52 protein-coding genes (2 of these 52 running past the window's edge) are annotated in these 57,671 nt (G+C 30.0%); 27 read left to right on the forward strand and 25 right to left on the reverse strand.

Annotated features, from left to right (window positions below; all coding sequences use genetic code 11):
• Nucleotides 1-1,040 carry the 5' portion of a pyridoxal phosphate-dependent aminotransferase gene (locus tag MKD41_RS10310; protein ID WP_240242211.1) on the reverse strand. The gene continues 148 nt to the left of window position 1, outside the view, so 1,040 of the gene's 1,188 nt are visible here — the first part of the coding sequence; the start codon lies at nucleotides 1,038-1,040; its stop codon lies off the left edge, out of view.
• A 97-nt stretch (nucleotides 1,041-1,137) separates the two neighbouring features.
• Nucleotides 1,138-2,238, reverse strand: a complete 1,101-nt coding sequence (locus tag MKD41_RS10315) for a fatty acid desaturase family protein (protein WP_240242212.1) — start codon at nucleotides 2,236-2,238, stop codon at nucleotides 1,138-1,140.
• Nucleotides 2,239-2,391: 153 nt separating this feature from the next.
• Here MKD41_RS10315 and rsmG point away from each other — a divergent pair, with 153 nt between their 5' ends.
• Both rsmG and MKD41_RS10325 read left to right on the forward strand, forming a co-directional pair.
• A complete protein-coding gene (gene rsmG / locus MKD41_RS10320; protein WP_240242213.1) occupies nucleotides 2,392-3,018 on the forward strand; it encodes a 16S rRNA (guanine(527)-N(7))-methyltransferase RsmG in 627 nt (208 codons plus the stop codon).
• A gap of 70 nt (nucleotides 3,019-3,088) precedes the next feature.
• On the forward strand, nucleotides 3,089-3,268 hold the full coding sequence (locus MKD41_RS10325) for a hypothetical protein (RefSeq protein WP_240242214.1): 180 nt from the start codon (nucleotides 3,089-3,091) through the stop codon (nucleotides 3,266-3,268).
• Between the two features lie 118 nt (nucleotides 3,269-3,386).
• Here the strand turns inward: MKD41_RS10325 and pruA are convergent, their stop codons facing one another.
• The gene (gene pruA, locus MKD41_RS10330; RefSeq protein WP_240242215.1) at nucleotides 3,387-5,108 is read right to left on the reverse strand and encodes an L-glutamate gamma-semialdehyde dehydrogenase; all 1,722 of its coding nucleotides are present in this window, start codon (nucleotides 5,106-5,108) and stop codon (nucleotides 3,387-3,389) included.
• A gap of 107 nt (nucleotides 5,109-5,215) precedes the next feature.
• On the opposite strand from pruA, the gene MKD41_RS10335 reads away from it, so the two are divergent.
• A complete protein-coding gene (locus tag MKD41_RS10335) occupies nucleotides 5,216-5,917 on the forward strand; it encodes an NRDE family protein (RefSeq protein WP_240242216.1) in 702 nt (233 codons plus the stop codon).
• Here the strand turns inward: MKD41_RS10335 and apaG are convergent.
• The 3 genes from apaG to MKD41_RS10350 form a co-directional block, all read right to left on the reverse strand.
• Nucleotides 5,914-6,300 (reverse strand): Co2+/Mg2+ efflux protein ApaG, encoded by a 387-nt coding sequence (gene apaG, locus MKD41_RS10340; RefSeq protein WP_240242217.1) that lies wholly within the window; start codon nucleotides 6,298-6,300, stop codon nucleotides 5,914-5,916. The genes MKD41_RS10335 and apaG overlap by 4 nt on opposite strands.
• 125 nt (nucleotides 6,301-6,425) lie before the next feature.
• Nucleotides 6,426-7,112, reverse strand: coding sequence for a hypothetical protein (locus MKD41_RS10345; protein WP_240242218.1), 687 nt, complete (start codon nucleotides 7,110-7,112; stop codon nucleotides 6,426-6,428).
• Nucleotides 7,113-7,306: 194 nt separating this feature from the next.
• Nucleotides 7,307-8,551 (reverse strand): type IX secretion system plug protein domain-containing protein, encoded by a 1,245-nt coding sequence (locus MKD41_RS10350; RefSeq protein WP_240242219.1) that lies wholly within the window; start codon nucleotides 8,549-8,551, stop codon nucleotides 7,307-7,309.
• A gap of 189 nt (nucleotides 8,552-8,740) precedes the next feature.
• Between MKD41_RS10350 and MKD41_RS10355 the strand changes: the two genes are divergently transcribed.
• The 7 genes from MKD41_RS10355 to MKD41_RS10385 all read left to right on the forward strand — a co-directional run bounded on the left by MKD41_RS10355 (nucleotide 8,741) and on the right by MKD41_RS10385 (nucleotide 15,354).
• Nucleotides 8,741-10,090, forward strand: a complete 1,350-nt coding sequence (locus tag MKD41_RS10355; RefSeq protein WP_240242220.1) for a Na(+)-translocating NADH-quinone reductase subunit A — start codon at nucleotides 8,741-8,743, stop codon at nucleotides 10,088-10,090.
• Between the two features lie 4 nt (nucleotides 10,091-10,094).
• Entirely contained in the window at nucleotides 10,095-11,294 is a 1,200-nt protein-coding gene (locus MKD41_RS10360) for an NADH:ubiquinone reductase (Na(+)-transporting) subunit B (RefSeq protein ID WP_240242221.1), read from the forward strand.
• A 2-nt stretch (nucleotides 11,295-11,296) separates the two neighbouring features.
• Nucleotides 11,297-12,043 (forward strand): Na(+)-translocating NADH-quinone reductase subunit C, encoded by a 747-nt coding sequence (locus MKD41_RS10365; protein WP_240242222.1) that lies wholly within the window; start codon nucleotides 11,297-11,299, stop codon nucleotides 12,041-12,043.
• 3 nt (nucleotides 12,044-12,046) lie between these two features.
• Nucleotides 12,047-12,694: an NADH:ubiquinone reductase (Na(+)-transporting) subunit D gene (locus MKD41_RS10370; RefSeq protein ID WP_240242223.1), complete on the forward strand. Its 648-nt coding sequence runs from the start codon at nucleotides 12,047-12,049 to the stop codon at nucleotides 12,692-12,694.
• 79 nt (nucleotides 12,695-12,773) lie between these two features.
• Entirely contained in the window at nucleotides 12,774-13,511 is a 738-nt protein-coding gene (gene nqrE, locus MKD41_RS10375) for an NADH:ubiquinone reductase (Na(+)-transporting) subunit E (RefSeq protein ID WP_240242224.1), read from the forward strand.
• Between the two features lie 4 nt (nucleotides 13,512-13,515).
• Nucleotides 13,516-14,826, forward strand: coding sequence for an NADH:ubiquinone reductase (Na(+)-transporting) subunit F (gene nqrF, locus MKD41_RS10380; RefSeq protein ID WP_240242225.1), 1,311 nt, complete (start codon nucleotides 13,516-13,518; stop codon nucleotides 14,824-14,826).
• Nucleotides 14,827-14,976: 150 nt separating this feature from the next.
• On the forward strand, nucleotides 14,977-15,354 hold the full coding sequence (locus MKD41_RS10385; RefSeq protein ID WP_240242226.1) for a Na(+)-translocating NADH-quinone reductase subunit F: 378 nt from the start codon (nucleotides 14,977-14,979) through the stop codon (nucleotides 15,352-15,354).
• A 117-nt stretch (nucleotides 15,355-15,471) separates the two neighbouring features.
• Here MKD41_RS10385 and MKD41_RS10390 read toward each other — a convergent pair whose 3' ends face one another.
• Nucleotides 15,472-16,311 carry an OmpA/MotB family protein gene (locus MKD41_RS10390; RefSeq protein ID WP_240242227.1) on the reverse strand — a complete coding sequence of 280 codons (840 nt, stop codon included), beginning with the start codon at nucleotides 16,309-16,311 and terminating at the stop codon, nucleotides 15,472-15,474.
• A 143-nt stretch (nucleotides 16,312-16,454) separates the two neighbouring features.
• Between MKD41_RS10390 and MKD41_RS10395 the strand changes: the two genes are divergently transcribed.
• From MKD41_RS10395 to MKD41_RS10410, 4 genes are all read left to right on the forward strand, one after another.
• The gene (locus MKD41_RS10395) at nucleotides 16,455-17,429 is read left to right on the forward strand and encodes an FAD:protein FMN transferase (RefSeq protein ID WP_240242228.1); all 975 of its coding nucleotides are present in this window, start codon (nucleotides 16,455-16,457) and stop codon (nucleotides 17,427-17,429) included.
• Nucleotides 17,430-17,809: 380 nt separating this feature from the next.
• Nucleotides 17,810-20,962 carry a SusC/RagA family TonB-linked outer membrane protein gene (locus MKD41_RS10400; protein ID WP_240242229.1) on the forward strand — a complete coding sequence of 1,051 codons (3,153 nt, stop codon included), beginning with the start codon at nucleotides 17,810-17,812 and terminating at the stop codon, nucleotides 20,960-20,962.
• 13 nt (nucleotides 20,963-20,975) lie between these two features.
• Nucleotides 20,976-22,457 (forward strand): SusD/RagB family nutrient-binding outer membrane lipoprotein, encoded by a 1,482-nt coding sequence (locus MKD41_RS10405; RefSeq protein ID WP_240242230.1) that lies wholly within the window; start codon nucleotides 20,976-20,978, stop codon nucleotides 22,455-22,457.
• Between the two features lie 87 nt (nucleotides 22,458-22,544).
• On the forward strand, nucleotides 22,545-24,149 hold the full coding sequence (locus MKD41_RS10410) for a purple acid phosphatase family protein (protein WP_240242231.1): 1,605 nt from the start codon (nucleotides 22,545-22,547) through the stop codon (nucleotides 24,147-24,149).
• Between the two features lie 228 nt (nucleotides 24,150-24,377).
• Here MKD41_RS10410 and MKD41_RS10415 read toward each other — a convergent pair whose 3' ends face one another.
• Complete coding sequence (locus MKD41_RS10415; RefSeq protein WP_240242232.1) at nucleotides 24,378-25,145, reverse strand: class I SAM-dependent methyltransferase; 768 nt, start codon at nucleotides 25,143-25,145, stop codon at nucleotides 24,378-24,380.
• 33 nt (nucleotides 25,146-25,178) lie between these two features.
• Nucleotides 25,179-25,997, reverse strand: a complete 819-nt coding sequence (gene map / locus MKD41_RS10420) for a type I methionyl aminopeptidase (RefSeq protein ID WP_240242233.1) — start codon at nucleotides 25,995-25,997, stop codon at nucleotides 25,179-25,181.
• A 165-nt stretch (nucleotides 25,998-26,162) separates the two neighbouring features.
• Here map and MKD41_RS10425 point away from each other — a divergent pair, with 165 nt between their 5' ends.
• Entirely contained in the window at nucleotides 26,163-27,431 is a 1,269-nt protein-coding gene (locus MKD41_RS10425) for an acetyl-CoA hydrolase/transferase family protein (protein ID WP_240242234.1), read from the forward strand.
• Between the two features lie 90 nt (nucleotides 27,432-27,521).
• Here MKD41_RS10425 and MKD41_RS10430 read toward each other — a convergent pair whose 3' ends face one another.
• From MKD41_RS10430 to MKD41_RS10455, 6 genes are all read right to left on the reverse strand, one after another.
• Nucleotides 27,522-28,097 carry an acyltransferase gene (locus MKD41_RS10430; protein ID WP_240242235.1) on the reverse strand — a complete coding sequence of 192 codons (576 nt, stop codon included), beginning with the start codon at nucleotides 28,095-28,097 and terminating at the stop codon, nucleotides 27,522-27,524.
• Nucleotide 28,098: 1 nt separating this feature from the next.
• Nucleotides 28,099-28,842, reverse strand: a complete 744-nt coding sequence (deoC, locus tag MKD41_RS10435; protein WP_240242236.1) for a deoxyribose-phosphate aldolase — start codon at nucleotides 28,840-28,842, stop codon at nucleotides 28,099-28,101.
• 104 nt (nucleotides 28,843-28,946) lie between these two features.
• Entirely contained in the window at nucleotides 28,947-29,678 is a 732-nt protein-coding gene (locus MKD41_RS10440) for an energy transducer TonB (protein ID WP_240242237.1), read from the reverse strand.
• A gap of 376 nt (nucleotides 29,679-30,054) precedes the next feature.
• Complete coding sequence (locus MKD41_RS10445; RefSeq protein ID WP_240242238.1) at nucleotides 30,055-30,777, reverse strand: energy transducer TonB; 723 nt, start codon at nucleotides 30,775-30,777, stop codon at nucleotides 30,055-30,057.
• 212 nt (nucleotides 30,778-30,989) lie between these two features.
• Nucleotides 30,990-32,033, reverse strand: coding sequence for a hypothetical protein (locus MKD41_RS10450; RefSeq protein WP_240242239.1), 1,044 nt, complete (start codon nucleotides 32,031-32,033; stop codon nucleotides 30,990-30,992).
• Nucleotides 32,034-32,284: 251 nt separating this feature from the next.
• Nucleotides 32,285-33,340 (reverse strand): hypothetical protein, encoded by a 1,056-nt coding sequence (locus MKD41_RS10455; RefSeq protein ID WP_240242240.1) that lies wholly within the window; start codon nucleotides 33,338-33,340, stop codon nucleotides 32,285-32,287.
• 117 nt (nucleotides 33,341-33,457) lie between these two features.
• Here MKD41_RS10455 and MKD41_RS10460 point away from each other — a divergent pair, with 117 nt between their 5' ends.
• The 3 genes from MKD41_RS10460 to MKD41_RS10470 all read left to right on the forward strand — a co-directional run bounded on the left by MKD41_RS10460 (nucleotide 33,458) and on the right by MKD41_RS10470 (nucleotide 35,338).
• Complete coding sequence (locus MKD41_RS10460) at nucleotides 33,458-34,039, forward strand: RNA polymerase sigma factor (RefSeq protein WP_240242241.1); 582 nt, start codon at nucleotides 33,458-33,460, stop codon at nucleotides 34,037-34,039.
• Between the two features lies 1 nt (nucleotide 34,040).
• Nucleotides 34,041-34,781, forward strand: a complete 741-nt coding sequence (locus MKD41_RS10465) for a tetratricopeptide repeat protein (protein WP_240242242.1) — start codon at nucleotides 34,041-34,043, stop codon at nucleotides 34,779-34,781.
• Nucleotides 34,782-34,894: 113 nt separating this feature from the next.
• Nucleotides 34,895-35,338 carry a hypothetical protein gene (locus MKD41_RS10470; protein WP_240242243.1) on the forward strand — a complete coding sequence of 148 codons (444 nt, stop codon included), beginning with the start codon at nucleotides 34,895-34,897 and terminating at the stop codon, nucleotides 35,336-35,338.
• Between the two features lie 4 nt (nucleotides 35,339-35,342).
• Here the strand turns inward: MKD41_RS10470 and MKD41_RS10475 are convergent, their stop codons facing one another.
• The 4 genes from MKD41_RS10475 to MKD41_RS10490 form a co-directional block, all read right to left on the reverse strand.
• The gene (locus tag MKD41_RS10475) at nucleotides 35,343-36,053 is read right to left on the reverse strand and encodes a membrane or secreted protein (RefSeq protein ID WP_240242244.1); all 711 of its coding nucleotides are present in this window, start codon (nucleotides 36,051-36,053) and stop codon (nucleotides 35,343-35,345) included.
• A 189-nt stretch (nucleotides 36,054-36,242) separates the two neighbouring features.
• The gene (locus MKD41_RS10480; protein WP_240242245.1) at nucleotides 36,243-37,013 is read right to left on the reverse strand and encodes a peroxiredoxin-like family protein; all 771 of its coding nucleotides are present in this window, start codon (nucleotides 37,011-37,013) and stop codon (nucleotides 36,243-36,245) included.
• Complete coding sequence (locus tag MKD41_RS10485; RefSeq protein ID WP_240242246.1) at nucleotides 37,010-37,462, reverse strand: hypothetical protein; 453 nt, start codon at nucleotides 37,460-37,462, stop codon at nucleotides 37,010-37,012. Before MKD41_RS10485 ends, MKD41_RS10480 begins: the two co-directional genes overlap by 4 nt.
• Before the next feature lie 38 nt (nucleotides 37,463-37,500).
• Complete coding sequence (locus tag MKD41_RS10490; protein WP_240242247.1) at nucleotides 37,501-38,061, reverse strand: TetR/AcrR family transcriptional regulator; 561 nt, start codon at nucleotides 38,059-38,061, stop codon at nucleotides 37,501-37,503.
• A gap of 135 nt (nucleotides 38,062-38,196) precedes the next feature.
• Here MKD41_RS10490 and MKD41_RS10495 point away from each other — a divergent pair, with 135 nt between their 5' ends.
• Nucleotides 38,197-38,964, forward strand: a complete 768-nt coding sequence (locus MKD41_RS10495; protein ID WP_240242248.1) for a TatD family hydrolase — start codon at nucleotides 38,197-38,199, stop codon at nucleotides 38,962-38,964.
• Here the strand turns inward: MKD41_RS10495 and MKD41_RS10500 are convergent.
• A complete protein-coding gene (locus MKD41_RS10500) occupies nucleotides 38,961-39,329 on the reverse strand; it encodes a hypothetical protein (protein ID WP_240242249.1) in 369 nt (122 codons plus the stop codon). The genes MKD41_RS10495 and MKD41_RS10500 overlap by 4 nt on opposite strands.
• Before the next feature lie 128 nt (nucleotides 39,330-39,457).
• Here MKD41_RS10500 and MKD41_RS10505 point away from each other — a divergent pair, with 128 nt between their 5' ends.
• From MKD41_RS10505 to MKD41_RS10515, 3 genes are read left to right on the forward strand one after another with little or no spacing between them, the layout of a single operon-like run.
• A complete protein-coding gene (locus MKD41_RS10505; protein WP_240242250.1) occupies nucleotides 39,458-39,940 on the forward strand; it encodes a methylated-DNA--[protein]-cysteine S-methyltransferase in 483 nt (160 codons plus the stop codon).
• 32 nt (nucleotides 39,941-39,972) lie between these two features.
• Nucleotides 39,973-43,356 carry a hypothetical protein gene (locus MKD41_RS10510; protein ID WP_240242251.1) on the forward strand — a complete coding sequence of 1,128 codons (3,384 nt, stop codon included), beginning with the start codon at nucleotides 39,973-39,975 and terminating at the stop codon, nucleotides 43,354-43,356.
• A gap of 59 nt (nucleotides 43,357-43,415) precedes the next feature.
• Entirely contained in the window at nucleotides 43,416-43,979 is a 564-nt protein-coding gene (locus MKD41_RS10515) for a hypothetical protein (RefSeq protein WP_240242252.1), read from the forward strand.
• Between the two features lie 53 nt (nucleotides 43,980-44,032).
• On the opposite strand, the gene MKD41_RS10520 is transcribed toward MKD41_RS10515, so the two are convergent.
• The 4 genes from MKD41_RS10520 to MKD41_RS10535 all read right to left on the reverse strand — a co-directional run bounded on the left by MKD41_RS10520 (nucleotide 44,033) and on the right by MKD41_RS10535 (nucleotide 52,244).
• On the reverse strand, nucleotides 44,033-44,311 hold the full coding sequence (locus MKD41_RS10520; RefSeq protein ID WP_240242253.1) for a F0F1 ATP synthase subunit epsilon: 279 nt from the start codon (nucleotides 44,309-44,311) through the stop codon (nucleotides 44,033-44,035).
• 32 nt (nucleotides 44,312-44,343) lie between these two features.
• Nucleotides 44,344-45,852 (reverse strand): F0F1 ATP synthase subunit beta, encoded by a 1,509-nt coding sequence (atpD, locus tag MKD41_RS10525; protein ID WP_240242254.1) that lies wholly within the window; start codon nucleotides 45,850-45,852, stop codon nucleotides 44,344-44,346.
• A gap of 171 nt (nucleotides 45,853-46,023) precedes the next feature.
• Entirely contained in the window at nucleotides 46,024-48,939 is a 2,916-nt protein-coding gene (locus tag MKD41_RS10530) for a TonB-dependent receptor domain-containing protein (protein WP_240242255.1), read from the reverse strand.
• Nucleotides 48,940-49,364: 425 nt separating this feature from the next.
• Nucleotides 49,365-52,244, reverse strand: coding sequence for a TonB-dependent receptor domain-containing protein (locus MKD41_RS10535; protein WP_240242256.1), 2,880 nt, complete (start codon nucleotides 52,242-52,244; stop codon nucleotides 49,365-49,367).
• 290 nt (nucleotides 52,245-52,534) lie between these two features.
• Between MKD41_RS10535 and MKD41_RS10540 the strand changes: the two genes are divergently transcribed.
• The 3 genes from MKD41_RS10540 to MKD41_RS10550 all read left to right on the forward strand — a co-directional run bounded on the left by MKD41_RS10540 (nucleotide 52,535) and on the right by MKD41_RS10550 (nucleotide 54,787).
• Nucleotides 52,535-52,969: a hypothetical protein gene (locus MKD41_RS10540; RefSeq protein ID WP_240242257.1), complete on the forward strand. Its 435-nt coding sequence runs from the start codon at nucleotides 52,535-52,537 to the stop codon at nucleotides 52,967-52,969.
• A gap of 65 nt (nucleotides 52,970-53,034) precedes the next feature.
• Complete coding sequence (locus MKD41_RS10545) at nucleotides 53,035-53,766, forward strand: lysophospholipid acyltransferase family protein (protein ID WP_240242258.1); 732 nt, start codon at nucleotides 53,035-53,037, stop codon at nucleotides 53,764-53,766.
• 25 nt (nucleotides 53,767-53,791) lie between these two features.
• Complete coding sequence (locus MKD41_RS10550; protein ID WP_240242259.1) at nucleotides 53,792-54,787, forward strand: acyl-ACP desaturase; 996 nt, start codon at nucleotides 53,792-53,794, stop codon at nucleotides 54,785-54,787.
• 60 nt (nucleotides 54,788-54,847) lie between these two features.
• Here the strand turns inward: MKD41_RS10550 and MKD41_RS10555 are convergent, their stop codons facing one another.
• A complete protein-coding gene (locus MKD41_RS10555) occupies nucleotides 54,848-55,243 on the reverse strand; it encodes a Fur family transcriptional regulator (protein WP_240242260.1) in 396 nt (131 codons plus the stop codon).
• A gap of 189 nt (nucleotides 55,244-55,432) precedes the next feature.
• On the opposite strand from MKD41_RS10555, the gene MKD41_RS10560 reads away from it, so the two are divergent.
• Both MKD41_RS10560 and MKD41_RS10565 read left to right on the forward strand, forming a co-directional pair.
• Nucleotides 55,433-55,675, forward strand: a complete 243-nt coding sequence (locus MKD41_RS10560) for a hypothetical protein (RefSeq protein ID WP_240242261.1) — start codon at nucleotides 55,433-55,435, stop codon at nucleotides 55,673-55,675.
• A gap of 213 nt (nucleotides 55,676-55,888) precedes the next feature.
• On the forward strand, nucleotides 55,889-57,671 hold the 5' portion of the coding sequence (locus MKD41_RS10565) for a TonB-dependent receptor (protein ID WP_240242262.1). Its footprint extends 590 nt past the window's final position; 1,783 of the gene's 2,373 nt are visible here — the first part of the coding sequence; the start codon lies at nucleotides 55,889-55,891; its stop codon lies beyond the right edge, outside the window.

The following is a 57,671-nucleotide window of genomic DNA, read 5'->3' on the forward strand; positions in this document are numbered from 1 at the left end:
TCTGTTGCATTTTCAATTTTATGACCTTTTATTTCTTTTCCAAAAAATGCAGAAACATCTGGGAAAATATAAAAAGCTCCACCCGGTGTATTCAATTTAAACCCTTCAATTTTACCTAATAAATCCAACATCATATCTCTACGTTTATGAAATTCATCAACCATATATTGAATTTTAGAAACAGGTGCATCTAAGGCTGCAATTGTGGCTCTTTGCGCAATACAGTTAGCTCCTGAAGTAATTTGCCCTTGCAATTTATTACAAGCACGTGCAATCCATTCTGGAGCACCAATATATCCAATTCTCCAACCAGTCATTGCAAAAGCTTTTGCTACACCATTTACAGTAATTGTTCTATCGTACATACTTTCAATTGCTGCAAAACTAAACATTGGTTCACCATAGTTTATATGCTCGTAAATTTCATCTGAAAGAATATAGATGTTTGGATATTTTTCTAAAACAGCTGCTAAAGCTCTATATTCGGCTTCACTATAAATAGAACCACTTGGGTTATTTGGTGAATTAAATAAAATCAATTTAGTTTTAGGCGTAATTGCTGCTTCTAATTGCTCTGGCGTAATTTTAAAATCTGTGTCTACAGATGAAGGAATTTCTTTATATGTTGCTTCAGAAAAAATTGCCAATGCAGAATAGCTTACCCAATATGGTGCAGGTAATAACACTTCATCTCCAGGGTTTAACAAAACTTGTAATGCATTTGCAATAGATTGTTTAGCTCCTGTTGAAACCACAATTTGACTAGGTTTATAGTCTAAACCATTATCACGTTTAAATTTATTGATGATAGATTCTTTTAAATCTGCATATCCATCAACAGGACTATAAGAGTTGTAATTATCATTTATAGCTTGTATTGCTGCTTCTTTAATAAATTCAGGAGTATTAAAATCTGGCTCTCCTAAACTTAAACTAATAATATCTTTTCCTGCAGCTTTTAATTCTCTTGCTTTTGCTGCCATTGCTAAAGTTGCCGATACTGGTAAACTGTTAATTCTGTTTGATAATTGATCTTTCATGTGTTTGTAATTATGGTTTTTTAACGGTGACTTACTGTCTGTTTTTAATCTTTATTTTATACAAAACTTTTAGCTAGCCCGTTTCATAAAAAATTATTTAAGCATGTGCTGGTTTAATCCCTAATGTTTTTAATTGGTTAAAATGTTCTACGAATGCTTTTCGCATGGTTTTATATTCATTGTAAGGCAAATTAAATTCAGTTGCCGTTTCTTTTACAATTTTAGCAATTTTACCATAATGAATATGTGAAATATGCGGAAAAATATGATGTTCTACTTGATGATTTAATCCTCCTGTATACCAAGAAATAAAGTTGTTTTTTGGTGCAAAATTAGAAGTGGTATATAATTGATGGATTGCCCAGGTATGCTCTAAATTACCTTCTTTATCTGGCAATGGCATTTTAGTATTTGGAACAACATGTGCTAACTGAAAAACAACACTTAATATCATTCCTGCTGTATAATGCATTACAAAAAATCCAATTAATACTTTCCACCAAGCTATATCTAAAACAGTTAATGGTAATACTATCCAAAGTAAATAATAGATTATTTTAGTAACTATTAAAATAGTCCATTCTTTAGCTGGATTTGGAAATTCTCCATAAGAAAGTTTACGCTTTAAATAACTGCGCATTTGTTTAAAATCTGTAGTAATGGCCCAATTAATAGTTAATAAACCATATAAAAATATGGAATAGTACTTTTGAAATTTATGCACTCTAAACCATTTTGAATGTTTAGAGAAACGAATAATTCTACCTGCATCTATATCTTCATCATGGCCTTGAATGTTTGTAAATGAATGGTGCAATACATTGTGTTGTACTTTCCAATTATAAACATTACCTGCCAAAATATACATACTGCTTCCCATTAATTTATTCACCCACTTTTTACTCGAAAAAGATTCGTGATTACTGTCGTGCATTACATTCATACCTACACCTGCCATACCAACTCCTATAACAACAGTTAATAAAAGTAATGCCCATTGTGGCATTTGCACTGTTAAAATTAGTACTAATGGCACTAAAAAAACTGAAAACATAATAATTGCTTTCGTATATAATTTCCAATTTCCGGTTCGTTTAATTTTATTTTCTTTGAAATAAGAATTCACCCTTTTATTAAGAGTTCTAAAAAATTTAGCTTTATCATTACGAGAAAAGCTTATTGTTTTATTATTATTCATACTTTTTTTATCTATACTAAAACGTATATGCCAAAATTACACCATTTTAGGTATTTAAATTAATTTTTGGGAAAAATATAACAATTTTTGAAAAGATGTTAATTTAATTTTTGAAATAGTAATTTTACACCGTATTTTTTTACACAATTATTTATGAAGACACTTTTGAACTATTTTACCGATATTACTGAAACCCAAAAAGAACAATTTTACAAATTAGAAGAGTTGTACAAATTTTGGAATGCACAAATTAATGTTATCTCTAGAAAAGATATTGATGAATTATACACTAAACATGTACTACACTCGTTAGGTATAGCCAAAGTACAAGCTTTTAATCCTGAATCTAAGGTCTTAGATGTTGGCACAGGTGGTGGTTTTCCTGGAATTCCTTTGGCTATTTTATTTCCTGAAACCGACTTTTATTTAGTTGATTCTATAGGAAAAAAAATAAAAGTTGTAAATGAAGTTGCAACTGCTCTAAAATTAAAAAATGTAAAAGCTGAACAAATTAGAGCTGAAAATGTAAAAGGAGAATTCGACTTTATTGTTAGCAGAGCTGTTACTAAAATGGACGATTTTGTAAAATGGACCCGTAAAAAAATTGCTAAAAAACAGCAACACCAACTTAAAAATGGAATTTTATATTTAAAAGGTGGTGATTTAACTGACGAATTGGCAAATTTTTCAAATGCAACACTCTATAATTTAACCGACTATTTTGATGATGAATTTTTTGAAACTAAAAAAGTAGTGCATATTCCGTTGAAGAAACGTTAAATATGACATTTGTTATAATTTATAATTAAAATAAAAGATATTTTTGTCTTAAATTAAAATTATAATAGATATGAGTCAAGTTAAAGCATGTTTAGTTTGTAAAAAAACTGCTACAGAAATACCGGTAACAAAGTTTTATTATCAAGAAAGTGAATTTTATATCTGCCCACAACATATGCCAACCATAATTCACAATCCACAAGAATTAATTGGCCTTTTAGATGGAGCTGAGGATTTTGAAGCAGTTTAGTTTACTTTCAAAATAAAAAAGACTGTCTAAAAAGTCTATAAATTCGTTAACCTGAAACAAGTTTGGTTTGACGAAAATTTCACTTTTTAGACAGCCTAATTATTCAATAATATTGAATTTATTTTTTCTTAAATCTATCTGATAAATCTTTACCAAATTCTTTTAATTTTTCAACTGCACTTTCAACCTCTTTTTCAACAGTTTCAATTGTAGTTTCCCCTAAAAACGGATATCTATAATCTGTTGGCGACACAAAAGTTTCTTTAATTGTACGGTTGCTTACCCAACGTAATAAATTCCATACAGAACCAGCTTTATCATTAGTTCCAGAACCTCTAGCACCTCCAAAAGGTTGTTGTCCAACAACAGCTCCTGTTGGTTTATCATTTATATAAAAGTTACCCGCAGCATTTTCTAATTTATTAGTAGCAATGTCAATTACATATCTATCTCCACTAAAAATAGCTCCTGTTAAGGCAAATTCGCTTGTTTTATCTACAATATCTAAAATTTCTTCCCATTTTTCATCTTCATAAATATAAATGGTAATAATTGGGCCAAATAATTCAGTACTCATTGTTTTGTACTGTGGATTTGTAGTAACAATTACAGTTGGCTCAATAAAATAACCAATACTATCATCATAACCTCCACCAATAATAATTTCGGCATCAGCATCTGCTTTTGCTTGATCTATATAGCTAGATAATTTTTTGAACGCTCTATCATCAATCACAGCATTTATAAAGTTTGTAGTATCTTCTGGAGTTCCCATTTTAAAAGATTTTACATCTTTTATTACAGCTTCTTTAATTTCTGGCCATAAACTTTTTGGCAAATAAGCCCTTGAAGCTGCAGAACATTTTTGTCCTTGATATTCAAAAGCACCTCTAGAAATGGCCGTAGCTACTTCTTGAGCATTTGAACTTGGGTGTGCCCAAATAAAATCTTTTCCTCCTGTTTCACCTACAATTCTTGGGTATGTTTTGTAGGTATTCATATTTTTACCTATTGTTTCCCAAAAACTATTAAATACTGGTGTAGATCCTGTAAAGTGCACTCCAGAAAAGTCTGGACTGTTTAACAATACGTCTGTAATTGTTCCAGAATTACCTGTAACCATATTTATAACACCATCAGGTAAACCAGCCGCTTTAAATAATTCCATAATTACTTGTGCAGAATATACTTGAGAACGTGCAGGTTTCCAAATAACTACATTCCCCATAAGTGCTGGAGCTGCAGGTAAATTTCCTGCAATTGCTGTAAAATTAAATGGTGTAATAGCATATACAAAACCTTCTAACGGACGGTATTCCATTCTGTTCCAAACACCTGGTGAAGATACTGGTTGATTACTGTAAATCTCAGTCATAAATTCTACGTTAAAACGTAAAAAATCGATTAATTCACAAGCTGAATCTATTTCTGCCTGATACACATTTTTAGATTGCGCAATCATTGTTGCTGCATTCATTTTATAACGAAAAGGTCCTGCTAATAAATCTGCTGCTTTTAAGAAAATTGCAGCTCTGTGCTCCCAACTTGTAGCTGCCCATTTTACACGTGCTTCAGCAGCTTTTTTAACAGCCAACTCAATATGCTCTTTATCTGCAGTATGATAGTGTCCAACACAATGTTTATGGTCATGTGGTGGATGAATATCTACCGTATTACCAGTTCTAAATTCTTTTCCTCCAATATAAAATGGAATATCCACTTTTTGGTTATACATTTTTCGGTAAGTTTCCAATAAAAGTCTACGCTCTACAGAACCTGGAGCATAATTTTTAACTGGTTCATTTACCGCCTTTGGTACATTATAAAATCCTGAAGCCATATTAATATTATTTTATAAATTTTTACTTTAAATTTGCCTACAAAGTTACAAAATAGTATTCATTTATTATTTTTGAAACTAATACTGATTATTCAAATTTTGATAGTATGTGTACCGTTACTTTTCTACCATTAAAAAATAATGGCTTTATTTTAACTTCCAATCGCGATGAAACGCCACTTAGAGCTACATTTCCTCCTAAAAAATATCAAGAAGATGGTGTGAAATTGGTTTTCCCAAAGGATAAATTAGCTGGTGGCACTTGGATTGGTACAAGCTCTAATAACAGATTGGTTTGTGTTTTAAACGGTGCTTTTAAAAAACATAACAGAAAAGAAAGCTATAAAAAAAGTAGAGGAATTATTGCTAAAGATATTTTAAAAGCCTCTAATTGTAATGCGTATATTAAAAACTTAGATTTAGATGGAATTGAGCCGTTTACTATGGTTATAGTTGATTGGAATAATAACAACCTAAATTTACTAGAACTTGTTTGGGATGAAAACACAAAACATTTTAATAGTTTAAAAAACGAACCTAAAATATGGTCTTCTGCCACTTTATATTCTGAAACCTCAAAAGAAACAAGACAACATTGGTTTAAAACATGGGTTTCTGAAAACAACTTTACAACTTCAACCATTTTAAATTTTCATCATTCTGAAATTGGAGATAAAGAACAATCTATTTTAATGAAACGTCCAAAAGTTGAAACTGTTAGTATTACTTCAATAAAAAAAGAAGATCAAAAAATTGAGATGCTATATAAAGATATAATTCGTAATTTAATACACAAAACAAGTATTTAGTTATGAATATTAGAAACCATTAATTGAAATGTTGGTATATAAACTTTAAACATTTTTGAAGTGGTAAAGTTTACCATATTATAATAACCTTTCATAGCACCAATTGGTGAAGTTAAAAAACAATTTGAAGTATATGTATGAGATTCAGCAGGTTTTATAATTGGTTTTTTACCAATAACACCAGATCCTTCAACAATTTCGGTATTGTTTAACGAATCAAATATTTTCCAGTGACGTGCCAATAACTGCACCGTTTCATTACTTTGATTTTCTATAGTGACTTGATAACTAAACGCATAATACAACCTATAATTTCGATAGTTTGTACCTTCAAAATTAGATTTTACTGAAATTTTAATGCCATTTGTTACTTGTTGCACCATAACAACTTACTTGTTGAGTTTCTTCAAAGATACAAAATTTCTGAAATTATTTAAAACTTGTTAATTGTTAAAATTGTCTAAATAAAGTAGTTATCACACACTCTATTTAAACAAAAAATTAGAATTTAATTCATTTTAGGATCAGATCTAAGCACACCAGCATTAGTATGTACATTTCCTACTTCTGTAATAACCGCACCTTCTGGTCCAGCTATTTGCCAATGTGGCGACTCTACTTTTTCTAATTTTGCAAAATCACCTTCGTTTGCTTCAATAATATGATTTGTAGTTACTTTACCATCCCAATGCGATTTTGGCACTACAACTTGAGGAAATTGATCTCTATTATTTTCTCCAACTCCTACTATATAACTTTTACCGTGCCTTACAAGCCAACCTTCCATTTTTGCAGGATTGCCGTCTGCTGCAAAATGCATGTGTTCTCCTAGCATTTGGCCTGGCAATAAAAATATATCCATCAGCATATATTGATCTTCTTCATTATTTACATACATAACCGAAGCCAACCCTAATTCGGCATAATTGCCTTTATTATAATCTGTAAGCCAAATTTTTTCTCTTAAACCTTCAAAAATAGGATAATCATGGTATTCTAGCATTTCAATTAAAGCGTCTTTTGCCTTTTCTTCTAAAAAATTTCCTTCAGTATCATAAAATTGGTCATTTGTAAATTTTAATTCTTTTTTAATTTCTTCTTTTAGAACTTCTGCCTGTTTTTTTTCAGTTTTTTTAACACAACTACTAAAAAGAATAACAATTATTAAAGAACACAATAGACTTAATTTTCTCATAAAATGAATTTATTTTTTTAAAAACTTAACAATTAATATTTAACTAGTTTAGTATTATTCAGCTAAAATTAAAGCACAAAACTATTAAGATTAAACTAAATAAAACGTATTTTATTAAATATTTTTCATCAATTTCCAATACTTAACATTTTATTCACAATAAAATCAACGATTGGCTGAATATTATATTTTTGTTAATTATTCATTTTTTCAGAATTTCCATAACCAACACCAATTACTTTGGTATATCTACTTCCAAATTTATTATAGTACACTAAAACGGTATAATCGTTTTCCGTTTGAAAAAAAGAGCCATCAATATCGCTATTATTTATAATACCATCGGCAGTTTTAGTAACAAACTGATAATTATAAAAACCTTGTTTAAATAATATAGAGGCTTCATAAAGCCCATTTTCAGCATTGTATGTAAGTTTATTAGTTTCATTTAACTGCCAATTATTAAAATTACCACTAACATAAATATCTTTACCATCTAAATTTTCTAAACAACTTAATGAAAAATGCACCCAGCTATAATCTGCATCCGTATTACTATCATCTCCAGTTAAGGTTCTAACAACAAAATTTCCATTAATATCTTCAAACAACGTATACGGTTTATCTATTCTTTCTTCGTTTGTATATAAGTAAGTATGGTATAAATCTCTACCCTGCTCCACTTTTGCAATATTTAACGTAGAATTTCTAATAGATTTTGAATCGAAATACAAAAACTCATTACCCGCTAAAAAGCTAGTTTCTTTATTGTATTTATATAATAATTGTGTACCTCTATAAAATTGTGGTTTTAAACCTTCAATAGCCGTTTGCCAATTATTATTTTGAATTACAACTGGCAAAATTTCTTCTTTTGGATTGTTAATTCTTAAACTAGGATGATTTATTATAAATTCTACAGATTGGTGAGAATTTATGGTTGAAATATCTCTACTTTTATAAATTGTTACTCCAACCGTTACTTTAGATTCGTACACTACAAATCTGCGTTCAAAAACCACTTCATCATAATCATTTAAAACATAGATTTTATAATTTCCAGAAATTTTTATTCTTGTATTATCATTAGGCAGCGTTAAGGAATAGTTTGTATAAGGCTGCAAGGTGTTAAAAGAATTTTCGTAGCCTCTAATTCTATCTTCTGCATAACCATCTATAAACTCAGAATCTGCTAAATTTGAAGAATTCCAATTATAATCGCAATGTTCAATTTTATAGGTATAATCGTGTTCGTCGGCATTTAAATCATCAAAAATCAACTGAATAGATTCTCCTAATCTAATAATTGGCGCATAATTATTAGCTAAAGTTGGCTGTAAAATAATTGTTTTTATATGTTCGGCATCTTTAATTTTCTGTTGAGCATAATTTAACTGAAAAATTAAAAATGTAATAAAACAAGTGTAAAATAACTTCAAAATATAATGGTTTTAACAGTGTTTAACATCAAAAATTAAACCAAATATAAAATTGTAAATACAAATAAAACGATTTCGGATTGAAAACTTATTTACAAAAGTTAAAAAATTTATTAAAAACTGTATAATAAAATTATAAATTCATATTTTTGCACCGTTTTTAAAGGACTATCTAAATAAACTCAAAATATGTCACAGGACATTCAAATTAAAAAAGGTTTGGATATTAAGCTAAAAGGTATTGCCGAAAAGGTTACCGAAAAAGCTGACCCATGTAGTGTCTACACACTAAAACCTGAAGATTTCCACAGTATCATTCCTAAATTATCTATTAAAATTGGCGCTAAAGTAAAAGCCGGTGAAGCCGTTTTTTACAATAAAGCTAATGAAGATATGAAATTTCCATCACCAGTAAGTGGTGAGTTGGTTGATATAATTCGTGGTGAAAAAAGAAAAATATTAGCAATTAAAATTAATGCTAGTAATGTACAAGAATTTGCAGATTTTGGCATAAAAGATCCAAAAGCTATGAAAGCTGAGGAGATTAAAAGTCATTTATTAGCTGCTGGTTGTTGGCCATTTATTAAACAAAGACCTTATGATGTAATTGCAAATCCTGCAAATACACCTAAAGCTATTTTTGTTTCTGGCTATGCAAGTGCTCCTTTAGCCGCTGATTACGATTACGTTTTGGCAGGTAAAGAAAAAGAGTTACAGGCTGCAATTACAGCTTTAAGTAAATTAACGCCAGGAACTGTACATGTTTCGGTTGGAAAAAATTCCAATTCGCCTTTAGCAGGTTTAAACAATTGTACTTTGCATAAAGTTTCAGGACCACATCCTTCTGGAAATGTTGGTACTCAAATTGCAAAAATTGACCCTGTTAATAAAGGTGAAACTGTTTGGACAATTTCTCCGCAAGATTTAGTAATTATTGGTGAATTATTACTTACCGGAAAATTTAATGCTGAACGAATTATTGCATTGGCTGGTTCTTCTGTTAAAGCACCAAAATATTATAAAACAATTATTGGAGCTACAACTGCTTCTATTGTTGGTAATAAATTGGCAGGCGATAACACTAGAATTATTAGTGGAAATGTACTAACTGGTAAAGCTATAACCTTAAAAGGATGTTTAGGCTATTACGATAATATAATTACTGTAATTCCTGAAGGTAACGATTATGAATTATTTGGTTGGAACAAACCAGTTTTCAATAAAATATCAGCCACAAGGTCCTTAACTTTTTCTTGGTTAAATCCTAAAAAGAAATACGACTTAAACACAAATACAAATGGAGAACACCGAGCGTTTGTTGTTACAGGTCAATACGAAAAAGTATTTCCTTTAGATATTTTCCCAATGCAAATTTTAAAAGCTTGTATGTATAAAGATCTTGATGAAATGGAAGCTTTAGGAATGTACGAAGTTGCTCCTGAAGATTTTGCTTTAACCGAGTTTGTTTGTATTTCTAAACAACCACATCAAGAAATTATTAGAAAAGGCTTAGACTTAATGTTAAAAGAAATAGGATAAGGTTATGGGAGTAAAAGAAAAATTACATAATTTCAGAGAAAAGAACAAGGATAAAAAATGGCTTCCAGCCTTTTCCGCTTTTCACACATTTTTATATACACCTAATGAAACAACACATTCAGGTGGGCACGTAAGAGCTGCAGACGATTTAAAAAGAACAATGAACATGGTAGTATTAGCTATGATTCCTTGTTTAATTTTTGGAATGTTTAATACCGGATACCAACATTACCTTGCTTTTGGTGAGGCTGTTGATTTCTTATCTTGGGATGCATTTTTAGTTGGTTTAACCAAAATTCTTCCTTTAGTAATTGTATCATACGTTGTTGGTTTAGGAGTTGAATTTATTTTCGCAATTATTAAAGGCCACGAAGTTGAAGAAGGTTACTTAGTAACTGGAATGCTTGTTCCTTTAATTGTTCCTGTAGATATTCCTTTATGGATGCTAGCAGTAGCAGTTATTTTTGGTGTAGTAATTGGTAAAGAAGTTTTTGGAGGTACTGGAATGAATATTCTAAACCCTGCTTTAACAATTCGTGCATTTTTATTCTTTGCATATCCAACTTGGATGAGTGGAGATAAAGTTTGGGTACACGGTGCAACAGAAAGAGCTAACGATATTATTGGAGGTGCCAATTTAGATGCCATTTCTGGAGAAACAATATTAGGAGGTTTAGCCCAAGGGCACCAAGCTGCCTATTCAATTTCAGATATGTTCTTCGGTTTTATACCTGGTTCGGTTGGTGAAACATCTACCCTATTAATTTTATTGGCAGGTTTATTTCTAATATTTACCAAAATTGCAAGTTGGAGAATAATGCTATCTGCAGTAATTGGAGCATTGGTTATGGGCTTAATATTTAACGGTGTTACTAATGCAGAATTAATTACAGAAAGCAGCAAATTCTATACCTTAATGAGTACCGAGTTCTGGCATCATTTATTAATTGGTGGATTTGCATTTGGTGTTGTATTTATGGCAACCGATCCTGTAACTGCTTCACAAACAAATAAAGGTAAATGGATTTATGGTTTCTTAATTGGTTTTATTTCAATTATGATTCGAGTATTTAATCCTGCTTATCCAGAAGGTGTAATGTTAGCCATTTTATTAATGAATGTATTTGCGCCAACTATTGATCATTACGTTGTTCAAGGAAATGTAAAAAGAAGATTGAAACGTTTAAAAGCAAAAACAGCATAACAATGGCAAAAAATACTGATAGTAACGTATATACAGTTTTGTTCGCAACAGGAATGGTTCTTGTTGTAGGAACATTATTAGCGTTTTTAGCATCGTCATTAAGTGATAAAATAGCTGAAAACAAAAGAATTGAAAAGCAACAAAACATATTATATGCAATGGGCATTAACAATAACGACGAAAGTAGCGTTGAGTTTGTGGCTAAAAATATAGTTGGAGAAGAATTTAACAAATACATTACTAAACAATTAGTAATAGAAGGTGTTAATGCTACCGAAAATGACAATGCTTATTTAATTGATATTAAAAAAGAAGAAGCTTTAGCAAAAGACAAAAGCTACCAAAGAAAATTACCTCTATTTATTGGAAACAAGGAAGGAGAACAATTTTACATTGTACCTGTTAGAGGTAAAGGTTTATGGGATGCTATTTGGGGTTATGTTGCTTTAGATAAAGAACTAGTGGTACAAGGTGTATTTTTTGACCATGCTGGTGAAACTCCTGGATTAGGTTCTAACATTAAAGAACGCTTCTTTATGGATGATTTTATTGGTGAGCATATTTTAGATGGTGATACATTTATGGGTATAACTGCCGCTAAAGGTAATGCAGATCCAAAAAACTTAAACAAAACAGATTTTGAAGTAGATGCAATTGCAGGAGCAACTATTACAGGTGACGGTCTTTCAGCAATGTTAAAAAAAGACTTGAAAATGTATCTACCTTATTTAAAAACATTAAAGCAATAATTTATGGGACTTTTATCAAAAAAAGACGCAAAATTAATAACCGATCCATTAGCTGATAACAACCCTATTACTATTCAAGTTTTAGGTATATGTTCTGCTTTAGCAATTACTGCAGAATTAAAAGCTTCAATCGTAATGGCTATAGCCGTTATGTTTGTATTAGGACTAGGAAACGTAGTAATTTCGTTAATGCGAAATATAATTCCTTCAAAAATTAGAATTATTGTACAGCTAATTGTAGTTGCAACTTTAGTAATTATAGTAGATTTAGTTTTAAAAGCTTTTGCTTACGAATTAAGTAAAACATTATCTGTTTTTGTAGGGTTAATTATTACAAACTGTATTATTATGGGGCGTTTTGAAGCTTTTGCTTTAGCAAACGGACCTTGGAGATCTTTATTAGACGGAATCGGAAACTCTTTAGGATATGGAATAATATTAGTTATAGTAGGTTTTTTTAGAGAGCTTTTAGGATCTGGAACTTTATTAGGTTTTAAAGTTTTAGGAGATTCTATTGAAAAAACAGGAGTATATGCTTATGGTTACGAAAACAACGGTTTTATGTTGTTAGCTCCAATGGCACTTATTACTGTTGGAATTATTATTTGGGTACAACGCTCAAGAAATGAATCATTAATTGAAGAAAATTAAAATTAGTTTAAAGTAAGACAACAGTTTGCAGTAAAATGCTAACTGATTTCTGAAACTGAAAACTAAAAACTAAAAATATATGGAACACATAGAATTAATTTTTAAGTCAATATTTGTTGATAATATGGTATTCGCAACATTCCTTGGAATGTGTTCATACCTAGCAGTATCTAAAAAAGTTTCAACAGCAGTAGGATTAGGAGCAGCCGTTATATTTGTAATGGCAATTACAGTTCCTTTAAACTGGTTGTTAGATAAATATATTTTACAAGATGGTGCATTAGCTTGGTTAGGCCCTGAGTATGCTTCTTACGATTTAAGTTTCTTATCTTTTATACTATTTATTGCTACAATTGCAACAATGGTACAATTAGTAGAAATAATTGTTGAGAAATTCTCTCCATCATTGTACAATTCATTAGGTATATTTTTACCATTAATTGCAGTAAACTGTGCAATTTTAGGAGGTTCATTATTTATGCAGTCTCGTGAAATTCAAACTATAGGATTAGCTTTTAATTATGGAATAAGTTCAGGAATAGGATGGTTTTTAGCAATTTTAGCTATTGCAGCTATCCGTGAAAAAATTAGATACTCAAATGTACCTGCTCCTCTTAGAGGCTTAGGAATTACATTTATAATAACAGGTCTAATGGCAATTGGATTTATGAGTTTTGGTGGAATGTTAACAGGTGGTGATGCTGAGGAAACTACAGAAGAAACCGCTATAGTAACTCCAGAACAAAACAATACCCTAGAAATTACAAAAGAAGAAGCTACTAAATTAGCTAAAAACGAAACAGAAATTAAAGAGTAATATGATGATCTTAGCAATAAATACCATAGGTACAATTGTAGCAACTGTAGTAGCTTTCTTAGTAATAACACTATTATTAGTTGCATTATTACTGTATGTAAAACAAAAATTATCACCTTCTGGACCTGTTAAAATAAAAATTAATGGTGAAAAAGAAGTTGAAGTAGCTTCTGGAAGTTCTTTATTAACAACTTTAGGAAATTCAAAAATATTTTTACCATCAGCTTGCGGTGGTGGTGGAACTTGTCTTCAATGTGAATGCCACGTGCTTTCAGGTGGTGGTGAAGCATTGCCTACTGAAACTCCTCACTTTACACGTAAAGAATTAAAAGAAGGAGCTCGTTTAGCTTGTCAAGTAAAAGTTAAACAAGACATGGATATTACTATTCCTGAAGAAGTATTTGGAATTAAAAAATGGGAAGCTACCGTTGTTAGAAATTACAACGTAGCATCATTTATTAAAGAATTTGTTGTTGAAATTCCAGAAGATATGGATTACAAAGCAGGTGGATATATCCAAATTGAGATTCCAGAATGTGAAGTAGACTTTAAAGATATAGATATTACTGCTCACCCAGAAGAACACGAAACTCCAGACAAATTTCAAGTTGAATGGGATAAATTCGGTTTATGGGGTTTAAAAATGAAAAATACAGAATTAGTAGAACGTGCTTATTCTATGGCTTCTTACCCTGCTGAAGGAAGAGAAATTATGTTAAATGTACGTATTGCTACACCGCCTTGGGATAGAGCTAAAAATGCATGGATGGATGTAAACCCAGGTATTGCATCATCATACATTTTCTCTCGTAAAAAAGGTGATAAAGTAACTATTTCTGGACCTTATGGTGAGTTCTTTATCAATGAATCTGATGCTGAAATGTTATATGTTGGTGGTGGTGCTGGTATGGCTCCAATGCGTTCTCACTTATACCACTTATTTAAAACATTAAAAACAAATAGAAAAGTTACATATTGGTACGGTGGACGTTCTAAACGTGAGTTATTTTACTTAGAACACTTCTATGAGTTAGAAAAAGAATTCCCTAACTTTAAATTCTATTTAGTATTGTCTGAACCTGCACCTGAAGATAATTGGGTAAATAAAAAAGATACAGACGATCCAAATGGAGATGGATTTACCGGATTCGTACATCAAGCAGTTATAGATGAATATTTATCTAAACACGAAGCTCCAGAAGATTTAGAATTATACTTCTGTGGACCTCCATTAATGAACAAAGCAGTTCAAAAAATGGGTGAAGACTTTGGTTTAGCCGATGAAAATATAAGATTTGATGACTTTGGAGGATAGACTCTAAGTTTTTATCATTCCTGTTCAGGCAGGAAGGCATTTTCAAATAAATTAAATATAAACTTAAAAAATCCGGTACATTAGTATCGGATTTTTTATTAGATATAAAACTAGTTAGATTTACTTTAGTAAAAAGAGATTAATTATAAAATGAACAGACCACTTACAAAACAAGAACAACATAATTTAGCAATGAATATTGTTGGAAAAGATTTAGAAAAACGAGGCTTCGAATTTCTAGCTGTAAATAGCCAATTAAAAAGAAACCCACAGTTTGTTTGTATTGATAAAAATAACCAACGTTTTTTTGTAATTGTTAAAGCAGCTCAGATTACTAATACACCAATAACTTATGATGTAATTTGGATGGAAACATTTAAGCTACATGCCTCAAAAAACAAAGCTAAAATATTATTTGCTGGTGTTGGCTTAGGATCTAAAAAAGATGGCACAAAACCCCCTTATTTAAACTCAGAATACTTATTACAATATAATGGGTTACAATACTTAGATATTACCTTAAATTAACGCAAATAAGTAAATTTATTTGTAATAATTATAGTTAAAGCAACTTATAATAAACACCATAAAAAAACACGCCAATGGCGTGTTTTTTTATGTTAATAAATTATTTTACTCTTATTCTTAATTTACTTTTTGCTCTAATAGATCAAAAAATTGTTCTAATTGTGGCATTAATACAATACGAGTTCTTCTATTTCTAGCTCTCCCCTCTACAGTATCATTAGTTGCTAAAGGTTTGTATTCACTTCTACCAGCTGCAATTAAACGCTCAGGTACAATATTAAAGTCGTTTTGAAGCACTCTAATAACAGAAGTAGCACGTTTAACACTTAAATCCCAGTTATCTTTAATACCTGCAGTACTAATTGGTTTATTATCAGTATAACCTTCAACCATAACTTCTAAATCTTTTTGAGCAGAAATTACGTCAGCAACTTTACCTAACACTCTTTTTGCATCAGAAGAAATTGTTGCACTTCCACTTTTAAATAATAATTTATCAGCTATTGAAATATAAACTACTGTTTTTTCAACATCTACTTGAATGTCTTCATCAGCAAATCCATCTTTTAAGACACTTTTTAATTGGAAACCTAAAGCTAAATTAATTGAATCTTTACGGGTCATAGCTTTTTGCACATGTTGAATGTACTCATCTTTTTTACCCATTTGTGCTAACGTTTCTTTAATATTATCTGACGCAGACTTAGATAATACTGTTAAATTGTCAACATATTCTAATGTTTTTTCTTTGTCGCTTCTTAAATCTTGAACTTGTTGTTCTAACGAAGCCACTTTACTTTCACTTTCAATTCTACATTTCATCAAATCAGCCTTAGTATCGACTAATTCTTTGTCTGTTGAATTGAAATTTTCCTCTAATTCTGTGTATTTTTTCTTAGACACACACGAACTTAACACTACTGATATTACTAATATCAATACAAAACTTTTTTTCATAATTTACACGGTTTTAAAACTCAAAGTTAAAAAAAATAAAATATAATTCACCATGATATAGTATATTTTAAGAGGAATTTAAGAGAATTTTAAATACTATATTTGTACACCTAAACTTTAGTATCTTTTATATGAAAAATTATATGATTTTTGTCATTTTTACACTATTTATAGCTTGTAAAAAAGAACAAACAAAAATAAAGTCATTACAAGGAAATGCCATAGGAACCGCATATTCTATAAAATATATTTCTCCAGAGAATTTAAATTTTGAATTAAAGATTGATAGTATTATTAACATTGTAAATAAATCAACTTCAACTTATATTCCTAGTTCAGATATTTCTAAAATAAACCATGGTGATACTACAATAGTAGTAGATGCTATTTTTGAAGAAGTATTTAAAAAATCTGAAAAAATATACAATGAAACAAATGGTGATTTTGACCCAACAGTAGGTATTTTGGTAAATGCTTGGGGTTTTGGACCAGAAAAAAAAATAAACAACCTAGATTCACTTAAAATAGATTCGCTCTTAAACTATGTTGGATTTAATAAAGTAGCTCTTATTAACAAAAAGGTAAAAAAGTTATATCCTGAAATTTATTTTGATTTTAACGCTATTGGTAAAGGATATTTGGTTGATATGGTTGCAAGAGAATTTGAAGCCGTCAATATTAAAAATTATATGGTAGAAATTGGAGGTGAAATTAGAGTTAGAGGTAAAAATCAACATAACGAATTTTGGAAAATTGCAATAGAAAATCCAAATGAAGATGGCACTAGATCCTTTGCTAAAGTAATTCAATTAAAAAATGAAGCTATGGCAACTTCGGGTAATTATAGAAAATATAGAATAGCCGAAAATGGTAAAAAATATGTACACACTATTAATGCAAAAACAGGTTATGCTAACGAAAGTAATTTATTAAGTGCATCTGTAATTGCTAAAACTGATTGTGCAGATGTTGATGGCTATGCAACTGCTTTAATGGCTATGGGTTTAGAAAAATCAAAAGCATTTTTAGAAAAGCACACCAACCTAAAAGCCTTTTTAATTTATGCAAATGAAAATCATGAAATTAAAACATATACCTCCCCTAATTTTGAGAAATAAAATAGCCATAGTATAACCTATTTAAATTACAATAATACCTGTTGTGCATTTTGACAAAAATGCGTCAATTCGAGTGAATTTTAGCCTTTTTAGGCTTAAAATTAGTATTGAAAATGGTATTTTTATAGAACTATAATGGTTCTCGATACGATTTATTATCAAAAATCACTCGAACTGACGCTAATACACGAGTAAATAATCAAAATGCACATCGGGTTAATAATAATTTAACAAATTGTCCACTTACTTGGTTGTAAAATTTATGTTATTATTTTTTACAATATTTAATATTCTCATTATAATTTTATAACATTAGAAAATCTTTACGATAAACCTTCATTCATATTTTCGCTCTAAACTAATTAAACAATTTAGAAAATATGAAAAAACATTCTACAAGAAATATTCTTTTATTGATATTTTCAATGATATGGATAACAGGATTTTCTCAAACTCTAATTAAAGGAAAAGTCGTTGATGAGACTAATTTACCTTTACCAGGAGCATCTATCATTTTAAAGGATTCTAACAAAGGAGTTATAACAAACTTTGATGGTGATTTCTTTGTTGAAACAACTAAAACCAAAGAAACACTTATAGTTTCTTATATGGGTTATAAAACACAAGAAGTAAATTTTACCGGAAAAAATAACCTAACAATTGTTATGGTTGCAGATGCTCAAAGTTTGAATGAAATTGTAGTTACAGCCTTAGGAATTTCAAGAGAAGAAAAAAAAATAGGGTATGCAACACAACAAATTAAAACAGAAATAATTGAAGAAGTAACAACACCTAACGTTGGTAATTTATTTACTGGTCAAGTAGCCGGACTTACTGTTAATAATCCAACGGGGCTTTTTCAAAGTCCTTCTTTTTCATTACGAGGAAAAACACCATTAATTGTTATTGATGGTATTGCAGTAGAAACAGACTTTTTTGATGTTTCTGCAAATGACATCGAAAATATTAATGTTTTAAAAGGAACAACAGCCTCTGCATTATATGGATCAAGGGGTAGAAATGGAGCCATTTTAATAACTACCAAAAATGCAACTTCTGAAGGTTTAGAAGTTTCTATAACGCATAACACAATGGTTTCGGCAGGTTTTACTGTATACCCAGAAACACAAACAGAATATGGAAATGGGTCTAACGGAAAATATGAGTTTTGGGACGGTAAAGATGGAGGTATTTCTGATGGAGATATGATTTGGGGTCCAAAATTTGAAGATGGAGTATTAGTATCTCAATGGAATAGCCCTATTTATGATAATGTTACTGGTGAAACCACTCCTTGGTGGGGCGATGTTTCGGGTACACAATATGACGATAAATCTCGTTACTCCAGAGTACCAACACCTTGGGAATACCATGATAATTTAGGTGATTTTTTAGGAACTGGATTTATTTCATCAACAGATTTTTCTATAGCAAGTAAATCTGAAAAAAGTTCTTTTAGATTGTCTGGTAACTATTCTAACCAAAAAGATAGAGTACCTAATTCAGAATTAAAATCAGGTGGATTAAGCTTTAAAAGCACTACACATTTAACTGATAAATTAACATTAGATAGTAAGTTATCCTATAACAAAGTTTATTCGCCTAACTATCCACGTCATGGCTATGGTCCAAAAAATCATATGTATACCATTCTTATTTGGATGGGAGACGATGTAAACGGACAAGAATTAAAAGAACATATGTACGTACCAGGGCAAGAAGGATATAGACAAGCAAACTGGAATTATGCCTGGTATAATAATGTATATTTTGCAGCAAACGAGCTTAATCAAAAATATGATGCAAATCTAGTTAACGCACAATTAAAATTAGACTACAAAATAACTGAAGATTTTAATATTCAAGCTAGAGGTTCTGCGGTTTTAAAAAATATTTTTGAAGATCGCCAAAGTCCAAAAACATACTTAAATTATGGAGATGCCAGAGAAGGAGACTATAAAACATGGAATAGTGATAGACTAACTGTAGATTATGATGTTTTAGCTTCTTATAATAAAGACATAAATGAAGATATTTCTTTTGATATAAATGCAGGAGCATCTACATATTACAGAAAATACCAAAGTGAATATAATTCTACAGATGGTTTAATTGTTCCTTTTGTTTATAGTTTAAATAATACGCAAGGAAATTTAAATGCAAGTACATATTACCAAGAAAAAGCTACAAATAGTGTTTATGCTACATTAGGAGTAGATTTATACAATGCTGTCTTTTTAACTTTTGCAGCAAGAAACGACTGGTCTTCAACATTACCAAAAGAAAATAGATCGTATTTTTATCCATCAGCAACCTTAAGTACAATTGTTTCAAATTATTTAGAATTACCAGAAGCAATAGACTATTTTAAATTTTTTGGTTCTTGGGCAAAAGTTTCAAGTGATTTAAGTCCATACCAAACTGAAGCTTTTTACACAAATAACAGTGTTTTTGGCGGAAATGTAAAGCTTCAATATCCTAATGGTTTAGTAAATCCAGATATTAATCCAGAGAGCTCTACTTCTTTTGAATTAGGGACATCTATGGCTTTCTTAAAAAAGAAATTTAGTTTAGATCTTACTTACTATAATGTAGTAGATTCTAATCAAATAATAAACTTACCAATATCTAATACTTCTGGTTTTGAAAGCCGTAAAGTAAACGGAAACGAATACACTACTAATGGTGTAGAAGTTGTTTTAAATACAACACCAATACGCACTAATAATTTTAGATGGGATATTGCAACAAACTGGAGTAGAAAAGTAAAAAAAATTACAGAAATCTATGGTGGTGAAGACAGTTATGGAAATTTAAAACTTAACGAAAGAGCAGATAGTTATTATGCAACTGTTTGGCAAAAATCTGCTGACGGTGATTTAATCCTAGGAAGTAACGGATTACCTATTAAAGATAACTTTCAACAAAACCTAGGACATACCGATCCAAGTTGGACATTAGGTCTTCAAAATAATTTTAAATTTAAAAATTTAACCGTAAATGTTGGTATAGACGGTGTTTGGGGCGGGTTAATACGCTCTTTAACTGTTGAAAAAATGTGGTGGGGTGGAAAGCATCCAAACTCAACAGAGTATAGAGATGAAGAATATGCTGCAGGCGTGCCTGTTTATGTTCCTAAAGGTGTAAATATAACAAGTGGTGAATTAATTACTGATATAGATGGAACTGTAATTTCTGACACCAGACAATATCAAGAAAATACTACAGCTGTTAACTGGCAAACTTGGTCTCAAAACTATCCATATAGAGCTGCAGTTACTTATAAAGAAAATAAAAAGTTTGCAAACATTTTTAACCGTAGCTTCTTTAAATTACGTACACTTTCTTTTAAATACGACTTCACAGAAATGGCAAATATAGAAGGAATCAAAAATTTAGATGTAACACTTAGTGGTTATAATTTATTAATGTGGAAAAAGGCAGATATTATTGACCCAGATTTTGGTAACGATGACAATTTGCAAGATCCATCAACAAGATATATAGGGCTTGGTGTTAATGTTAAATTTTAGAAATAAAAATAAAATGAAAAAAATAGGAATTTTAATAGGATTACTAATTTTGATTAGCGTTACAGCTTGCCAAGATTTATCAGAAATAAATGAAAACCCAAACAATGTTAGCGAAACGCATCCACAATTGTTACTAACAAATATAGCCAGCAGTGCTTTTCAGTTACAAGGAACAAGTCCAATGTATGCTGCTCGTATGCTAGTGCAAACCGATGGAGAAAATACAAGCCAATATTACAATTGGGATAGAGCTAGTTTTGGAGACTACAACATGCTTAGCGAAGTTACCAAAATGATTCAAGAAGGAGAAAGAATAAATGCTGATGAATATATAGCACTAGGTAAATTTTTTAGAGCATTTTACTTTTTCAATTTAACTCTTACATTTGGAGATATACCATACAGTGAAGCTCTACAAGGCGAACTAAACGCTAATTATACACCTAAATATGACACTCAAAAAGATGTTTTTATAGGTATTTTAAATGAATTGTCAGAAGCTAACACTATTTTAGAAGGTAATACAAATATTATTGCTGGTGATATAATTTATAATGGTAATACAACACAATGGCAAAAATTAATCAACAGTTTTCGCTTAAAAGTTTTAATTACATTATCAAAAAAAGTAAATGATTCAGATTTAGATATTATAAATTCATTTGCTAATATTTATACAAACAACCCAATAATGAAATCTAATGACGATAATGGTCAGTTAGTATTCTTAGATCAAGAAGGTAGTAGGTATTCTTCTTTTAATTCAAGTGGATATGGATCAGGAATGTATATGTCATCTACTTTTATTAAAATGTTACAAGATCGTAAAGACCCAAGACTTTTTGCATATTGCGGTCAAACAAAAAATGCTAAAGAAGCCGGTAAAGAAATAAATGATTTTACAGCATACGAAGGTGGAGACCCTTTAGCCCCTTATGCCGAAGTTAATCTAAAAGCAGCAGCAGGAGATGTATCTAAAGTAAATTTAAGATACTCTACAGACCCAACAGCAGAGCCTCATAATTTATTAAGCTATGCCGAATTAGAATTTATTTTAGCAGAAGCCGCAGTAAGAGGATGGATAAGCACTGATAGCAAAACTCATTATGAAAATGGAATAAAAGCTTCTTTTGAATTCTATAATACCTACGCAAAATCTTTTGAAAATTATTTTAACACATCTGCAGTTAACACATATTTATCAGAAAATCTTGTGATGTATAATAATAATTCTTCTTTAGAAGATAATTTAAATTTAATTTTAACTCAAAAATACATAATTTCATTTCACCAATCTGGATGGAGAATGTATTTTGACAATTTGAGAACTGGATATCCAAATTTTGTACATAATGACAGTGATACACCACCAACCAGATGGGTTTACCCAACTTCAGAATACCAAGAAAACACACAAAATGTTTCTGAAGCAATTAAGACTCAATTTGGAGAAGGCAACGATCAAATACGAAAAATAACTTGGTGGTTAAAATAAACCATTGTAGTTTACATACACCACTTTTAAAAGTAATACAAAACCTTGAAAACTTAATTTTCAAGGTTTTACAACTAACATAAAATTATGAAAACTAATAAATTGTTTTACTTTTTCATCTTAATTTGCTTTAATTTAACTGCACAAATAGATGAAATAAAAATTGAAATTGAGCCTTATTTACAAGATGCAACTCCATCTTCTATAATAATAATGTGGCAAACAAATAAAAATGAAGAGAGTATTGTTGAATGGGGGCTTACACCTAAATTAGGCGAAAAAACCGAAGGAATTGCTTATGATGTAAATTTTACTGAAGCAAGAATTCATGAAGTTACTTTAAAAAACTTAGAACGCTTTACCAACTATTATTACAGAGTAAAAACAGGAAATACAACTTCAGATATTTTTCAATTTAAAACTCCACCTTTTGCAACCGATAACAAATCTTTTAAAATTGTTGCAATGAGTGATATGCAATACGACCATAATCAACCAGATAAATTTAACGAGATTATTAATGATGGTGTTTTAAAATTTTTAAAAACTGAGTTTAAAGATAGTTTGCCAGATAACTTAGCATTAGTCATGATTCCTGGAGATTTAGTTGAAAATGGATCAAAATACTATCAATGGAAAGATCACTTTTTTAAGCCTTCAGAAAAACTATTTAGCAATGTTCCTGTATATCCTGTATTAGGAAACCATGAAAGAAACTCACTTTATTATTTTAAATATTTTAGCCTTCCTAAAAATGGTAGTCCAGAATATGCCGAACATTGGTGGTATAAAGATTATGGAAATACACGAATTATTGGATTAGATTCTAACGATGGATACAGAAATTCTAGAGAACAATATAATTGGTTAAAAGATTTGCTAAACAAAACTGCAAAAAATAATGATATTGATTTTGTTTTTGCTCAATTACACCATCCTCATAAATCTGAACTATGGATTCCTGGGGAAGAAGATTTTACTGGAAAAGTAGTTGATTTATTAGAGAAATTTAGTACTGAAACAGGCAAGCCAAGTATTCACTTTTTTGGACATACTCACGGATATTCTAGAGGACAATCTAAAGATCATAAACATTTATGGGTTAATGTTGCAAGTGCCGGAGGTGCTATAGATAATTGGGGAGAATTTGAAGGTAGAGATTATGATGAATTTACAGTTACGCAAGATGAATATGGATTTGTAATGGTTGAAGTTGATGCTAATAAAAACAATCCTAAATTTACTTTGAAAAGAGTTAGTAGAGGAAATACTAAAGAATTTAAAAATAATATAATTACAGACAGTATTACTATTTTTAAAAATGAAAAGAAACCACAGACTCCAGAGGCTATTACCCCTAATAACTTAACAATGCCAATAACTGGAGTAGTTTTAAAAGCAAATAACTTTAAAAGCTCTCTTAATAAAGCATTTCACGCAGCATCTAACTGGCAAGTGTCAACAGATTTAGAGTTTAAATCAATAGTATACGATAGTTGGAAACAATTTGAAAATTGGTACTATAAAGAAAATAGACAAGAAAAAGATGATTTAACCGATGAAGAAATTGAAAAACGCTTAACTAATAATACTACTTATTATTGGAGAGTACGCTATAGAGACCAACACTTAAATTGGAGTAATTGGTCTAAAACTGCTACATTTAAAACAATGCAATCTAAAGAAAATTAAAACGCTTTATAAGAACTTACAATACTATTAATACTTTAGAAAAAAGAGACCGTCTAAAAATCTAGAAACCCGTCATTCTGAACTTGATTCAGAACCTTATCTTACAGATAATCAATAAACATAAGAACCTGAATTCGAAGACTCACGAATTCCATATTATAAAATGTGAAATAGATGAGTAAATAAATGCAGGTTGACGAAAATTCAACTTTTTAGACAGTCTCTTTTTTATTTACTACAAACTGGTAAAATTTCTCCTTTTACCAAACAATATTTTGTAATTAATTCTGGTGAAATTGTTTTAGAATAGTCAACCTCTTCTACACTAAAACCAGTAGTTCTTAAACGCTCAAAATAATCTCTTCCATAAACACGCACGTGATCATATTGACCAAAATGTTTTGCACGTTCTTCGGGTGAAGTTATAGAAAAATCTTCGTATGTTTCGGCTAAATTTAAATCTTGTGGGATTTGAAAAATACCTAATCCTCCAGGTTTTAAAACACGGTACAATTCGCTCATTGCTTTTGCATCGTCTGGAATATGTTCTAATACATGGTTGCAAAAAACAACATCAAAAGAATTTGCTTCAAAAGGTAAATCGCAAATATCTGCTTTTACATCTGCAATAGGAGAATATAAATCGGCAGTAATATACTCTAAATTGGTTTGTTTTTTAAAACGTTTTAAAAAGCATTGTTCAGGTGCAATATGTAGAACCTTTTTAGGTTTTGTAAAAAAATCTGTTTCACTTTTTAAATACAGCCATAATAATCTATGTCGCTCTAAAGAAAGTGTGCTTGGAGAAAGTGCATTTAAACGCTGTTCTCCATAACCATATGGTAACATTTTTCTAAAACTTTTACCATCAATAGGATCTGTATAATTACTACCTTTTAAATAAATTGCAACCAACGGAGCCACCCAATAACTAACTTTTATTAGTATTGGACGTGGAACAGCATTCAAAAAAAACTTAAAAAGCTTCGTTAACATGTAGTTGGTTTATATTTATTCTTTATTTTAAAATTAAACAACTAACGGCACTTCTCTAAATGCATCTTCTTCATTGCTTTCTATACCTAATTCTTTATAAATATATTTAAAGGTAGAAAGTAATTCTGGCTTACCATTTACAATAGCCACATCATGTTCAAAATGTGCACTTGGTTTGTTATCTCTAGTTAAAATTGTCCAACCATCACTTAATTGGTTAATTCTATGAGTTCCTAAATTAATCATCGGTTCAATAGCAACTACCATACCTTCAACAAACTTTTTACCTCTTCCTCTTTTACCATAATTAGGCATTTCTGGATCTTCGTGCATTTTTTTCCCTACGCCATGACCTACTAATTCTCTAACAACACCATAACCTCTTTCTTCGCAATAATTTTGAATTGCATAACCTACATCTCCTACTCTATTTCCAGCTTTAAACGCTGCAATACCTTTATATAAGCTTTCTTTAGTAACTTCTAATAGTTTTTTAGTTTCTGGGGCAACTTCGCCTACTTCAAAAGTATAAGCATGGTCTCCGTAAAAACCATTTTTTAACGCACCACAATCTATTGAAATAATATCACCATCAACTAATGGTTTATCGTTTGGTATTCCATGAACAACTTGTGCATTCGGACTCATACAAAGTGTATTTGGAAAATCGTATAATCCTAAAAACCCAGGTATGGCACCTTGATCTCTTATAAATTCTTCAGCTATTTTATCTAAAAACAACGTTGTTACTCCTGGTTTTACTTCTTTTGCTAATAAACCTAAAGTTTTAGACACTATTAATGCACTTTCTCGCATTAATTCAATTTCTTCTCGTGTTTTAATTAATATCATTTTTAATTGTAAATTAATTTCTGCAAAGGTAAATCAAAAAAAGAAAATATATCAACAGAGCTCGAAATATAAATAAATTAAAGATTCATCAAAAAAAGTGATATTTAACAGTCTTTTTTTATTATATCCTTAGTAAATTTACAACATCACTTTTAAATATATATTATGTATAAAGCAGTTTCAGCTGAAGAAGCAGTAAAAATTATAAAACCTAACAATCGAGTATATATTCAAGCAGCTGCATCAGCATCTCAATTATTAATTAATGCAATGTCGGCTAGACACGAAGAATTAAGAAATGTTGAAGTTTGCCATTTACATATTGAAGGAGATGCTCCGTATGCCAACCCAATTTATAAAGATAGCTTTCATGTAAATTCGTTATTTATTGGCAAAAATGTACGTCATACTTTAAAAGCCGGAAATGGATCTTATACTCCCGTATTTTTAAGTGAAGTACCTAATTTATTTAAAAGAAATGTATTACCAGTTGATGTTGCGTTAATTCAAGTTTCAACACCAGACAAACACGGTTATTGTTCTTTAGGCGTCTCTGTTGAGGCTATTTTATCTGTAATTGCCAACGCCAAACATGTTATTGCACATATAAACGATCAAATGCCAAGAGTTCATGGAGAAGGCTTAATTCATATTTCTGAAATAAACACATTTGTTGAACATAGCACTCCTATTCACGAATTTCATATGCCAACACCAACTAAAATTGAAAATAAAATAGGTGATTATATTGCAGAACTAATTGAAGATAGAAGTACTTTACAAATGGGTATTGGTTCTATTCCAAATGCTGTATTACACCGTTTAGGAAACCACAAAGATTTAGGATTACATACCGAAATGTTTTCTGATGGTGTAATTGACTTAATTTTAAAAGATGTTATAAACGGTAATTATAAAGGAATTAATGCAGGTAGAGCACTAACAACATTTTTAGGTGGCTCTAAACGTTTATACGATTATGTTGACGACAATCCTTTTATTGAAATGAGATCTTGTGATTATACAAATAATATTTCAAACATTAGACAAAACCCTAAAATGGTTGCCATAAATTCAGCCATTGAAGTAGATTTAACAGGGCAAATTTGTGCTGACTCTATTGGTGCAGACATCTACTCTGGTGTGGGAGGACAAATGGATTTTATTAGAGGTGCTTCTTTAAGTGAAGGTGGAAAAGCAATTATTGCACTACCTTCAACAACCAATAAAGGTGTTAGTAGAATTGTTCCTTTTTTAAACAAAGGTGCAGGGGTAGTAACCACTAGAGCACACGCACAATACGTAGTAACCGAATACGGAGTTGCTAATTTATATGGTAAAACCATAAAACAACGTGTTGCAGAATTAGTGAAAATTGCACATCCAGATTTTAGAGAAGACATGGAACGCACCTATTTTGAAGCTACAAAATAAAATTAAACCAAATTTTAGTTATCTAAATTCGTTAACTTATTTAAACCAATACTATAGGTAATAAAAAAACGAATTTAGATATATAAAAAATTATACTATTTTTTTTACGCTATTATTCTCTAATTGATATTTTTCACCACTTTCTATACAGGTTGCAAAACCTTGTTTATTAAACTCGAGTCTATGTCCATATTCACTAATCCAACCAATTTGACTTGAAGGGTTTCCAACTACCAAAGCATAAGGAAGCACTTCTTTAGTAACAACTGCTCCAGCTCCAATAAAAGCGAATTCTCCAATATTATTACCACAAACAATTGTTGCATTTGCACCAATACTAGCTCCTTTTTTAACTATTGTTTGTTGATATTCTCCTCGTCTAATTATTGCACTTCTCGGATTAATTACATTGGTAAAAACCATTGAAGGCCCCAAAAAAACATCATCTTCACATATTACACCTGAATAAATAGAAACATTATTTTGAACTTTTACATTTTTACCCAAAATTACATTTGGCGAAACCACAACATTCTGACCTAAATTACAATTTTTCCCAATTTTACAATTAGACATTATATGACTAAAATGCCAAATTTTGGTTCCAGCTCCTATTTCACAATCAGCATCAATTATTGCGGTTTCATGTACAAAATAATTATCCATATTAATATCCTTCTTTAGCTGTTTTTCCTTCGGCAATTGCTTTTGCTGAAGACGTTCCAATACGTGTTACACCCATTGTTACCATTTTTACAGCATCTTCATAATTACGCACACCACCTGCTGCTTTTGCTGGCAATGGTTTTGCATTTTCAACAATTAGTTCCATTGCTTCAAAGGTTGCTCCGTTAGGCTTACCTTCTTCTGTTTTAAAAAATCCTGTAGACGATTTTACAAATACATTTTTAGCATTCTCTTCTCCAAAATTTTCTAAAACCATATCGCGTATTAATTGTGTTAACGCTATTATTTCTTCATTTGTTAGGGCTGCAATTTCAATAATCCATTTAGCAACTTTATTATTATCAAGTGCTAATTTAGTTCCTTTAAAAACTTCAGCTTTTACCAAATTTATTTTCTCTTCTTTAAACGCCGTATAATTAACTACATAATCTAACTCATCAACATTAGCTTCTATCGCTTTTTGCGCTTCTGCCAATTTATCGTTTGTACTATATGTTCCTTCATGAAACCCAATTACAGTACCAATTAATACTTCTGAATTAGCTTCTTTTACCATATTTTTTGCCATTGCAACAAATTCTGGACGAATCATAGCTAATTTAAAGTTGTTTTCAATAGCTTCATTCACCAAATCAATTACATTTTGTTTGGTTGCTTCTTCTGTAATATTAGCTTGTTCGGCTTTTTTTAAATATGTGGAATCTAAATATTGATTGATATTCATTCTATTATAATTTATTTATTCTGATAACAAATATAGTTTTTTATAAAGCGAAGACCATAAAAAAACCCTGCTATTGCAGGATTTAAATTTAAAAGTTGCAATAACTATTCAATTTTAAAAACTATTGGCAATCCATAACTTACAGTTACAGGTCTACCCCTTTGTTTTCCTGGTGTCATTACTGGCAATGAACCAATAATTTTTACAGCTTCTTCTTGTAGTTTTTTATGAGGAGCTCTGGCTTGAATATTTGTAACTTTACCATTTCTGTCAATTTTAAACATTACAAATATCCGTTGAATACTCCCAGGTTGTAATCCTAAATCTGTTGCAATTGCAGGGTCAAAATTCTTCATTACAAATTGTGAAATTTTTTCAGAAAAACAATCTCTAAGCTCTTGTTTATTACCTGTACAACCAGGATAAATTGGAACATCTTCTATTACCACAAAAGCAACATCTTCAACCATTACTTCTTCTTCTTCAACATCTACAATATCTTTACTAACATCTACAATAACAGCTTCTGTCTCGTCGGTTTCTGTACTTTCAATTACAGTTTCTTCAATATCTATTTCATCTTCAACTTTTATTATTTTTTCTGGAATAGCAGTTTTTGGAGCAGGTGCTGTTTGTACTTCCATTGGCTTAATTTCAACCAATACTTCATCATCGTCTTTACTTACAATTAATGCCGATATCTCTTTTATTGGACGTGGATACGATCTCATTTGAATAAATTCATACACTATAAAAAGTGCTAAAACAAAACCTAATAACATTAAAATTCGAGAATAATTTTCGAGGGCGGCATTTGGATATTTTTTAATTTCCATAATTACCTTTTTTAAATTTATAAAAAACTAAACTTAAACTGTTTAAAACAGCTAACAATTTATAATGCAAGAAACTGCAATTATAATATTTTGTAAACTTGAAGTCTCTTACAAGATTAATTTCATATTAAATTTACGAAAAAACCTACTTAAAAACAAGTATTTACACCTAAATTAAAAACTTAAATTTCGTTCTAAAAATAGCAAGTTTTTAGTTTTTTTTAAATCTATAAATAATACTTACAAACGTTATTACGAAGAGGAAAACCATACAGTAATCTCATTGTTTAGCTCCTTTAAATTCAATTTTAATTATTAAAGCTACAAACTACTTTACTCCATTAAATTCCGTTCGCAATAACGTGCATGTTAACTTCTACTGGACTTTAAAAACAATTGGCATTGAATACCTAACTTTTACAGGTGTTCCTTGCTGTTTTCCAGGCTCCATTTTTGGCAATAACTTTATTACTCTAATCGCTTCTTCTTGCAATCTTTTATGAGGTGCTCTTGCCTGAATATCAACAACATTTCCGTTTGTATCGATTTTAAATAGTGTAAAAATTCTTTGAACTCCAGGAGTTAATCCTAATTCTTCAGCCAAACCAGCATTAAACTTTCTGTTAATGTAATTGTTTATTTGTTTCGAAAAACATGCTTTAAGTTCTTCTTTTGTCCCCTTGCACCCAGGAAATAATGGAGCTTCTTCTAACATTACATAATCTACCTCATCTTTTGGATCGAATTCTTCATCTAGCTTTACATCTACCATTTTAGAAATATCAACTGGAGCATCAACATCTGGTACTTCAATTAAAGTTTCAACAACATCAACATCGTCTTTTACTTGATCTATAACATCAATAATAACCTTTTTTGGAGGCTGTTCTTTAACTTTTGGCTTTTCAAACTTAATATCAACCAACTGTTCACTTGCATCTATCAATTGCCTATCTTGCCCTGATAATATTGTAATTTGACTGTCCGTTGTTTTGTTTTGAATTAATAAATACGCAATAAAAAGCGATAATACTAAGCCTAATTGTGCAAATAATTTACTGTAATTCTCTAAATTTGCTTTTGGGTGTTTTTTAATCATAATTTATAGGTTTTATATATCCTTTTAGTTACTTGTACTTTAAATGAATCTTATTGAGTGGAATTGAGAAGATTCACCTTTGTGCAAAAACTCTAGGATAAATGTTAAAATTATGTTAAAGCAAAAAACATACCAAAAAAGAAGCTGTCCTATTTGGACAGCTTCTTATAAAGTAATTAACCTATTTTTTACTTTCCTTTAATTGCAATAATTTATGGTAAATTGTTTATTAAATTTTCTAAATCTGGTTGGCTAATTGGACTTAAGTCTGTTATTACTTCTATATGATTATCAACAATTGTATTAGCTTGAATTTTATAATAAACTTGTCCTTCAATTTCTGTAACCATAATAATATGCACCTCTAAACCAATTGGAATTGCTCCATAATGCTCTTTAAATACTTCTTCATTTTCATCCCAAATATCCATTCTTGCTATTGCAGTATCTTCACCATCATAATAAAGATATACAGCACAATTATCTCCGTTATACCCTTCTGGAACTTCTATAAAAAGTTGCGTTTTAGGTCCCGTAAAACTATACCATCTATCTAAGTTTGACCAACCAAAATCACCTAACTCAAAGTTATAAGTTACCATATAACCTGCAGTTCCTTCTACTTCTTTAAACGCTACATTGTCTTGTATTCCATCATTATCTTCATCTGCTTCTACCCAATCTTCTGTGCTTTCTAGAGTTGCTCCAGCTTTAAATACTTTCATATCCCAATCAACATCTGCAGGCGCTACATCTCTACTAGTAATAACAGCCATTTCTAATAATTCTAAATCATTTGCCCCTTGTTTTGCACCAACAAAAAACTGTCCAGCCGATTTTAAAGCTTCTTTGTCTCCATTTGGTTTTTCGCCCAATGTTGTACGGTTTTTAAGTACCATAGAGGCTTTATCGTAAATTTCTATTAACTGTACAGTTACATTTCCAGTAACTGGACTTCCATTAATTCCAAAAGAATTTGGGGAAAAATTTACTTTTGTACCTTCAGAACCTGTAATTACTCCACCTGCTGAAGCATCTATTGTAAATTCTTCAACAGTATTGATTCTGTTATCTTGAAATCTTTCGTTTAAAGCAATTCCGTCTGGTTGTGGTTGTATAGTTACATCTTCAATATCTGGATCTGAAATACAACTAGTAAAAGTTGCTATTAATGATAAACTTAATACTCCTTTTAAAATACTGCTCACTACTTTACTATTTTTTAAGTTTGTGATGTTTAATTTTTGTGTCTTCATAATATTTTTGTTTTTATTGTTTCTAATTTGTTTTACACTTATATATCAACACAGTTAAAAATTGTTACCCCCTTTTTTTTTAAAAAAGCAATTTCTTTTTAAACCAATAATTGTATGAAATTTATAAACCTTACAATTTCAATAAAAAAACAAAGAAAGGCTCCCTATTTAAAGCATAAAAAAAGGCTATCATTTTTGATAGCCTTTCCCAGTTATTAACCTATTTCTAACTGTTCGCAATTGTAATATTTTTAAGGTAATCCGTTAATTAAACTTTCTAAAGCTGGTTGTGTAATTGGTGTTAATCCTGAAATTACTTCAATATGATCTTCAACTACAGTTGTTCCTTGAATTGCATAATTTAATACTCCATCTATTTCTGCAACCATAATAATATGTACTTCTTGTCCTACTGGAATTAAACCATAATGTTCTGTAAACATTTCTAATTCTGTATTATACACATCCATTCTTGCTAAAGCTGTTGGCTCTCCATCATAAGACAAATAAAGGGCACAATTATCTTGATTAAATTCAGCTGGCACGTCTATAAAAATTTCAGTAGTTGCACCGGCAAAATTGTACCATCTATCAAGGTTCGTCCATCCAAAATCTCCAATATCATAATTATATGTTGCAAATACACCATCTGCACCTTGTGCATCTCTAATTTGAGCATCGTCTTGTTCACCATCGTTATCTTCATCTGCTTCTACCCAATCACAAGTAGCATCTATTCCATCACAATCATCATCTGGACCGGTTCTAAAAATTTTCATACCACCATCTAAATCTGCAAAATCTACAGGACGACTTTCAACACTTGCCATTGCTAATAATTCTAACTCATTAGCTCCTTGTATTGCGTTAATAAAAAACTGACCAGCAGATTTTAAAGCTTCTTTATCTCCGTTTGCTTTTTCACCTAACGTTGTACGATTTTTAAGAACCATCCCTGCTTTGTCATAAATTTCTATTAATTGAATAATTACTTGACCTGTAACAGGTGTTCCATTTATTCCAAAAGAATTTGGTTGAAAAGTTACATTTGTTCCTTGCGACCCATTAATAACTCCACCTGTTGCAGCATCTAAAGTAAATTCTTCTAAATCATTAACTCTATTGTATAAAAATCTATCGCTTAATGCAATTCCATCTGGTTGTGGTTGTATTTCATCTTCAATATCCGGATCAGAAATACAACTTGTAAATGTTGCTATTAAAGATAAACTTAATACTCCTTTTAAAATACTACTCACTACTTTACTATTTTTTAAGCTTGTGATATTTAATTTTTGTGTCTTCATAATATTTTTGCTTTTATTAGTTTTTAATTTGTGTTACACTAACATATCATCACTCTTAAAGTTTTGTTACCCCTTTTCTGAAAAAAAATTATAAATTAGCATATCTAACTAATCCAAATGAATCAAAAACCACACGCAGATCATATATATATAGAAGCTTTGTTGAAGAACGACAGTAGAGTGCTTTCTAAACTTTATGAGAAATTTTCACATAAAATAGTAGCTTACGTGAGAAAAAACAGTGGAAATGCTAATGATGCTCAAGATATTATTCAAGAAACATTGGTTACTATTTATCACCAAGCAAAAGAAAAAAACTTCATACTTACATGTCCCTTTGATGCTTACTTTTATTTATTGTGCAAAAGAAGGTGGTTAAATGAACTTAAAAAAAGAGGAAATAATAGGGTAACAATTTTAGAAGATGAAGCATCTATTAAAGACGAGCACGAACAACAAGTTGAAGAAACTGAATTATTTGAACAACAAAACCAGCTTTTTGAATCAAAATTTAAAGAATTAGGGGCTAAATGTCAAGAATTACTAAAAGCTACATTCAAAATAAAGTCGATGGAAAAAGTTGCTGAATTTTTAGGAGTAACCTATGGTTATGCTCGTAAAAAGAAATCGCAATGCATGGGTAAATTAACCCAACTTGTAAAAAATTCAAATGAATTTCAACATCTAAAAGGCTTTTAAAATGGACGAATTAAAATATATTGAGTTTGAAAACTACCTAAAAAACAAACTCTCCCAAACAGAAAAAATAGCTTTTGAAACAAAGCTACAATCTAATGCTGATTTAAAACAAGAATTTGAAATATACAAAGCATTAGAAACCTCTTTATCTTCAAAGTTTGAAAATGAAGAAGGTGAACAAGAACTAAGAAATACCTTAACTGGTCTAAGAAATCAGTTTATAAAAGAAGAAGAAGTTTCTAAAAAGAAAACTAAAGTAATTTCTTTATTTAACTATAAAAAATTATTAGTTGCTGCAAGTATTGCACTGCTTATCGGATTTTTCACCTTTAAAAATGGAAATCCTGCGTATAGTGATTTTGCCAATCATGCTAATTTAGAATTTACGGTTAGAGGCGATAATAACGAAACTATTAAAACTGCTGAAACCGCTTTTAATACTAAAAATTATACAACTGCATTTGCACAATTAACCGTACTTGAAAAAGAATTTCCTAACGATATAGAAATACAGTTATACAAAGCAATTTGTTTATTAGAACTAGATGAATTTTCTCAAGCCGATACAATTTTTGAAACGATACGTACTGGGAATTCTGCTTTTTCAACCAAAGCAACTTGGTACAAAGCCTTAAGTTTATTAAAACAAAAAAAATTTGAAGCTTGTAAAAATACACTTAAAACAATACCAGAAAGTGCTGAAGAATATGAAATAGCTAAAAAACTTCTAAATAAACTATAACCACATTTTTTATTTAGTTACTTTTATTGTCATAAAATACATTAGGGTTGACAAAAATATTAAAACCCTATTATACGATTTTATAAGAAAAAATCCATTTAAAACATAGCACTATGGCAAAATTGACCTCTATAAAGTTAGGTAAATTACCTGATTCCATTAATGTTGGAAATGCTTTAACAGAAGTTTCAATTGAAGTAACAATTGATTTTCATAAAATAGACTTACAATTAGAAATGGAATATATGCTATTTCTTTTTGTATATGATATAAATGGTAAAATAGACATACCAATTATTATTGAAAATTGGGATAAAACAGAAGTTTATGGCATTTCAGATGATCGCCACGATCATTTAATGGGTACCATAAAACTCCCTATTAAAGCAACTAAATCTAAGCTTGTTTTAAATACTTCATTAGAATTAAATTTGGGAAAAATTTCAAAAGGAGATTCCTATTTTTCTAAACATATAGAAGTTTTTGGCACTTTAATTCCTGCTATTGGTAGAGCTTCAAATTGGTCTAAACCTAAAGAAGTAGGTATTGTATTTTAAAACCTTATTTTCTTAAACTCCATATTTCATAAATTGGAGTTCCTTTACTAGATAAACCAGAATGATGCCAGTTACCATCTTTTAAACTATAATCAAATTCTAAACTAGCTCCTACTCTAGTAACGTCTCTAGAAAAGAACTCAATATTCTCTGTATATTTTCCGTTAATGGTGGTATAAGTTCCACCACCAGTTGCCATAAATTGTTTGGTTTCGGTATTATAAGCTATCCACTGAAAACGCGTTCCAGATAAAATTTTCATAGTTTTTCTTGGTCTACTTGTATCTCTTGATTCTGTCTCGCCATTTCTAATTCTACCAGACATCAACCAGGAACCTTGTAATGCTCCAGGTAATCCATTATCAATTTTTGTAAACTGAATATCTTCATCTACAATTTTTAAAACTGTATCAGAAATACTAATCTTAGAGTTTAATTTTTCACCAACAAGTTCTGGATTATCTGTATTAAATTCTATTTTTTCTATCACAGAATTTCCTTCTAATTTCCAAGAACCTCCAGTAGTATTAATAAATTCTCCATTTAAAGTATTGTAAGTTGTAGTAACTTTATAAGCATTTGAAAAGGTAATAATAGTTTTTAATTTTTCTCCTTTTTCAGAAGTAAAATACCTTTCCCAAGCACCTATAATGTTTTGCCCTTGAACCCCAAATGATGCAAATACACAGATAAGAATAACAGTTATTTTTTTCATAATTATAGATTTTTAAATTTTAAAACACACTTTGCACAAGCTTTTTAAATACTTATATATAAATCAATTACCTTAAATATATAAAATAAAATTAAACTTTATTACAAAAAAATAGCTTGAACAATTATCCAAGCTATTTTTTTATTAACCTAATCACTTTTTAAAAATAGTGCTTATTTCATTAAATAATTACTTATTCATTTCTTCCAAGAACTTTGTAATAACACTTGGTTCTGCTCTTTTTCTATAATCAAAATCTACAAACGCATATACTATTTTTCCATCTGTATTAATAATATATGTAGCTGCAATTGGCAACTCGTTTGAAGCATCACCATTATGTCCATTTAAATCAAATTTTTGATTGTAAATATTAGCAACATCATCAGTTAATTTATATACAACTCCATATTGTTTTCCTACTACATTACCAACATCACTTAATACCTCAAACTCAAGATTGTGTTTTTCTGAAGTACTTATAGACTCATCTGGCAATTCTGGTGATAATGCAATTAAATTAGCTCCTTGCGCTTTAAAATTTGGTAATTCTTCTTGTAAAGAATGAAGTGTTATATTACAATACGGACACCATCCACCTCTATACCAAGTTAAAACAACTGGTCCTTTATCTAAATAACTTTTAAGATCTACGTCTTCTCCAATTGCATTTTTTAAACTAAAATTTGGAGCTAAATCTCCAACTTTTTTAGCAGATTCTAATACACCACTGTTTTCTACAGCTTCAAAACCCTCTTTATAGATTTTTTTGGTGGTATCATCTGCTTTTTTGTTGAAATTATTCTTTCTTTCATCTAATACAGCTTGTAAAGATGAATTTTCTTCTTTTACTTCCATAGTTGTGGTATCTTCAGTTTTAGATTTATTAGTTTTTACATTATCACAAGCGTAAATACTGATTATAAGGACACTTAATGTTGCTATTTTAATAAATTTCATGTAGTAGTTTTTTTAATTATTAATTTATTTTGAATTATATATAAGTTGATAGACGAAAATACAATTACCCCAATTGCAATATAAACCAATAATAATTTTGGCTCGATCCTTAAAAAATATTCAGCCAACAATGCACCTACCATTGTAAGTAAACCAGCTAAATTAGTTAGTTTAGTAAATAAAATATACTGTGTTTGCTGTTTGACTCCCATTTTATTATCTAATAATGTAAATAATGAAGTAGCTAAATAACCAAGAAATATAAATAGAATTATTATCCCAGTAAATACCCTAAAAAATGTTGGATCTATACCTAAAGGCTTTGCCATCTCTATAAAAGCTTTTACAGAAATTTCCCATCCTGTAAGTTTTGATATTGCAAAACGAGACAATACAAGCCCCATTAATAAGTTGGTAGTAAATAATACAATTTTTATAATTTTATTCATTATTTCTAAACACTTAGTTAGTTATTAATTAAATTTTTTTATATGCTTTTAAAAATATTTTGGATGTAATTTTCCAATTGTTGTTGATTAAAAACACGAGTTGCTGAAGAAAAACCAAACATAGCTATTATTAAAAAATCTGCTTTTTGTTCTATTTGAGTTTGGTCAAATATATTTTCTTCTTTTAATTTTAAAATAAAAGCATTCCTTACGTCTAAGGTATAATCTGTTAGCATTTTTTTTACTAACTCATCAACACTCCCAATAAATTCGTTTGCAGTATTGGTTATTAAACAGCCTTTAAAAATTGTTTTTTCACTAGAAAAATCTATAAAATCATAAAAATATTGTTTAATAGCTAAAACTCCATTTGCTTTTTTCATTTTATTAATAAGCACATGTAATTTTTTATTATAGCATCTTAAACTCTCAATTAAAATTCCATTTTTACTACCAAAACTAGCATAAATAGAAAATTTATTAATACCCATTTCTTTCTCTAACTGTTGCATAGAAGTAGTTTCATAACCATTTTTCCAAAAAAGATTCATAGCTTTTTCTAAAACTTCTTGCTCGTTATATTTTTTTACTCTAGGCATTCTAAAATTTTACACCACAAAACTAAACGTTTATTTAGAAACAATAGATTAAAAAAATGTTAAAAACTTTATTTTAGATTTAAAACACATTTTTTTAAACTTTAAACAAGTTGTTTTTTTAATTACTTTTGCGCTATGATAATTACAGATACACATACGCATTTATACAGCGAACAATTTAATGAAGACAAAAATGAAATGATACAACGCGCTTTAGATGCTAACGTTTCTCGTTTTTTTATCCCTGCAATTGATTCTACCTATTTACCTGCAATGTTAGATTTGGAAAAATCATTTCCTAAAAATATGTTTTTAATGATGGGTTTACACCCAACTCACGTTAAAGAAAATGTTGAAGAAGAGTTAGCTTTTGTAAAAAAATGGCTGGATAAACGTACGTTTTATGCTGTTGGAGAAATTGGTATAGATTTATTTTGGGACAAAACTTTTTTAAAAGAACAACAATATGCCTTTAAACAGCAAATTAAATGGGCTAAAGAAAAAAAATTACCAATTGTTATACATTGTAGAGATGCTTTTAATGAAGTTTTTGAAGTTTTAGAAGAGGTTAATGATGCAAATTTATTTGGAATTTTTCATTGTTTTACCGGGACTTTAGAACAAGCTAAAAAAGCAATTTCATACAATATGAAATTAGGAATTGGAGGTGTGGTAACGTTTAAAAATGGTAAAATAGATCAGTTTTTAAATGAAATTGCTATAGAGCATATTGTTTTAGAAACCGACGCTCCTTATTTGGCACCTACACCATTTCGTGGTAAAAGAAATGAAAGCAGCTATATTACAAAAGTGTTAGATAAACTAGTAGATATTTATGGGTTAACACCACAAGAAATTGCTGAAATAACTACGCAAAATTCAAAAGACATTTTTAAAATTTAATCTGTTTGCATTCTAATAAAAGGTAATTCTGAATAATTTTCTAAAATAAGTGCTCCTTCAGAATTGATAGCGTATTTGGTTTTAATTGTTTTTTCATACTCATCAAACGTCAATGTATCTTTATCTAAACTCCAATTAAACTGAACAAGTGAAGAAACAATTTTAGTATCCATAGTACCTTCTTTATAAATTCTTAATCCAGTATTATCTTCTTGAAAAATTAATTTAAACTCAAAATCATCACTAAAATCACTTCGCATCCATTCACCAACTAATTGATTTGAATAGTCCATTTCATCCTCATTATCACAAGATAGTACAGAAGAGAAAATTAAAAGAATTAAAATAAATTTAAAAGCTTTCATATTAAAACAAAGTTAATGTAAAAAAACATTAAAAAGCTTAACTACTGATAAATAGCGTGTTTTTCTAACCATTGGTAGGTTCTTATAAATAAATGTATCTTTAAAACCAATAAATGAAATAAAAACAATTGGAAAAATTTAAAATAAGCTATTTAAAAACACCTATTGGAACTGCTAAGGTTGAAGGAAATTCTGATGGAATTTCAAAAATTACTGTTATAGATGATGTAATTAGTACTTCAAAAGAAATACCAACCTGTTTAAAAGATTGTGTTTTACAGTTAGATGAATATTTTACTGGAAAACGAAGCACTTTCAACTTAAAATTAAATCCGCAAGGAACCGAATTTCAAAAAAAAATTTGGACAGAATTACAACAAGTCCCCTTTGGAAAAACCAGCACATACCTAAAACAAAGCAAGGCAATTGGTAACGTAAAAGCAATTAGAGCAGTTGCCGCTGCTAATGGTAAAAACCCACTTTGGATTGTAATACCTTGCCATAGAATTATTGGAAGTGATGGTTCTTTAATAGGTTATGCCGGTGGTTTATGGCGAAAAAAGTGGTTATTAGAACACGAAAATCCATCTACACAACAGTCATTATTTTAAACTATTTTTGTGCAAACTCCATTCGTATAAAAATGAAAAAATGCTTTCTCTTAATAATTCTATTAGTTAGCTTAATTTCCAATGCCCAAAACGGATCTAAAAACCATCATAAAAAAACATTTATTGTAAAAAACGATTCAATAAGAATTGATTCTGTAAGTATTACCCCTTTTAACTTTAAGGTATTTTCTAAAAACAATATACTGATTGATAGCTCAGAATATAGCATTGATTTTTCAAAAGCATTATTGGTTTTTAATTCAAAAAATACATTTTCTGAAATTAGTGTTAAATACACATCGTATCCAGATTTTTTAACTAAAGAATATACTGTGTTTGATAAAAAATTAATTGTTCCCAATAGCTCAAATCAAACGCAATTATACAGCTTAACAACAAATCAAGATAAATTACCTTTTAAACCTTTTAACGGCTTAAATACCGCTGGAAATATTACCAGAGGCTTATCTGTTGGAAATAACCAAAATGGTGTTGTAAACTCTTCATTAGATTTACAAATTGTAGGAAAACTATCAGATAAAATAAGCTTAAAAGCCGCTATTTTAGATACTAACTTACCTATTCAAGAAAATGGAAATACCTATAAATTAAACGAATTTGACCGTGTTTTTATTGAATTATCAAGCGATAATTGGAATATAAATGCTGGAGATATCTATTTAAATAACTACGAAACTTCATTTTTAAATTTTAATAAAAAAGTGTCTGGTTTGGGTATAAATGCCAAAATTTTAAATGATAATTCTGAAATTGACATTGAAACTTCGGGTGCTATTGTAAAAGGGAAATACAAAAAAATAGAGTTTAATGGTTTAGAAGGCAATCAAGGTCCTTATAGTTTGTCAGACAATACTAGTAGTTATATCTTAATTTTATCTGGAACCGAGCAAATTTATGTTAATGGAATACCTCTTAAACGCGGTGAAGAAAACGATTACATCATAGATTATAACACCGCAGAAATTATGTTTACAACTACATATCCAATTACTGCAGATATGCGCATTACTGCTGAATATCAATATACAGATAGAGTTTATACGCGTTTTGTAACCTATAATAATATAGCTTATAAAAGTGATAAATTAAGCGTTAGCGGTTATTTTTACAATGAAAACGACCTAAAAAACCAACCTTTAGAACAAGATTTATCAGACGAGCAAAAACAATTACTTTCTGAAGCTGGGAATAATTCTAACCTAATGGTTACGCCTTCGGCTTATATAGACAGCTATTCTGAAGACAAAATATTATATAAAAAAAAACTTATTGGAACTTCAGAAATTTTTGAATACTCAACAAATGAAGCAGATGAATTATACAATGTTGCCTTTACTTATGTTGGTGAAAACACTGGAAGTTATATCTTAAAAGATGTTATTGCGCTCGGAAAAATTTACGAATATGCTGGAGAAAACGCAGGAAATTACAACCCAATTACTCAATTAATTGCTCCCAATAAATTGCAAGTTTCAGTTTTTAAAGCAACATACAACCCAACAGAAAAAACAACTATTAATGCAGAAACTGCATTTAGTAATAATGATGAGAATTTATTTTCTAACCTAGATGATTCAGCTAACAACGGATTGGCATCAAAATTGAATTGGGATCAAATTATATTTCAAAAAAAATGGCAATTAAAAAGCAATCTAAAATATGACTTTATAAACAGTAAATTTAAAAGTATTGAACGCATACAAAGTATAGAATTTAATAGAGATTGGAATATTGAAACCATTAGTGGAAATCAGAAATTAATTAGTAGCTCTCTAAGCTTATCAAACCAAAAAAACAATGCTATTAATTATCTATTTGAAAACTTAGAATTTAGCGATTCTTTTAAAGGAAACAAACATCATTTATTTGGAAATTTAACTCATAAAAATAGCAATTTACAATTTAACACAAGCATTTTAAATAATAAAACCTCATTTGAAGAAGGAACTTTTTTAAGGTATTATATCAGTTCTAAATACAACCTTTTAAAAAGTTGGTATGGTATAACTTTTAATGGTGAAAACAATAAACGAACAGAAATTATAACAAAAACAGCTTTAAAAACGAGTCATAAATTTAATGAAATTGAAGCTTTTTTTGGAGTTGGAGATTCAACAGACGTTTATACACAATTTGGTGTAAACTTTAGAACTACAGACAGTATTCAGAATACCAATTTTGAACAAGTAAATAACTCTAAAACATTTTATTTAAAATCTACATTATTAGCTTCAAAAACAACAAATTTAAAGGCTTATATTAATTATAGAACGGTTGATAATTTAAACTTTAAAAACGAAAATTCTTTAAATTCTAAAATAACCTATAATCAACAATTATTTAACCAGTTCTTAAATTTTAATACAAGTTATCAAACACTTTCTGGAACCTTACCACAACAAGATTATACGTATATAAAAACCGAACCAGGACAAGGTTTTTACACTTGGATAGATTATAACAATAATGAAATTAAAGAGCTTAACGAGTTTGAAATTGCTCAATTTACCGATCAAGCAACCTATTTAAGAGTAATTTTACCAAGTTTAAATTATATTGCAACACATCAAAACAAGTTTTCGCAAATAGTAGCAATAAATCCACAACAATGGAATGCTAAAACTGGATTTAAAAAATTGATTTCACATTTTTACAATCAAACGTATATTTTAATTGATAGCAAACAAAAAAAGGAAGCTGATGCATTTAATCTAAATCCATTTAAAACAAACAATCCAAATTTATTAGGATTAAATTTTAACCTAAACAATAGTTTTTATTTTAACAAAGGCTTAAAAACCTATTCTACTACTTATAATTTTATAAATTCTAAAAGTAAAAACACCACAACAATAGATAATTTAGAAAACACTATTCAACAACACAAATTACAATTTGAACATAAAATAGGTGATTATTGGCAATTAAATTTTGATATTAGCGAAGCCACAAATAAAACCGCTTCGTTAAATTACGACAATAGAAACTACAAGTTAAATACAAAAAGTCTGTTTCCTAAGATTTCATATTATTACAATACTTCAACTTATTTCTCTTTATATTTTGAAACAAAAAAGAAAGAAAATCAAATTGAAGATTTTGAAACCTTAACATCAAATAAACTTGGAGTTGAAATTAATTACGCTAACAATTCAAAAAACTTATTAAAAGCTTCTGTAGATTTATTTAATAATAATTTTGAAGGCAGTAGTAATACACCAATTGCCTATCAAATGTTAGAAGGCTTACAACCTGGAAAAAATTATACTTGGAGCCTATTATTCTACAAAAAAATTAATTCTTTTTTAAATTTAAATTTAAATTATTTAGGAAGAAAAAGTGAAACCTCAACTACAATTCATACCGGAACAATTCAACTAAAAGCAATTTTTTAAAACCATTTCTAATTTTTGGTTTAGTTTTTGTAATTACCATAATAATTAAATTACAGGTTATGAAAACAATTACATTTACTATAGCCTTGCTGTTTAGTTTAACAGTATTTTCTCAAGGTTATAAAGGGGCTTATAGAATAAATAATGTACAACAAAATTATAGAGGGCCATCACATTTAAGTGAATTTAAAATTGATGCCGCAAAATTAGCAATTGGCGGTATTGTTGAAGCTAGCTATGAATTTATTGGAAACGATGCCTCTGGTTATGGTGTATCTCTATTGGTAAACCCAAGAGAAAACGATGCTTATTTCGAAAAATTTTCAATTACTCCTTTTTACAGAATGTACTTTTTAAACCGACAACATTATGGAGCAAAAGGGCTATTTATTGAAGGGTTTTCTAAATTTTCATTTGGAACAGATGATGATGATTATGATTCTTATAATACTGATAACGATTATTTTGATACCGCTTTAGGCTTATCCATAGGAAAAAAATGGGTAAATAATAATGGTTTTATTTTAGAAATATTTGCCGGAGGAGGAAGAACACTTGGTTTAAGTGAAGCATCTCCAGGAGGTTTTTTTAGAGGTGGAATATTTATAGGAAAACGATTCTAAAAAAAATGCCGAGCAAAATTGCTCGGCATTTTTTTATATATGTATTTTGAAAATTAATCTGCAAGAATAATAATCTTGTTTTCTTTCATTTCAATAGTTCCACTTTTAATTGAAAGTGCATATTCTCCATTAGTATTTGTAAAATTATCAGCAAATTGTTTTTCAATTTTAACATTTTCACCTTTAAATCTTACAGTTCCTTCAACAAGTAAAGAAACAATTGGTGCGTGATTATTTAACATTTGAAAATCACCATTAATACCTGGAACAGCTATTAAATCAACTTCTGAATGTAATAATGTTGCTTCTGGCGATACTATTTCTAAAATCATTTTTTTTAGCTTTTGGCTTTAAGCAATTAAAATTATGCTTCTACTAACATTTTCTCTCCAGCATCAATTGCATCTTGAATAGAACCTCTAAGGTTAAATGCTGCTTCTGGATATTTATCTAATTCACCATTCATAATCATATTAAAGCCTTTAATAGTATCTTTAATATCAACTAAAACCCCAGGAATACCTGTAAATTGTTCTGCTACGTGGAATGGTTGCGATAAGAAACGTTGTGCTCTACGTGCTCTATGTACAACTAATTTATCTTCTTCAGATAATTCTTCCATACCCAAAATAGCAATGATATCTTGTAATTCTTTATAACGTTGTAACAATTCTTTTACATTTTGAGCACATTCGTAGTGTTCTTTTCCTAAAATGTCAGCAGTTAAAATTCTTGAAGTAGAATCTAATGGATCTACTGCAGGATAAATACCTAACTCAGCAATTTTACGAGACAATACTGTGGTTGCATCTAAATGTGCAAACGTTGTTGCTGGCGCAGGATCCGTTAAATCATCTGCAGGTACGTAAACCGCTTGTACAGATGTAATAGAACCATTTTTAGTTGAAGTAATACGCTCTTGCATTGCTCCCATTTCTGTTGCTAATGTTGGTTGGTAACCTACCGCAGATGGCATACGACCTAAAAGTGCAGATACCTCAGAACCAGCTTGTGTAAAACGGAAAATATTATCTACGAAAAATAATACATCTTTTCCTTGTCCTTCACCAGCACCATCTCTAAAATATTCAGCAATTGTTAAACCAGATAAGGCAACACGTGCACGAGCTCCAGGTGGCTCATTCATTTGTCCGAATACGAAAGTGGCTTTAGATTCTTTCATTCCAGATTTATCAACTTTAGATAAATCCCATCCTCCATCTTCCATAGAGTGCATAAAATCATCACCGTATTTAATAATACCCGATTCTAACATCTCTCTTAAAAGGTCATTTCCTTCACGAGTTCTTTCTCCAACTCCAGCAAATACTGAAAGTCCACCGTGACCTTTTGCTATATTATTAATTAACTCTTGAATTAATACAGTTTTACCAACTCCGGCTCCACCAAATAATCCAATTTTACCACCTTTAGCATAAGGCTCAATTAAGTCAATTACTTTAATTCCTGTAAATAAAACTTCTGTTGAAGTAGATAATTCATCAAATTTAGGTGCTTGTCTGTGAATTGGAAGTCCGTTTTTACCTTCTTTAGGTAAATTTCCCAATCCATCAATTGCATCTCCAATAACATTAAATAAACGACCATAAATAGCATCTCCAACAGGCATTTGTATTGCGTTACCTGTAGCATAAACTGTTGTTCCTCTACTTAATCCATCAGATGAATCCATTGAAATTGTTCTAACAGTATTTTCACCAATATGAGACTGTACTTCTAATACTAAAATTGATCCATCTTCTCTTTTAATTTCTAATGAATCGTATATTCTTGGAAGTTCTGCCCCAGACTCAAACTCAACGTCTATAACTGGACCAATAATTTGCGCAACTTTACCCGTAACCTTTGTCATTCCTTTAACTGTTTATATTTTAGATAATTAATCTTTTTAGTCAATCTTCATTTTCAAGTCGCAAAGATAGTTTTTTGATTTTTATTTAAAAAATAAAAAAAAAGTTTTTTAAAAAAAAACAAAAGCCCCAAAAGATTGGGGCGTTTTAAAGGTTTTATTTTTCTATAATCACTATGGATTTATAGTCCAAGAAACAAAATATTGCGATCCAATTTTTCCATTACCCGGCGCACTAAAATACTCTTTACCTCCTAAATTAGCTCCTCCAATTTTAAAATTAGATTTCCATTTATCAACCGTATAATTAACTTGTGCGTCTATAACGGTTCTCTCTTCAATAATAGCATCTGCAATAACAGATTGCCATAAATATTCATCGCTCCATCTTATATTTAGGTTAAAACCTAAATTTTTAATTACTTCTGTATTTCCAATAGATAATTTTACTTTATGTTCTGGCGTATTAAATCCTGCTTCATAATCTGGATCAGAAGATTGATCAAAATCAAACTTAGCATAGGTATAATTTAAACCCAAATCATAATTACCATATACTCTTGAGGTTAAACCAATACTACCACCATAAGATGAAATATCTGCGGTTGAATTTGTATATATTTGAAACCCTTGTATATCTCCACTTCCAATTGCTTCTAACAATAATTGTGTGTTTTGATCTGTAGCTACATTTGTAGCATCAAAAGCAGTTACATCACCATATAAAGGTGCTGCTACATTTTTATTTCCAATAAAATCTTCAAACACATTATAATATGCACTTGCATCTATAGAAAATTTACCAAAACCTGCTCTATACCCAACTTCAAAAGCTGTTACATGCTCTGGTTGCACATAATCAACAGTAGATTGCTCTAACAATCCTGCGTTTAAACCTGCAGCTTGTGCTGGAGTAGCTCCAGCTGCAATTGCTATTTGAACTGCGGTTGCAAAATTTATTAGAGATGATTCTGAAAATGCATTGTCGTAAGCCCTTGCTCCAGATAATTGAACCGTAGTGGCTCCTACTACTGCCTGACCAATTGCGCTATTAATTTGAATTGGTGAAGATGTATATCTATCTAAATTATCTAATGCAGACCCAACTATTAAACCAACACCCGCATCTAAACCTGTATACAAATCTTGGGTTGTTGGATTTCTAAATCCTGTTTGAAAAGAAGCTCTTAAATTACGTGTTTTCCCTTCTCCTAAAGAATAAGACATGGAAACTCTTGGCGAAACATTTCCATCAAAGTTTTTAGCTTTATCATAACGTAAAGACCCTGTAAACTTTAGCCTATCGTCTAAATATTTTTTTTGAATTTGAGTATAAGCTCCATATTCATTATAACGAATTGGCCCATCAGCATCTGTAAAAATAGTTCCTCCAGAATTTAATGCATATTGTCTTAATGATCCTCCTATTTGAATATCAGCAAAATCAATTAATCCTTGAAAATTATAATTAGCATCTACATGATATAGTTTAGTATTATCTTTAAATTTAGCTCCGGTTAAAAAATCTGGATCTAAAACAATTTCACCCAAAGCTTTCTTAAACTCAGGAGTTCCTGGTTGTACCGTTATATTTGCATCTGCATATTCTCTTGCTTGCGCATGTGCCACATCACTACTAGCACCCCCTATTACACCTTGCAAATATGCTCCTGCATAAGTTCCAAACCATTCTCCTGCAGTTTGTTTTGTTAAATTAACACCAGCTAATTTTAAATCGTACGAGTCTCCACCATCTTCACTTGTTAAATAACCTCTTACAAAAAAACGATCGTTTTTAATTTCTAACTTATGCTGTTGCATAAAGAAATTATTAATATTATACCTATTTGTTCCTTGATAGATTGTATTTCCATGTCCAAATTTAGCATTATAAATCAACTCTAAATCATCTGCAAAAGGACGGTAATGTAATGAAATATTAGTCTTAATACTTCTCGCGTTGTAGTCTGTTAAATCTACTTCTTTATAACCCGTTCTAGATACATTATCTTGTGGTAAGTACGCACTTGAACCAGCAGGAAGTGCACCTATACTTTCTAAATATTGCCCAAACGAATTTAAATCACCCAATCCAGCCGAAGCTAAACTTACCTCATCACCATAAATATTCATTCTATCAAAAGATGTTTGTCCGGTTTCATCTAAAATTGGTGTAGCTGAACCTGTTACACTATTTTCGTGATCATAATCTCTATAATCTGTAGCATACCAATCTGTTCCTTTTAAGAATGAAAAAGAAGCTTTTGCAGCAAATTTATCACTAAACTTATATGCCATTCTTATACCACCATCAAAAAATCTATTATCTCCTGCTGCTTTTTGTGAAGTAATTCCTGTTTTAACATAGGTACTAATTCCTGGAGAATCGAAAGGGTTTTTACTAGTCATAAATAAAATACCATTAAAAGCATTTGCACCATATAATGCAGAAGATGCTCCTGGTAAAAGTTCAACAGAATTTACATCTAACTCAGATAAGCCTAAAAGATTACCCAAAGCAAAATTTAATGCAGGTGAAGAATTATCCATACCATCAACTAATTGCATAAACCTAGTGTTTGAAAAAGTAGCAAACCCTCTAGTATTAACACTTTTATTAGTTAAACTATTGGTATTAATGTCAACTCCTTTTAAATTTTCTAAACCATCATAAAAAGAAGGAGAAGAAGTGTTTTTAATTTCTCTTACATCCATTCTTTCAATAGTAACCGGAGATTCTAAAATACGCTCTGGAGTTCTAGAAGCAGAAACAACCACCTCATCTAAAGCTGTTGCAGACTCTTCTAATGAAATTGTTATTTTTTGATCATTTTTAGTAATTTCAACTTTAGCCGTAGTATACCCAATTAGTGAAACTTCTAATGAAAATGGTGGATTTTGGGCTGTATTCAACAAAAAATTCCCATCAAAATCAGTTGTAGTTCCTATAGATTTTCCTACTACTTTAATATTAGCACCTGGTATTGGCTGTCCTGTTTTTGCTTCTATTACATATCCTGATATTGCAGTTTGGGCAATTACAGAAGTTCCCATAAATAGTACAAGAAAAACACTTAATAATTTCTTCATAATATCATACATAATATTGATTAACAAGAGCGCAAATTACAACTATTTCTCTATTAACGTTAAAACAAGTTATTATAAATGAAGAGTGTAAATTGTATAAAATGTTTTATTCTAAATGTATCAATCACAATATCAAAAAGTTATATTTCAAAAAGCATCTATTTAAAATATACTTTTTTTACATAAAACTTAAATACAATTTATATTTAAGCTTCATTATTTTCTCCTAAAAAGGCTTCAGAAAAAAATTCAAAATAACAATCTCTTAACTATAACAGCTAAAAAATAAACTAAGAATTCACTTTTATTGAAGCTAATGTAACTAAAAAAACACCCTAAAAAACAAACGCTTTTTAAGCGAAATTTCACCTAAAAAGCGTTTTTGTATAGTTTGCTACTAAAAGTTTAATAGCTGTTTTATTTTCTTATGGGTTTATGGTCCAAGAAGCAAAATATTGCGAACCGATTTTTCCATTACCTGGCGCACTAAAATACTCTTTACCTCCTAAATTAGCAGCTCCAATTTTAAAGGTAGACTTCCATTTATCAACCGTATAATTAACTTGTGCATCCACAACTGTTTTTGCATCAATCATAGCATCTGCAATAGAAGACTCCCACATATATTCATCATTCCAACGAATATTAACAGCAAAACCTAAATTTTCAATCAACTCGGTATTTCCAACAGAGAACTTCACTTTATTCTCTGGAGTATTAAATCCTGCTTCATAATCTGGATCTGTAGATTGATCAAAATCAAACTTAGCATAGGTATAGTTTAACCCAAAGCTATAATTTCCAAATAACGTAGTAGACACTCCAATACTTCCTCCGTAAGAAGCAATATCTGCTTTTGAATTTGTATAAACTTGAAATGGCTGATAATCTCCATTACTAATTGCAATTAAAGCCGCTGGAGTTGGCCCTCCTAATTGAGTTGGAAGCGAAACAATATCAGACAAATCAACATTACCATAATGCGGTACAACAACCGTTTTATTACCTATAAAATCTTCATATTGATTGTAATATGCACTTGCATCTAAAGATAATTTTCCAAAACCTGCTCTATAACCTATTTCGTAAGCAGTTACTTTTTCTGGTTTTACATAATCAAAATCAGCAACTTTTAATAATCCTGGATTTACTGTTCCTTGTGCAGCACTTGCCCCAAAAGCGTAAAGAGACGTTAAAGTATAAGCATTTTCATAGGCCGATCTTCCACTTAACTGAACTGTTGATGGCATACCTATAGCTTGCGCAGTTGAACTATTTTGTAATGGACTTGACGTGTATCTATCTAAATTATCTGGAGCTGAACCAACTAATATTGCTTGTCCAGCATCTAAACCGATATATTGATCTTGAGTAGTTGGATTTCTAAATCCTGTTTGAAATGAAGCCCTTAAATTTCTTGTTTTACCTTTTCCTAATGAGTAAGATAATGAAATTCTTGGTGAAACATTTCCATCAAAATTCTTAGCTTTATCATAACGTATAGAACCTGTAAATTTTAATCTATCGTCTAAATATTTTTTTTGAATTTGTGTATAAGCACCATACTCATTATAATCTATAGAACCATCGTAATCTGTAAAGATAGTTCCGCTCGAGTTTAAAGAATATTGTCTCCAAGAACCACCCACTTGTACATCTGCAAAATCAATTATTTCATGAAAATTATAGTTAGCATCTGCATGATATATTTTAGTTTTATCTTGAAATTTTGCACCAGTTGTTAAATCTGGGTCTGATATAATTCGGTTTAAAGCTTCTTTAAATTCTGGAGTTCCTGGCTGTAAAGTCACATTAGCATCTGCATACTGCCTTGCACTAGCGTGAGCAGCATCGTTACTTGCACCTCCTAAAACACTTTGCAAATACGCACCTGCATAAGTACCAAACCATTGTTCTGCAGTTTCTTTGGTTAAATTTATCCCTGCAAAACGCATATCATAAGAATCTCCTGCATCTTCATCGGTTAAATAACCCCTTACAAAAAAGTTATCATTTCTAACTTCAATTTTATGTTGTTGCATAAAAAAGTTATTAATATTATATCTATTTGCTCCTTGATAAATAGTATTTCCTTGCCCAAATTTAGCATTGTAGATAATTTCTAAATCATCTTCAAAAGGTTTGTAATGCAATGCAATATCTACTTTAGCACTTTCTGCAACATAATCTGTTAAATCGCGCTCTTTATAACCAGTTCTAGAAACATTATCTTGAGGTAAATAAGCACTAGATCCTGCAGGCAATTGACCAATAGCCTCTAAATATTGACCAACACCTCTAAGATTTCCAAATGGTGTTGCAGACAATTGCACTTCATCTCCGTAGACGTTTAATTGATCAAAAGCTGTTTGACCCGCTGCAACAGGTACTACAGTATCTGCATTACCAGCTCCATTATCTAAATATTGATTGTAATCTGTAGCATACCATTCTGTTCCTTTTAAGAATGAAAAAGAAGCTTTTGCCGCAAATTTATCACTAAACTTATAAGCCATTCTAATACCAGCATCAACAAAATTGTTATCACCAGCCTCTTTAGATGATGTAATCCCTGTTTTACCATACACACTAACACCTTCAGAATTAAAAGGATTCTTGCTCGTCATAAATAAAACACCATTAAAAGCATTTGCACCATACAATGCCGATGATGCTCCTGGTAATAACTCAACAGTATTAACATCTAATTCTGACATTCCTAATAAATTTCCTAAATTAAAATTAAGAGCTGGCGAAGAATTATCCATACCATCTACTAATTGCATAAAACGTGTATTGGCAAAAGTTGCAAAACCTCTTGTATTTACAGATTTAAATGTTAAACTATTGGTATTAACATCTACACCTTTTAAATTTTCTAAGCCACCATAAAAAGAAGGAGAGGATGTGTTTTTAATCTCTCCAGCATCCATTCTTTCAATAGTAACAGGAGATTCTAAAATACGCTCTGGAGTTCTAGAGGCAGAAACAACCACCTCGTCTAAAGCTGTTGCAGATTCTTCTAATGAAACGGTTATTTTTTGATTATTTTGAGTAATTTCAATTTCTTTTGAAGTGTAACCTATTAATGAAACCTCAATTAAAAATGGAGGATTTTGAGCTAATTTTAATGAAAAATTTCCATCAAAGTCAGATGTAGTTCCAATAGATTTACCTACAACCTTAATATTGGCTCCAGGTATAAGTTGCCCTGATTTTGCATCTATTACAGACCCCTTTATTGATGTTTGAGCAAACACCGAAGCCCCTAATAGCACAAAAAAAACACTTAGTAATTTTTTCATAATATATTATTTGATTTTGGTTAATAGAATTGCAAAATACAAATATTTTTAGAATATCCTAAAAAAGACAATAAAAAAATAGGTATTGCAAAAAAAACAAGCTTTTTTATTACGAATATAATAGTATTACTTTTAAGAGAAATTTATAAAGATTACTCACCAAAATTTTATTATTAAACATCACTTATTAAAAATTTTATTATTTCAACCTATAGAATAAGCTATTAAAAATTTAAAATTTTAATTAAATAATATTTAACTATTTTTGCTGAAACTAAAAACTAACTATTATGATTAAAATGATTCACTCTTACTGGGCTTACATAGTTCTTATTGTGTTAATTTTTGCAGTTATCAATGCTTTCTTAGGCTTAAAAGCTAACAAAAAATTTGAAGCTAAAGATTTACGAATTTCTTTATTTGCATTAATTGCAACTCACATTCAACTACTTGTAGGCTTAGTAACTTATTACGTATCTCCTTTTTACGAATCAATGAGAAATGTTGGTATGGGAGAGGTTATGAAAAATAGTGATTTAAGAAAAATTTTAATTGAACACCCTTTTGTGGGTATTATTGCCATTGCTTTAATTACAATTGGATTTTCTAAACATAAAAAGAAAACTACAGATAGTGCAAAATTTAAAACAATTGCTATATTTTACACTATTGCATTAATTTTAATATTAAGTAGAATTCCTTGGGACTTGTGGTTCGCTAATTAATAAGATTTAAAGTTGTTTTAAAAGTGAATTTGATCACTTTTAAAACAACTAATTATATTTTGAATATGAAAAAAATACTTCCCTATTTTTTATCTATTATATTCTATTTTTTTTATGGAATACTCTTATTGTTTTTCCACGCATTACAGTGGATTGGTTTTAACTTTGGTAAATACAAAGGGCATAAGTTTATAGTTGACATAATGAACTGTTCCCTAACTTATCTTTTATATATTTTAGGAACTCGTATAAAATTTATAAATAAGTATAATATTCCAAAAAACGTTCCTTTAATAGTTGTTTCTAACCACCAAAGCATGCACGATATTAGTCCAATTTCGTACTATTTAAGAAAACATCACCCAAAATTTGTTTCTAAAATGGAATTAGGAAAAGGTATTCCAAGTGTTTCATATAATTTAAGACACGGAGGTTCCGTTTTAATTGACAGAAAAGACCCTCGCCAATCCCTAGCAGCCATTAGAGATTTTGGAAAATATATTGAAAAAAACAACTATACTGCCGTAATTTTCCCTGAAGGAACAAGAAGTAAAGATGGTGTTCCTAGACGATTTTCAGAAAACGGTCTAAAAATGCTTACTAAATTTGCACCTTCAGCCTATATAATTCCAGTTACAATTAACAATTGTTGGAAACTTAACAGATTTGGCATGTTTCCATTAGAAGTTGGCGTAAAAGTAACTTTCAATTTTCACGAACCAATAGAAGCTAGCTCTTTAAAATTTGAAGACTTATTTAAAAAAGTTGAAAGCTCCATAAAAAATTCCGTAATTTAGCGACCTACTACTAAAAAAATTAGACATGTCGTTACACAATATCCGGTTAGAGGTAATGCTAACCCTAGAAAAAAATATAGATACTTTTGTAGAAAAGTTTTTAATTACTCCTGAAAAAATTTGGCAACCAACCGATTTTTTACCAAATTCTCAAAACGAAAAATTTATTGATGAAGTAAAAGAAATTAGAGAATTATCTAAAGAATTAGATGATGATTTTTGGGTAGTTTTAGTTGGAGATACTATTACCGAAGAAGCTTTACCAACCTACGAATCTTGGCTATTAGATGTCGAAGGCGTTTCTCAACACAGCGCAAATGGAGGCGATAATGGCTGGGCAAAATGGATTAGAGCTTGGACTGGTGAAGAAAACAGACACGGAGATGTATTAAACAAATACTTATACCTATCTGGTAGAGTAAATATGCGTGAAGTTGAAATAACTACACAACATTTAATTAGTGATGGCTTTAATATTGGAACTGCACGAGACCCATACAAAAACTTTGTTTACACCAGCTTTCAAGAATTAGCAACCTACATCTCACACAACAATGTAGCTAAAATTGCACGTAAAAACGGACATAAATTATTAGCTAAAATGTCTAAAATTATTGCTGGCGACGAAATGCGTCATCACTTAGCTTATACCGAATTTGTACGACAAATTTTTCAACACGACCCAAGTGAAATGATGTTGGCCTTTCAATATATGATGAAATATAAAATTGTGATGCCTGCAATGCATTTAAGACATTCTTTTGAAGAAAAAGGAACTTTATTTGATCAGTTTTCGGCTGTTGCACAACGCGCTGGCGTTTATACTGGTTTTGACTATGTAGACATTATTAGAAAATTAAATGCTACTTGGGAAATTGATAAAATAACTGGATTAACTGCCGAAGCTGAAAAAGCAAGAGATTATTTAATGAAATTACCAGACCGAATGTATAGAATTACAGAAAGAATTGTAATACCTAATACAAAATATGAATTTAAATGGATGAATCCCTTAACCTAAATCAGGTTTGTTTATCATTCAAAAAAATAAAATTAAAAGGCCTAATAAATTTTAAACTTATTAGGCTTTATTTTTACTCTTAGAATTTAAGCAATCTTTACAAACTCCTGTTAAAATACAATTCACATCTTCAACTAAGTAACCATTAGGAATTGAAAAATTAACTTCCCCATGCAAACACTCTATTGCCTTACATTTAACACACCTAAAGTGAAGGTGTTTATGTTCTATAGTTTTTTCAGCATGATTATTTAACGCAAAATATTGTATACCATCTTCAGCAACAATTTTATGCAACACTCCATCATCACAGAACCTATTTAAAACTCTATAAATAGTTGCTCTATTAATAGCAATATCTATTTCTAACTCAATTGATTCTTGACTCATTGCTTTACCCGATTTTGATAAAACAGCCAAAACAGCTTCTTTTGTAGGTGTATTTCTTCTCTTCATTAATTAATGCAATTTATTCGCAATAAACTATAGCAATATTATAAAAAAATAATACATTTGCAAAATATTAACGCAATAGAGTCGCGTTTATTACGTTTTAATAAAGCATGATGAATTTCATCTTGAATGAGAGCAAGTTATAAAAATAGTATTACATATCTATTCTTAGTCCTTTTTATTTCAATAAAAATGACAGGACTTCATGCGCTATCACATAACAATGACGATGACCATGATTTACAATGTGTTATTTGTGAAAATGCAATTACACATAACTTAACCCCTGCACTTACTCCAGACCTACAAGATTTTACAATTGAAAATATTGAATTTATTATTCCTAAAGAATTAATTAACCATTATGGTTTTATTAATTTAAGCACAATTGAATCAAATCAATTATTTTCTCGGCCACCGCCTTCTTTACTCTAATTACACTATTTTATCATTTAGAATTTTAACTATTTAAATTATTAGGTTCTTATAAACTTAATTTAAATAGCATTATTCTGTATAGCAATAACCTAAATACAAACGTATCGCTGGGATATAAAACACCCAAATTAATTTTTTAAACATTATTTGTATCTATTTTGTTGTGGCTCTTTTTTAAAGAACAATTATTCAAATCCTATTTGTATCATTATGCTTCATAAATCACTTAGTATATTATTATGTTTTAGCTTTTATGCTATTTCATTTTCCCAAAACTCTTTTGAAATAAAAGGAATAGTTATAGATGCTAAAACACAGCAACCCATAGAAGGCGCTAACATTATTAGCAACAATTTATTTGCTATCTCATCTTCAAACGGAGAGTTTAACATAAAAAATATGACAAAAGAAGTGTATACATTTACAGTTTCTTGTATAGGTTACACTCCCAAAACTTTTACTGTAAGTACAGCTGCTAAAATAGAACCTATTACAATTTCTTTAAACGAATCAGCAACTAAACTTAACGAAATAGAAGTTCAAGGAAAAACTAAAAAAAGAGTACTTCAAGAATCTCCTACGGTTTCTTATATGGTTTCTGAAGAATTTCTCAATAAAAATAGAGAAAATAGTCTTATGCAAACCCTAAGTAAAATTCCTGGGGTAAGCACCATTAGCATAGGTTCTGGACAATCTAAACCTGTAATTAGAGGTTTGGGATTTAATAGAGTTGCCGTTGTACAGAATGGCATAAAGCATGAAGCACAACAATGGGGAAGCGATCACGGATTGGAAATAGACCAATATGGAATTGAAAATATACAAATTATAAAAGGCGCAGCATCGTTACTTTATGGATCTGATGCTATTGCTGGTGTTGTAGATATTCAACCTACCAAAACACCTCTTAAAAATTCTTTTAACGGAGAAGTAAACCTTTTAGGTGAAAGTAATAATGATTTATTAGGTGTCTCTGCAGGTATTCAATCAAGAAAAGATAAATGGTTTTATCGTGGAAGATTAACTTATAGAGATTATGGAGATTATAAAGTTCCAACCGATAAAATTAATTATGAAAACTATATTTTTGAACTCGATGATAATAATTTAAGAAATACAGCCGGTAAAGAAGCAAATGCAAGTTTTAGTATTGGCTATATTTCAGACTATATAAAATCTGAAACATTTTTTAGTAATGTAAATGCTAAAAACGGCTTCTTTGCCAATGCACACGGACTTGAAGTTAGATCATCTACTATAGATTACGACAGTTCTAATAGGGATATTGATTACCCTTTCCACAAGGTAAATCATTTTAAAATCACTAATAATACTTCTGTAACTCTTGACAACCACACACTTCATTTCGATTTAGGTTTTCAAAACAATCACAGAGAAGAACATTCAGAACCATCACCACATGGTTATATGCCAAAACCATCTAACACTAAAGAGCGTGAATTTAATAAAAACACCTATGCTTTAAACATTAGAGATGCTTTTAGCCCAAATAATCAACACGATATTGTTGCCGGTTTAAATATAGAATATCAAAATAACAGTATTGGTGGCTGGGGATTTTTAATTCCAAAATATAACCGATTTACAATTGGGGCATTTGCCTACGATCAATTTGAAATTAATTCTAATTTACATTTTTTAGCTGGTATTCGTTACGATTATGGATTGCTTGACACTAAATCGTATTTCGATTGGTATCAATCTACTGTAGATAATAATGATGGTTCCACATCTTATGTATACCTACAAAGATCACAAGATAAAACCTTAGATTTTGGAAATATTAGCGCTTCTGCAGGTTTAAGCTATTTGCAGAAAAATACCACCTACAAAATAAATATTGGAAAGAGTTTTAGAATGCCTTTATCTAATGAATTAGCTTCAGATGGTGTAAACTATCATATGTACCGTTACGAAAAAGGAAACCTAGATTTAGACCCTGAAGAATCGTATCAATTAGATATTGATATTG

It is taken from the genome of Lutibacter sp. A64, from assembly GCF_022429565.1.
GTDB lineage: Bacteria > Bacteroidota > Bacteroidia > Flavobacteriales > Flavobacteriaceae > Lutibacter.

What these genes read in the sequence shown, in the direction of transcription:
- MKD41_RS10315 (WP_240242212.1), bottom strand. Translation starts at nt 2,238, where the DNA reads ATGAATAATAATAAAACAATAAGCTTTTCTCGTAATGATAAAGCTAAA.
- rsmG (WP_240242213.1), top strand. Translation starts at nt 2,392, where the DNA reads ATGAAGACACTTTTGAACTATTTTACCGATATTACTGAAACCCAAAAA.
- MKD41_RS10325 (WP_240242214.1), top strand. Translation starts at nt 3,089, where the DNA reads ATGAGTCAAGTTAAAGCATGTTTAGTTTGTAAAAAAACTGCTACAGAA.
- pruA (WP_240242215.1), bottom strand. Translation starts at nt 5,108, where the DNA reads ATGGCTTCAGGATTTTATAATGTACCAAAGGCGGTAAATGAACCAGTT.
- MKD41_RS10335 (WP_240242216.1), top strand. Translation starts at nt 5,216, where the DNA reads ATGTGTACCGTTACTTTTCTACCATTAAAAAATAATGGCTTTATTTTA.
- apaG (WP_240242217.1), bottom strand. Translation starts at nt 6,300, where the DNA reads ATGGTGCAACAAGTAACAAATGGCATTAAAATTTCAGTAAAATCTAAT.
- MKD41_RS10345 (WP_240242218.1), bottom strand. Translation starts at nt 7,112, where the DNA reads ATGAGAAAATTAAGTCTATTGTGTTCTTTAATAATTGTTATTCTTTTT.
- MKD41_RS10355 (WP_240242220.1), top strand. Translation starts at nt 8,741, where the DNA reads ATGTCACAGGACATTCAAATTAAAAAAGGTTTGGATATTAAGCTAAAA.
- MKD41_RS10360 (WP_240242221.1), top strand. Translation starts at nt 10,095, where the DNA reads ATGGGAGTAAAAGAAAAATTACATAATTTCAGAGAAAAGAACAAGGAT.
- MKD41_RS10365 (WP_240242222.1), top strand. Translation starts at nt 11,297, where the DNA reads ATGGCAAAAAATACTGATAGTAACGTATATACAGTTTTGTTCGCAACA.
- MKD41_RS10370 (WP_240242223.1), top strand. Translation starts at nt 12,047, where the DNA reads ATGGGACTTTTATCAAAAAAAGACGCAAAATTAATAACCGATCCATTA.
- nqrE (WP_240242224.1), top strand. Translation starts at nt 12,774, where the DNA reads ATGGAACACATAGAATTAATTTTTAAGTCAATATTTGTTGATAATATG.
- nqrF (WP_240242225.1), top strand. Translation starts at nt 13,516, where the DNA reads ATGATCTTAGCAATAAATACCATAGGTACAATTGTAGCAACTGTAGTA.
- MKD41_RS10385 (WP_240242226.1), top strand. Translation starts at nt 14,977, where the DNA reads ATGAACAGACCACTTACAAAACAAGAACAACATAATTTAGCAATGAAT.
- MKD41_RS10390 (WP_240242227.1), bottom strand. Translation starts at nt 16,311, where the DNA reads ATGAAAAAAAGTTTTGTATTGATATTAGTAATATCAGTAGTGTTAAGT.
- MKD41_RS10395 (WP_240242228.1), top strand. Translation starts at nt 16,455, where the DNA reads ATGATTTTTGTCATTTTTACACTATTTATAGCTTGTAAAAAAGAACAA.
- MKD41_RS10400 (WP_240242229.1), top strand. Translation starts at nt 17,810, where the DNA reads ATGAAAAAACATTCTACAAGAAATATTCTTTTATTGATATTTTCAATG.
- MKD41_RS10405 (WP_240242230.1), top strand. Translation starts at nt 20,976, where the DNA reads ATGAAAAAAATAGGAATTTTAATAGGATTACTAATTTTGATTAGCGTT.
- MKD41_RS10410 (WP_240242231.1), top strand. Translation starts at nt 22,545, where the DNA reads ATGAAAACTAATAAATTGTTTTACTTTTTCATCTTAATTTGCTTTAAT.
- MKD41_RS10415 (WP_240242232.1), bottom strand. Translation starts at nt 25,145, where the DNA reads ATGTTAACGAAGCTTTTTAAGTTTTTTTTGAATGCTGTTCCACGTCCA.
- map (WP_240242233.1), bottom strand. Translation starts at nt 25,997, where the DNA reads ATGATATTAATTAAAACACGAGAAGAAATTGAATTAATGCGAGAAAGT.
- MKD41_RS10425 (WP_240242234.1), top strand. Translation starts at nt 26,163, where the DNA reads ATGTATAAAGCAGTTTCAGCTGAAGAAGCAGTAAAAATTATAAAACCT.
- MKD41_RS10430 (WP_240242235.1), bottom strand. Translation starts at nt 28,097, where the DNA reads ATGGATAATTATTTTGTACATGAAACCGCAATAATTGATGCTGATTGT.
- deoC (WP_240242236.1), bottom strand. Translation starts at nt 28,842, where the DNA reads ATGAATATCAATCAATATTTAGATTCCACATATTTAAAAAAAGCCGAA.
- MKD41_RS10440 (WP_240242237.1), bottom strand. Translation starts at nt 29,678, where the DNA reads ATGGAAATTAAAAAATATCCAAATGCCGCCCTCGAAAATTATTCTCGA.
- MKD41_RS10445 (WP_240242238.1), bottom strand. Translation starts at nt 30,777, where the DNA reads ATGATTAAAAAACACCCAAAAGCAAATTTAGAGAATTACAGTAAATTA.
- MKD41_RS10450 (WP_240242239.1), bottom strand. Translation starts at nt 32,033, where the DNA reads ATGAAGACACAAAAATTAAACATCACAAACTTAAAAAATAGTAAAGTA.
- MKD41_RS10455 (WP_240242240.1), bottom strand. Translation starts at nt 33,340, where the DNA reads ATGAAGACACAAAAATTAAATATCACAAGCTTAAAAAATAGTAAAGTA.
- MKD41_RS10460 (WP_240242241.1), top strand. Translation starts at nt 33,458, where the DNA reads ATGAATCAAAAACCACACGCAGATCATATATATATAGAAGCTTTGTTG.
- MKD41_RS10465 (WP_240242242.1), top strand. Translation starts at nt 34,041, where the DNA reads ATGGACGAATTAAAATATATTGAGTTTGAAAACTACCTAAAAAACAAA.
- MKD41_RS10470 (WP_240242243.1), top strand. Translation starts at nt 34,895, where the DNA reads ATGGCAAAATTGACCTCTATAAAGTTAGGTAAATTACCTGATTCCATT.
- MKD41_RS10475 (WP_240242244.1), bottom strand. Translation starts at nt 36,053, where the DNA reads ATGAAAAAAATAACTGTTATTCTTATCTGTGTATTTGCATCATTTGGG.
- MKD41_RS10480 (WP_240242245.1), bottom strand. Translation starts at nt 37,013, where the DNA reads ATGAAATTTATTAAAATAGCAACATTAAGTGTCCTTATAATCAGTATT.
- MKD41_RS10485 (WP_240242246.1), bottom strand. Translation starts at nt 37,462, where the DNA reads ATGAATAAAATTATAAAAATTGTATTATTTACTACCAACTTATTAATG.
- MKD41_RS10490 (WP_240242247.1), bottom strand. Translation starts at nt 38,061, where the DNA reads ATGCCTAGAGTAAAAAAATATAACGAGCAAGAAGTTTTAGAAAAAGCT.
- MKD41_RS10495 (WP_240242248.1), top strand. Translation starts at nt 38,197, where the DNA reads ATGATAATTACAGATACACATACGCATTTATACAGCGAACAATTTAAT.
- MKD41_RS10500 (WP_240242249.1), bottom strand. Translation starts at nt 39,329, where the DNA reads ATGAAAGCTTTTAAATTTATTTTAATTCTTTTAATTTTCTCTTCTGTA.
- MKD41_RS10510 (WP_240242251.1), top strand. Translation starts at nt 39,973, where the DNA reads ATGAAAAAATGCTTTCTCTTAATAATTCTATTAGTTAGCTTAATTTCC.
- MKD41_RS10515 (WP_240242252.1), top strand. Translation starts at nt 43,416, where the DNA reads ATGAAAACAATTACATTTACTATAGCCTTGCTGTTTAGTTTAACAGTA.
- MKD41_RS10520 (WP_240242253.1), bottom strand. Translation starts at nt 44,311, where the DNA reads ATGATTTTAGAAATAGTATCGCCAGAAGCAACATTATTACATTCAGAA.
- atpD (WP_240242254.1), bottom strand. Translation starts at nt 45,852, where the DNA reads ATGACAAAGGTTACGGGTAAAGTTGCGCAAATTATTGGTCCAGTTATA.
- MKD41_RS10530 (WP_240242255.1), bottom strand. Translation starts at nt 48,939, where the DNA reads ATGAAGAAATTATTAAGTGTTTTTCTTGTACTATTTATGGGAACTTCT.
- MKD41_RS10535 (WP_240242256.1), bottom strand. Translation starts at nt 52,244, where the DNA reads ATGAAAAAATTACTAAGTGTTTTTTTTGTGCTATTAGGGGCTTCGGTG.
- MKD41_RS10540 (WP_240242257.1), top strand. Translation starts at nt 52,535, where the DNA reads ATGATTAAAATGATTCACTCTTACTGGGCTTACATAGTTCTTATTGTG.
- MKD41_RS10545 (WP_240242258.1), top strand. Translation starts at nt 53,035, where the DNA reads ATGAAAAAAATACTTCCCTATTTTTTATCTATTATATTCTATTTTTTT.
- MKD41_RS10550 (WP_240242259.1), top strand. Translation starts at nt 53,792, where the DNA reads ATGTCGTTACACAATATCCGGTTAGAGGTAATGCTAACCCTAGAAAAA.
- MKD41_RS10555 (WP_240242260.1), bottom strand. Translation starts at nt 55,243, where the DNA reads ATGAAGAGAAGAAATACACCTACAAAAGAAGCTGTTTTGGCTGTTTTA.
- MKD41_RS10560 (WP_240242261.1), top strand. Translation starts at nt 55,433, where the DNA reads ATGACAGGACTTCATGCGCTATCACATAACAATGACGATGACCATGAT.